89 protein-coding genes (1 of these 89 cut by a window edge) are annotated in these 54,346 nt (G+C 25.8%); 72 read left to right on the top strand and 17 right to left on the bottom strand.

The window, feature by feature from the left end:
• From IC219_RS18760 to IC219_RS18825, 14 genes are all read right to left on the bottom strand, one after another.
• A partial coding sequence (locus IC219_RS18760) for a hypothetical protein (protein WP_227853428.1) occupies nucleotides 1-1,279 on the bottom strand: 1,279 nt, incomplete at its 3' end.
• Nucleotides 1,280-1,291: 12 nt separating this feature from the next.
• Nucleotides 1,292-1,519: a hypothetical protein gene (locus tag IC219_RS18765; protein ID WP_227853427.1), complete on the bottom strand. Its 228-nt coding sequence runs from the start codon at nucleotides 1,517-1,519 to the stop codon at nucleotides 1,292-1,294.
• A complete protein-coding gene (locus IC219_RS18770; RefSeq protein ID WP_227853426.1) occupies nucleotides 1,482-2,966 on the bottom strand; it encodes a hypothetical protein in 1,485 nt (494 codons plus the stop codon). The genes IC219_RS18765 and IC219_RS18770 overlap by 38 nt, the downstream gene beginning before the upstream one ends.
• Nucleotides 2,935-4,710 carry a terminase large subunit gene (locus tag IC219_RS18775; RefSeq protein ID WP_227853425.1) on the bottom strand — a complete coding sequence of 592 codons (1,776 nt, stop codon included), beginning with the start codon at nucleotides 4,708-4,710 and terminating at the stop codon, nucleotides 2,935-2,937. The genes IC219_RS18770 and IC219_RS18775 overlap by 32 nt, the downstream gene beginning before the upstream one ends.
• The gene (locus IC219_RS18780; RefSeq protein ID WP_227853424.1) at nucleotides 4,694-5,527 is read right to left on the bottom strand and encodes a hypothetical protein; all 834 of its coding nucleotides are present in this window, start codon (nucleotides 5,525-5,527) and stop codon (nucleotides 4,694-4,696) included. Before IC219_RS18780 ends, IC219_RS18775 begins: the two co-directional genes overlap by 17 nt.
• Before the next feature lie 188 nt (nucleotides 5,528-5,715).
• The gene (locus IC219_RS18785; RefSeq protein WP_167640994.1) at nucleotides 5,716-5,904 is read right to left on the bottom strand and encodes a hypothetical protein; all 189 of its coding nucleotides are present in this window, start codon (nucleotides 5,902-5,904) and stop codon (nucleotides 5,716-5,718) included.
• 90 nt (nucleotides 5,905-5,994) lie between these two features.
• On the bottom strand, nucleotides 5,995-6,159 hold the full coding sequence (locus IC219_RS18790) for a hypothetical protein (protein WP_227853423.1): 165 nt from the start codon (nucleotides 6,157-6,159) through the stop codon (nucleotides 5,995-5,997).
• A gap of 263 nt (nucleotides 6,160-6,422) precedes the next feature.
• Entirely contained in the window at nucleotides 6,423-6,701 is a 279-nt protein-coding gene (locus tag IC219_RS18795; protein ID WP_227853422.1) for an HU family DNA-binding protein, read from the bottom strand.
• A gap of 114 nt (nucleotides 6,702-6,815) precedes the next feature.
• Entirely contained in the window at nucleotides 6,816-8,261 is a 1,446-nt protein-coding gene (locus IC219_RS18800) for a hypothetical protein (RefSeq protein ID WP_227853421.1), read from the bottom strand.
• A 2-nt stretch (nucleotides 8,262-8,263) separates the two neighbouring features.
• Nucleotides 8,264-8,491, bottom strand: a complete 228-nt coding sequence (locus IC219_RS18805; RefSeq protein ID WP_227853420.1) for a hypothetical protein — start codon at nucleotides 8,489-8,491, stop codon at nucleotides 8,264-8,266.
• 114 nt (nucleotides 8,492-8,605) lie between these two features.
• Nucleotides 8,606-8,836, bottom strand: coding sequence for a hypothetical protein (locus tag IC219_RS18810; RefSeq protein WP_227853419.1), 231 nt, complete (start codon nucleotides 8,834-8,836; stop codon nucleotides 8,606-8,608).
• Nucleotides 8,837-9,028: 192 nt separating this feature from the next.
• Nucleotides 9,029-9,883 (bottom strand): hypothetical protein, encoded by an 855-nt coding sequence (locus IC219_RS18815; RefSeq protein WP_227853418.1) that lies wholly within the window; start codon nucleotides 9,881-9,883, stop codon nucleotides 9,029-9,031.
• Between the two features lie 343 nt (nucleotides 9,884-10,226).
• Nucleotides 10,227-10,505, bottom strand: a complete 279-nt coding sequence (locus IC219_RS18820) for a hypothetical protein (protein ID WP_227831840.1) — start codon at nucleotides 10,503-10,505, stop codon at nucleotides 10,227-10,229.
• A 17-nt stretch (nucleotides 10,506-10,522) separates the two neighbouring features.
• The gene (locus IC219_RS18825) at nucleotides 10,523-11,485 is read right to left on the bottom strand and encodes a ParM/StbA family protein (RefSeq protein WP_227831841.1); all 963 of its coding nucleotides are present in this window, start codon (nucleotides 11,483-11,485) and stop codon (nucleotides 10,523-10,525) included.
• Nucleotides 11,486-12,928: 1,443 nt separating this feature from the next.
• Here IC219_RS18825 and IC219_RS18830 point away from each other — a divergent pair.
• From IC219_RS18830 to IC219_RS18840, 3 genes are all read left to right on the top strand, one after another.
• Nucleotides 12,929-13,138 (top strand): helix-turn-helix domain-containing protein, encoded by a 210-nt coding sequence (locus IC219_RS18830; protein ID WP_227853417.1) that lies wholly within the window; start codon nucleotides 12,929-12,931, stop codon nucleotides 13,136-13,138.
• 165 nt (nucleotides 13,139-13,303) lie between these two features.
• Nucleotides 13,304-13,462, top strand: coding sequence for a hypothetical protein (locus IC219_RS18835; protein ID WP_167641003.1), 159 nt, complete (start codon nucleotides 13,304-13,306; stop codon nucleotides 13,460-13,462).
• A gap of 206 nt (nucleotides 13,463-13,668) precedes the next feature.
• A complete protein-coding gene (locus IC219_RS18840) occupies nucleotides 13,669-13,863 on the top strand; it encodes a helix-turn-helix domain-containing protein (protein WP_167641004.1) in 195 nt (64 codons plus the stop codon).
• 178 nt (nucleotides 13,864-14,041) lie between these two features.
• On the opposite strand, the gene IC219_RS18845 is transcribed toward IC219_RS18840, so the two are convergent.
• Nucleotides 14,042-14,353, bottom strand: a complete 312-nt coding sequence (locus IC219_RS18845) for a helix-turn-helix domain-containing protein (RefSeq protein ID WP_227436906.1) — start codon at nucleotides 14,351-14,353, stop codon at nucleotides 14,042-14,044.
• Between the two features lie 749 nt (nucleotides 14,354-15,102).
• Here IC219_RS18845 and IC219_RS18850 point away from each other — a divergent pair.
• From IC219_RS18850 to IC219_RS18975, 27 genes are all read left to right on the top strand, one after another.
• Nucleotides 15,103-15,396: a hypothetical protein gene (locus IC219_RS18850; protein WP_227853416.1), complete on the top strand. Its 294-nt coding sequence runs from the start codon at nucleotides 15,103-15,105 to the stop codon at nucleotides 15,394-15,396.
• A gap of 97 nt (nucleotides 15,397-15,493) precedes the next feature.
• Nucleotides 15,494-15,691, top strand: coding sequence for a helix-turn-helix domain-containing protein (locus IC219_RS18855; RefSeq protein ID WP_021383038.1), 198 nt, complete (start codon nucleotides 15,494-15,496; stop codon nucleotides 15,689-15,691).
• 156 nt (nucleotides 15,692-15,847) lie between these two features.
• Nucleotides 15,848-16,564, top strand: coding sequence for an antirestriction protein ArdA (locus IC219_RS18860; protein ID WP_227853415.1), 717 nt, complete (start codon nucleotides 15,848-15,850; stop codon nucleotides 16,562-16,564).
• Nucleotides 16,565-16,630: 66 nt separating this feature from the next.
• Nucleotides 16,631-16,768: a hypothetical protein gene (locus IC219_RS18865; RefSeq protein WP_227853414.1), complete on the top strand. Its 138-nt coding sequence runs from the start codon at nucleotides 16,631-16,633 to the stop codon at nucleotides 16,766-16,768.
• 18 nt (nucleotides 16,769-16,786) lie between these two features.
• On the top strand, nucleotides 16,787-17,131 hold the full coding sequence (locus tag IC219_RS18870; protein ID WP_227853413.1) for a hypothetical protein: 345 nt from the start codon (nucleotides 16,787-16,789) through the stop codon (nucleotides 17,129-17,131).
• 17 nt (nucleotides 17,132-17,148) lie between these two features.
• Nucleotides 17,149-17,652, top strand: a complete 504-nt coding sequence (locus tag IC219_RS18875) for a hypothetical protein (RefSeq protein WP_227853412.1) — start codon at nucleotides 17,149-17,151, stop codon at nucleotides 17,650-17,652.
• Between the two features lie 48 nt (nucleotides 17,653-17,700).
• Nucleotides 17,701-18,246 (top strand): hypothetical protein, encoded by a 546-nt coding sequence (locus IC219_RS18880; protein WP_227853411.1) that lies wholly within the window; start codon nucleotides 17,701-17,703, stop codon nucleotides 18,244-18,246.
• Between the two features lie 64 nt (nucleotides 18,247-18,310).
• Nucleotides 18,311-18,658, top strand: a complete 348-nt coding sequence (locus IC219_RS18885; protein ID WP_227853410.1) for a hypothetical protein — start codon at nucleotides 18,311-18,313, stop codon at nucleotides 18,656-18,658.
• The gene (locus IC219_RS18890) at nucleotides 18,633-18,833 is read left to right on the top strand and encodes a hypothetical protein (protein ID WP_227853409.1); all 201 of its coding nucleotides are present in this window, start codon (nucleotides 18,633-18,635) and stop codon (nucleotides 18,831-18,833) included. The genes IC219_RS18885 and IC219_RS18890 overlap by 26 nt, the downstream gene beginning before the upstream one ends.
• A 124-nt stretch (nucleotides 18,834-18,957) precedes the next feature.
• Nucleotides 18,958-19,497: a hypothetical protein gene (locus IC219_RS18895; RefSeq protein WP_227853408.1), complete on the top strand. Its 540-nt coding sequence runs from the start codon at nucleotides 18,958-18,960 to the stop codon at nucleotides 19,495-19,497.
• A gap of 221 nt (nucleotides 19,498-19,718) precedes the next feature.
• A complete protein-coding gene (locus tag IC219_RS18900) occupies nucleotides 19,719-20,219 on the top strand; it encodes a hypothetical protein (RefSeq protein ID WP_227853407.1) in 501 nt (166 codons plus the stop codon).
• Nucleotides 20,216-20,350 (top strand): hypothetical protein, encoded by a 135-nt coding sequence (locus IC219_RS21855; protein WP_255613060.1) that lies wholly within the window; start codon nucleotides 20,216-20,218, stop codon nucleotides 20,348-20,350. Before IC219_RS18900 ends, IC219_RS21855 begins: the two co-directional genes overlap by 4 nt.
• Before the next feature lie 22 nt (nucleotides 20,351-20,372).
• Complete coding sequence (locus IC219_RS18905) at nucleotides 20,373-20,978, top strand: hypothetical protein (protein ID WP_227831846.1); 606 nt, start codon at nucleotides 20,373-20,375, stop codon at nucleotides 20,976-20,978.
• Between the two features lie 104 nt (nucleotides 20,979-21,082).
• Nucleotides 21,083-22,528 (top strand): hypothetical protein, encoded by a 1,446-nt coding sequence (locus tag IC219_RS18910; RefSeq protein ID WP_227831847.1) that lies wholly within the window; start codon nucleotides 21,083-21,085, stop codon nucleotides 22,526-22,528.
• 21 nt (nucleotides 22,529-22,549) lie between these two features.
• The gene (locus tag IC219_RS18915; RefSeq protein WP_227831848.1) at nucleotides 22,550-22,750 is read left to right on the top strand and encodes a hypothetical protein; all 201 of its coding nucleotides are present in this window, start codon (nucleotides 22,550-22,552) and stop codon (nucleotides 22,748-22,750) included.
• A gap of 19 nt (nucleotides 22,751-22,769) precedes the next feature.
• A complete protein-coding gene (locus IC219_RS18920; RefSeq protein WP_227831849.1) occupies nucleotides 22,770-23,141 on the top strand; it encodes a helix-turn-helix transcriptional regulator in 372 nt (123 codons plus the stop codon).
• 13 nt (nucleotides 23,142-23,154) lie between these two features.
• Complete coding sequence (locus IC219_RS18925) at nucleotides 23,155-23,652, top strand: helix-turn-helix domain-containing protein (RefSeq protein WP_227831850.1); 498 nt, start codon at nucleotides 23,155-23,157, stop codon at nucleotides 23,650-23,652.
• Nucleotides 23,653-23,674: 22 nt separating this feature from the next.
• The gene (locus IC219_RS18930; protein WP_227831851.1) at nucleotides 23,675-24,007 is read left to right on the top strand and encodes a hypothetical protein; all 333 of its coding nucleotides are present in this window, start codon (nucleotides 23,675-23,677) and stop codon (nucleotides 24,005-24,007) included.
• A gap of 236 nt (nucleotides 24,008-24,243) precedes the next feature.
• Entirely contained in the window at nucleotides 24,244-25,659 is a 1,416-nt protein-coding gene (locus IC219_RS18935; protein WP_227853406.1) for a zinc-ribbon domain-containing protein, read from the top strand.
• A gap of 7 nt (nucleotides 25,660-25,666) precedes the next feature.
• Nucleotides 25,667-27,163: a hypothetical protein gene (locus tag IC219_RS18940; RefSeq protein ID WP_227831853.1), complete on the top strand. Its 1,497-nt coding sequence runs from the start codon at nucleotides 25,667-25,669 to the stop codon at nucleotides 27,161-27,163.
• A 449-nt stretch (nucleotides 27,164-27,612) separates the two neighbouring features.
• A complete protein-coding gene (locus IC219_RS18945; RefSeq protein WP_227831854.1) occupies nucleotides 27,613-27,879 on the top strand; it encodes a helix-turn-helix domain containing protein in 267 nt (88 codons plus the stop codon).
• A gap of 87 nt (nucleotides 27,880-27,966) precedes the next feature.
• On the top strand, nucleotides 27,967-28,233 hold the full coding sequence (locus tag IC219_RS18950) for a helix-turn-helix domain containing protein (protein WP_227831855.1): 267 nt from the start codon (nucleotides 27,967-27,969) through the stop codon (nucleotides 28,231-28,233).
• Between the two features lie 86 nt (nucleotides 28,234-28,319).
• Nucleotides 28,320-28,583, top strand: coding sequence for a helix-turn-helix domain containing protein (locus IC219_RS18955; RefSeq protein ID WP_227831856.1), 264 nt, complete (start codon nucleotides 28,320-28,322; stop codon nucleotides 28,581-28,583).
• Nucleotides 28,584-28,668: 85 nt separating this feature from the next.
• Nucleotides 28,669-28,935 (top strand): helix-turn-helix domain containing protein, encoded by a 267-nt coding sequence (locus IC219_RS18960; protein WP_227831857.1) that lies wholly within the window; start codon nucleotides 28,669-28,671, stop codon nucleotides 28,933-28,935.
• Nucleotides 28,936-29,010: 75 nt separating this feature from the next.
• Nucleotides 29,011-29,250 carry a hypothetical protein gene (locus IC219_RS18965; protein WP_227831858.1) on the top strand — a complete coding sequence of 80 codons (240 nt, stop codon included), beginning with the start codon at nucleotides 29,011-29,013 and terminating at the stop codon, nucleotides 29,248-29,250.
• A 23-nt stretch (nucleotides 29,251-29,273) separates the two neighbouring features.
• Complete coding sequence (locus IC219_RS18970) at nucleotides 29,274-30,452, top strand: hypothetical protein (RefSeq protein ID WP_227831859.1); 1,179 nt, start codon at nucleotides 29,274-29,276, stop codon at nucleotides 30,450-30,452.
• A gap of 807 nt (nucleotides 30,453-31,259) precedes the next feature.
• On the top strand, nucleotides 31,260-31,400 hold the full coding sequence (locus IC219_RS18975) for a hypothetical protein (protein ID WP_227853405.1): 141 nt from the start codon (nucleotides 31,260-31,262) through the stop codon (nucleotides 31,398-31,400).
• Between the two features lie 10 nt (nucleotides 31,401-31,410).
• On the opposite strand, the gene IC219_RS18980 is transcribed toward IC219_RS18975, so the two are convergent.
• The gene (locus IC219_RS18980) at nucleotides 31,411-31,749 is read right to left on the bottom strand and encodes a helix-turn-helix domain-containing protein (RefSeq protein WP_227861666.1); all 339 of its coding nucleotides are present in this window, start codon (nucleotides 31,747-31,749) and stop codon (nucleotides 31,411-31,413) included.
• Between the two features lie 159 nt (nucleotides 31,750-31,908).
• On the opposite strand from IC219_RS18980, the gene IC219_RS18985 reads away from it, so the two are divergent.
• Entirely contained in the window at nucleotides 31,909-32,064 is a 156-nt protein-coding gene (locus IC219_RS18985; protein WP_227853403.1) for a hypothetical protein, read from the top strand.
• Nucleotides 32,065-32,231: 167 nt separating this feature from the next.
• Here the strand turns inward: IC219_RS18985 and IC219_RS18990 are convergent, their stop codons facing one another.
• Entirely contained in the window at nucleotides 32,232-32,573 is a 342-nt protein-coding gene (locus IC219_RS18990) for a helix-turn-helix domain-containing protein (RefSeq protein ID WP_227853402.1), read from the bottom strand.
• Nucleotides 32,574-32,734: 161 nt separating this feature from the next.
• Between IC219_RS18990 and IC219_RS18995 the strand changes: the two genes are divergently transcribed.
• The 41 genes from IC219_RS18995 to IC219_RS19185 all read left to right on the top strand — a co-directional run.
• A complete protein-coding gene (locus IC219_RS18995) occupies nucleotides 32,735-32,944 on the top strand; it encodes an HTH domain-containing protein (RefSeq protein ID WP_227853401.1) in 210 nt (69 codons plus the stop codon).
• Between the two features lie 119 nt (nucleotides 32,945-33,063).
• Nucleotides 33,064-33,813, top strand: a complete 750-nt coding sequence (locus tag IC219_RS19000; RefSeq protein WP_227853400.1) for a phage antirepressor KilAC domain-containing protein — start codon at nucleotides 33,064-33,066, stop codon at nucleotides 33,811-33,813.
• 59 nt (nucleotides 33,814-33,872) lie between these two features.
• Nucleotides 33,873-34,250 (top strand): hypothetical protein, encoded by a 378-nt coding sequence (locus tag IC219_RS19005; protein WP_227853399.1) that lies wholly within the window; start codon nucleotides 33,873-33,875, stop codon nucleotides 34,248-34,250.
• Between the two features lie 7 nt (nucleotides 34,251-34,257).
• On the top strand, nucleotides 34,258-34,398 hold the full coding sequence (locus IC219_RS19010) for a hypothetical protein (RefSeq protein WP_227853398.1): 141 nt from the start codon (nucleotides 34,258-34,260) through the stop codon (nucleotides 34,396-34,398).
• A gap of 42 nt (nucleotides 34,399-34,440) precedes the next feature.
• A complete protein-coding gene (locus tag IC219_RS19015) occupies nucleotides 34,441-34,614 on the top strand; it encodes a hypothetical protein (RefSeq protein WP_227853397.1) in 174 nt (57 codons plus the stop codon).
• Nucleotides 34,615-34,637: 23 nt separating this feature from the next.
• Nucleotides 34,638-34,871, top strand: a complete 234-nt coding sequence (locus IC219_RS19020) for a hypothetical protein (RefSeq protein WP_227853396.1) — start codon at nucleotides 34,638-34,640, stop codon at nucleotides 34,869-34,871.
• 167 nt (nucleotides 34,872-35,038) lie between these two features.
• Complete coding sequence (locus tag IC219_RS19025) at nucleotides 35,039-35,266, top strand: hypothetical protein (protein ID WP_227853395.1); 228 nt, start codon at nucleotides 35,039-35,041, stop codon at nucleotides 35,264-35,266.
• Between the two features lie 120 nt (nucleotides 35,267-35,386).
• Nucleotides 35,387-35,791 carry a hypothetical protein gene (locus IC219_RS19030; protein ID WP_227853394.1) on the top strand — a complete coding sequence of 135 codons (405 nt, stop codon included), beginning with the start codon at nucleotides 35,387-35,389 and terminating at the stop codon, nucleotides 35,789-35,791.
• Between the two features lie 67 nt (nucleotides 35,792-35,858).
• Nucleotides 35,859-36,272: a DNA ligase gene (locus IC219_RS19035; RefSeq protein WP_227831872.1), complete on the top strand. Its 414-nt coding sequence runs from the start codon at nucleotides 35,859-35,861 to the stop codon at nucleotides 36,270-36,272.
• 70 nt (nucleotides 36,273-36,342) lie between these two features.
• Nucleotides 36,343-36,861, top strand: a complete 519-nt coding sequence (locus IC219_RS19040) for a hypothetical protein (RefSeq protein ID WP_227831873.1) — start codon at nucleotides 36,343-36,345, stop codon at nucleotides 36,859-36,861.
• A gap of 78 nt (nucleotides 36,862-36,939) precedes the next feature.
• Nucleotides 36,940-37,605: an anaerobic ribonucleoside-triphosphate reductase gene (gene nrdD, locus IC219_RS19045; RefSeq protein WP_227831874.1), complete on the top strand. Its 666-nt coding sequence runs from the start codon at nucleotides 36,940-36,942 to the stop codon at nucleotides 37,603-37,605.
• Between the two features lie 296 nt (nucleotides 37,606-37,901).
• A complete protein-coding gene (gene nrdD, locus IC219_RS19050; protein ID WP_227831875.1) occupies nucleotides 37,902-38,264 on the top strand; it encodes an anaerobic ribonucleoside-triphosphate reductase in 363 nt (120 codons plus the stop codon).
• Between the two features lie 290 nt (nucleotides 38,265-38,554).
• The gene (gene nrdD, locus IC219_RS19055; RefSeq protein WP_227831891.1) at nucleotides 38,555-39,826 is read left to right on the top strand and encodes an anaerobic ribonucleoside-triphosphate reductase; all 1,272 of its coding nucleotides are present in this window, start codon (nucleotides 38,555-38,557) and stop codon (nucleotides 39,824-39,826) included.
• Complete coding sequence (gene nrdG / locus IC219_RS19060; RefSeq protein WP_227831876.1) at nucleotides 39,819-40,316, top strand: anaerobic ribonucleoside-triphosphate reductase activating protein; 498 nt, start codon at nucleotides 39,819-39,821, stop codon at nucleotides 40,314-40,316. Before nrdD (IC219_RS19055) ends, nrdG begins: the two co-directional genes overlap by 8 nt.
• Before the next feature lie 32 nt (nucleotides 40,317-40,348).
• Nucleotides 40,349-40,480, top strand: a complete 132-nt coding sequence (locus tag IC219_RS21860) for a hypothetical protein (protein WP_255613059.1) — start codon at nucleotides 40,349-40,351, stop codon at nucleotides 40,478-40,480.
• A gap of 10 nt (nucleotides 40,481-40,490) precedes the next feature.
• Entirely contained in the window at nucleotides 40,491-40,685 is a 195-nt protein-coding gene (locus IC219_RS19065; RefSeq protein ID WP_227831877.1) for a hypothetical protein, read from the top strand.
• An 80-nt stretch (nucleotides 40,686-40,765) separates the two neighbouring features.
• Nucleotides 40,766-40,954: a hypothetical protein gene (locus IC219_RS19070; RefSeq protein ID WP_227831878.1), complete on the top strand. Its 189-nt coding sequence runs from the start codon at nucleotides 40,766-40,768 to the stop codon at nucleotides 40,952-40,954.
• Between the two features lie 11 nt (nucleotides 40,955-40,965).
• Nucleotides 40,966-41,250, top strand: a complete 285-nt coding sequence (locus IC219_RS19075; RefSeq protein ID WP_227853393.1) for a hypothetical protein — start codon at nucleotides 40,966-40,968, stop codon at nucleotides 41,248-41,250.
• A 32-nt stretch (nucleotides 41,251-41,282) separates the two neighbouring features.
• Nucleotides 41,283-41,507 carry a hypothetical protein gene (locus IC219_RS19080; protein ID WP_227853392.1) on the top strand — a complete coding sequence of 75 codons (225 nt, stop codon included), beginning with the start codon at nucleotides 41,283-41,285 and terminating at the stop codon, nucleotides 41,505-41,507.
• A 93-nt stretch (nucleotides 41,508-41,600) separates the two neighbouring features.
• Nucleotides 41,601-42,005 carry a hypothetical protein gene (locus IC219_RS19085; RefSeq protein ID WP_227853391.1) on the top strand — a complete coding sequence of 135 codons (405 nt, stop codon included), beginning with the start codon at nucleotides 41,601-41,603 and terminating at the stop codon, nucleotides 42,003-42,005.
• A gap of 22 nt (nucleotides 42,006-42,027) precedes the next feature.
• Nucleotides 42,028-42,720 (top strand): hypothetical protein, encoded by a 693-nt coding sequence (locus tag IC219_RS19090; RefSeq protein ID WP_227853390.1) that lies wholly within the window; start codon nucleotides 42,028-42,030, stop codon nucleotides 42,718-42,720.
• Nucleotides 42,721-42,768: 48 nt separating this feature from the next.
• Nucleotides 42,769-43,038, top strand: a complete 270-nt coding sequence (locus tag IC219_RS19095; protein WP_227853389.1) for a hypothetical protein — start codon at nucleotides 42,769-42,771, stop codon at nucleotides 43,036-43,038.
• Nucleotides 43,039-43,088: 50 nt separating this feature from the next.
• Nucleotides 43,089-43,547, top strand: coding sequence for a hypothetical protein (locus IC219_RS19100; RefSeq protein WP_227853388.1), 459 nt, complete (start codon nucleotides 43,089-43,091; stop codon nucleotides 43,545-43,547).
• 10 nt (nucleotides 43,548-43,557) lie between these two features.
• On the top strand, nucleotides 43,558-44,022 hold the full coding sequence (locus tag IC219_RS19105; RefSeq protein ID WP_227853387.1) for a hypothetical protein: 465 nt from the start codon (nucleotides 43,558-43,560) through the stop codon (nucleotides 44,020-44,022).
• Nucleotides 44,023-44,047: 25 nt separating this feature from the next.
• Nucleotides 44,048-44,416 (top strand): hypothetical protein, encoded by a 369-nt coding sequence (locus IC219_RS19110; protein ID WP_227853386.1) that lies wholly within the window; start codon nucleotides 44,048-44,050, stop codon nucleotides 44,414-44,416.
• 139 nt (nucleotides 44,417-44,555) lie between these two features.
• Nucleotides 44,556-44,789 carry a hypothetical protein gene (locus IC219_RS19115; RefSeq protein WP_227853385.1) on the top strand — a complete coding sequence of 78 codons (234 nt, stop codon included), beginning with the start codon at nucleotides 44,556-44,558 and terminating at the stop codon, nucleotides 44,787-44,789.
• Nucleotides 44,790-44,809: 20 nt separating this feature from the next.
• Nucleotides 44,810-45,172 carry a hypothetical protein gene (locus tag IC219_RS19120; protein WP_227853384.1) on the top strand — a complete coding sequence of 121 codons (363 nt, stop codon included), beginning with the start codon at nucleotides 44,810-44,812 and terminating at the stop codon, nucleotides 45,170-45,172.
• Nucleotides 45,173-45,188: 16 nt separating this feature from the next.
• On the top strand, nucleotides 45,189-45,986 hold the full coding sequence (locus IC219_RS19125) for a hypothetical protein (protein ID WP_227853383.1): 798 nt from the start codon (nucleotides 45,189-45,191) through the stop codon (nucleotides 45,984-45,986).
• Nucleotides 45,987-46,054: 68 nt separating this feature from the next.
• Nucleotides 46,055-46,483 (top strand): hypothetical protein, encoded by a 429-nt coding sequence (locus IC219_RS19130; protein ID WP_227853382.1) that lies wholly within the window; start codon nucleotides 46,055-46,057, stop codon nucleotides 46,481-46,483.
• A gap of 29 nt (nucleotides 46,484-46,512) precedes the next feature.
• Entirely contained in the window at nucleotides 46,513-46,644 is a 132-nt protein-coding gene (locus IC219_RS21865; RefSeq protein WP_255613058.1) for a hypothetical protein, read from the top strand.
• 78 nt (nucleotides 46,645-46,722) lie between these two features.
• The gene (locus tag IC219_RS19135) at nucleotides 46,723-47,007 is read left to right on the top strand and encodes a DUF5052 family protein (RefSeq protein WP_227853381.1); all 285 of its coding nucleotides are present in this window, start codon (nucleotides 46,723-46,725) and stop codon (nucleotides 47,005-47,007) included.
• A 65-nt stretch (nucleotides 47,008-47,072) separates the two neighbouring features.
• Nucleotides 47,073-47,786, top strand: a complete 714-nt coding sequence (locus IC219_RS19140; RefSeq protein WP_227853380.1) for a site-specific DNA-methyltransferase — start codon at nucleotides 47,073-47,075, stop codon at nucleotides 47,784-47,786.
• Between the two features lie 54 nt (nucleotides 47,787-47,840).
• On the top strand, nucleotides 47,841-48,008 hold the full coding sequence (locus IC219_RS19145; protein ID WP_227853379.1) for a hypothetical protein: 168 nt from the start codon (nucleotides 47,841-47,843) through the stop codon (nucleotides 48,006-48,008).
• 17 nt (nucleotides 48,009-48,025) lie between these two features.
• Nucleotides 48,026-48,172: a hypothetical protein gene (locus IC219_RS19150; RefSeq protein ID WP_227853378.1), complete on the top strand. Its 147-nt coding sequence runs from the start codon at nucleotides 48,026-48,028 to the stop codon at nucleotides 48,170-48,172.
• A 25-nt stretch (nucleotides 48,173-48,197) separates the two neighbouring features.
• Complete coding sequence (locus IC219_RS19155; RefSeq protein ID WP_021425100.1) at nucleotides 48,198-48,530, top strand: hypothetical protein; 333 nt, start codon at nucleotides 48,198-48,200, stop codon at nucleotides 48,528-48,530.
• A gap of 22 nt (nucleotides 48,531-48,552) precedes the next feature.
• A complete protein-coding gene (locus IC219_RS19160) occupies nucleotides 48,553-48,831 on the top strand; it encodes a hypothetical protein (RefSeq protein WP_227853377.1) in 279 nt (92 codons plus the stop codon).
• Between the two features lie 2 nt (nucleotides 48,832-48,833).
• Entirely contained in the window at nucleotides 48,834-49,436 is a 603-nt protein-coding gene (locus IC219_RS19165) for a class I SAM-dependent methyltransferase (RefSeq protein ID WP_227853376.1), read from the top strand.
• A gap of 14 nt (nucleotides 49,437-49,450) precedes the next feature.
• Complete coding sequence (locus IC219_RS19170) at nucleotides 49,451-49,660, top strand: hypothetical protein (RefSeq protein WP_227853375.1); 210 nt, start codon at nucleotides 49,451-49,453, stop codon at nucleotides 49,658-49,660.
• 137 nt (nucleotides 49,661-49,797) lie between these two features.
• Nucleotides 49,798-50,661, top strand: a complete 864-nt coding sequence (locus IC219_RS19175; protein WP_255613057.1) for a DNA cytosine methyltransferase — start codon at nucleotides 49,798-49,800, stop codon at nucleotides 50,659-50,661.
• A 23-nt stretch (nucleotides 50,662-50,684) separates the two neighbouring features.
• Nucleotides 50,685-52,277: a DNA (cytosine-5-)-methyltransferase gene (gene dcm, locus IC219_RS19180; RefSeq protein WP_227853429.1), complete on the top strand. Its 1,593-nt coding sequence runs from the start codon at nucleotides 50,685-50,687 to the stop codon at nucleotides 52,275-52,277.
• A gap of 36 nt (nucleotides 52,278-52,313) precedes the next feature.
• Nucleotides 52,314-54,346, top strand: partial view of a PHP domain-containing protein gene (locus IC219_RS19185; protein ID WP_227853373.1) — the 5' portion only. Its footprint extends 1,039 nt past the window's final position; 2,033 of the gene's 3,072 nt are visible here — the first part of the coding sequence; its start codon is at nucleotides 52,314-52,316; its stop codon lies beyond the right edge, outside the window.

Below are 54,346 nucleotides of genomic sequence, written 5' to 3' on the forward strand. Positions count from 1 at the left end.
ATCCCTTATTAGAATTAAATTGTTTTGTATTTTCTTTCAATTTTGCATAATCAAGTAAACTTAACTCTTTTCTTAGTTCCTCTAAAGATAGCTCTTTGTTTATAGCAGATTCTTTAAAAGTCTTAACCTCATCCTCTGTTAATGAACTAAATTCTGAGATAACACTAGAAACTTCTACTTTATATTCTTCCATTTCTTTATCGGCCTTGAATTTCCTTAAAACCCCCAACTCTTCAGTCAGATTTTTTATCTCAGTTTCTTTTTCACTAAACTTTTCAAGTACTAATTCTTTTAAAGCATCCTCTTTAGAGAAAGTTTCTATAACTTCTCCTTCTTTTTTCTCTCTCCATTCTTCTATATATGATTTTCTATTTTCATAATCTAAAACAACATCATCTCCATCTATAGAATATGGTATACCATAATAGTCATAATAATTTATATTATCTTCTAATATAGCTATTTTTTCTTCAGGTAGAATAGTTCTTAAATAATATTCTCTAGTTGTGTATTTCCCTCCCCAGTAAGGGTCTTCAACCTCAACCATCTTATTTTTTAATTGACTATTAATAGAAATTCTTATATTTTCTGTTGATAGTCCATAGTTCTTATTCGTACTCAATATATCTTCCTCCTTCCATTTAAACGAATACATTTCTTTGCAAATATCATAAATTGCTTTTTTATATTTTGAAAAATTACTATATGTATTTATAGATGCTCCCTCAATTCCAGGAACAACATCATCTCCTAAAATAGTAATTCCTAAAAAACTAAATCTTTTAATATTATAATATCCATCAGTTTTATCAACTTCTCCATCTTCAACTGCTATTTCCATACTTACACTTTTTGACTTTGACTCTGTCAATAATTGATATGCTGAATTTGAATAGTGTTTCCAAATAAGTCCTGTACAATTTAAATATGTCTTTCCATCTTCTTCTGTATAAGTTATCTCTGTATTATTTGGAATAACTCCAAGTGGTCTTTCTAAGAATTTATATTCTATAGAATAACCATCATCATCCTTTACAACTTTAGTTATCATATTATGTTCATCAAAATCTACAGCATTTTCTTCTTCATCATATTTTATATATCCAAGTATGGGTATATCTGATAAAGTTGATTCTGCTTCATTTATAGTTGACAAATCAAACTTAGTTTTATTTAAATTTTTGCCTTCATGTAAAATTTTTAGTTTTACATTTAATTTTCTATCATCTTCTTCATTAGAAAATGTCTCAAATCCACATGGAATACTAACTACTTTCAACCTCTCACCTCCTTAAATAAACATTACATCGCTAAATCTCATATCTTTAAAATCTTCCTTATTAAAATTAAGTATTTCAGTAGGTTTATTTTCAAATAAATAAAATGATTCTTCACCACATTTATTTTCATTAACAAAGGAAAAACCTCTATTAGTTAGATATTTTTTCTTCTCTTCTGTTAATGCAATAATAAACCTTTTGTTATTTGTTCTCATCTTTTCTATCTGATTTATTTCCATTTGTACCACCATCACCTTTATCTTCATTAGTAGGTCTTCCAGCGTCAGCATTTGAAAATGTATATGAAGCTTGTTTTACTGGTAATAAATCATCTATTTCCATTAGTTGTTCTGCTTTATATAAATTAGCAATTTCAATTGGCTCTTTTCCAGTACTGGCTAAATACACTAATCTACTATCTCCTACACTGTTTATATTTTCTCTAAGTTGTTGTGATATCTTAGATTGGTTAAAATGAGTTGTACCAACAAAGTAAAGTTGAAATGCTTTAGATGAGTTCTTTTTATTTAATTCATAATTTATCCATGTCTCTATTTCATTTTGAATCCTCATAGGTATTAAACTATCTGCTATAACACCATCTGCAATTGATTCTGTGTTTATTTTATCTGAGTTAAAAAGAGCAGTATTGATTCCAGCATTATCAAATATAAATTCTTTTGCTTCTTTAACATAATCATTAATCTTTGATTTTCCATCACTTAGATTAATCCCTTCCATATCTAGTGGGGTAACTGCTACAGATGTACCAGCTGGTAGATTAGATTTTATATCATGGTAGTATGCACTTAATAAATCAAATGCAACTAATGGTTCATCATTTTTACCATAAGGTACTTTTCCATGTATTAACTTAATACTTTCAATAATTGCATTAGAACCTTTTAAATCTTTCATATCTTCAAGTTCTAAGATATCATCAAATAAAAAGCTAAAAAATGGTATTCCTTTTGTTGAATCAATGTCTATATTAAACGCTACAGCATTATCACTTAGTTCATAGTACTTATTTTCTATTAAGTCTTCTTTTTTTAATCTTCCATCATTTAATTTTTTATATGCGTCTTGAACTTCTACTGGAAATGCTGATAAGGTCTTTCTATTTATTTTTCGTAAATCAATACCATACCTTAATACCCCATTTACTTTGGATGTTATTGTACAATAAGAAGCTGGTAGTTGTTGCATCATTATACACTTTGAATCTTCAATTTTATATAAATATATTTCTCCTTGCTCTAATACTTTTTCAGTTATCCAAGGACAAATATGTTTAAGTTGATATTTTTTTAGAAATGTAGCTGACTTAAAAAAAGAGTTGATATAATCATCTTTATCTTTGAATTTAGAAATATTTGCTGGTATTATATAATGGTCAAATGTATTCATGGTTGAAATCATATTTAGAATTCTTTTATATGTACCAGACGTTTCTTTAAGTAAAAGACTTACCTTTTGTAGTAATTCTACGTTTTTGTAAGGGTCTATCATAGCTTTTCTTACTTGGTCTCTACTTATATTTCTTATCTTGTACATTTCATTTGACAGATTTATAGTATTTTCTATCATTGCATAATTTCTTTGCCTTAGTTGCTCATTTAAGTATTTTATTTGGTCTAAAGTATAATCTTTTTTATCTCCTTTGAGTTCTATTATGGTTTCCACCTCCTGACCAGAATGAAATTATTTGTCCATTTTCTTTACTATTTCTCTTTTTTAATTCTATATCCAGTAAATTTGCTAGATAATTCCCATATGCTAAAGAAGAATATCTGTCTTTTCGTGCTTTCCCTTTTTCTTTAACTTTAAGCCACTTTTGACCATCATTTTTAACAGTTTCTAAGTTAATTAATTCGTTTACAAGTAGTGTAGTTTGTTTATATGGTAATATCATTCTTGCTTGGTCTGTATAATTTTTCTTTGCATACCCAGATGTACTACTTAACATATCGTTTGCTTCTACATCATTTATAGGTAATTTTATTCTATTTTTTAGGAAAACATCAAGTAAACCAATTATACAATCATGATTTATTTGTCCATATGCTTTAATTTCAAATATAACTGGATAATTTTCTTTTGTAGTAAAATTATTATGTAAATGATTTGTATTAGCATGAGAAAATGCGTTATATTCCTTATTTCTAGCATCATCATAATTAACCCTAAGTAAATCAGATAAAACACTTTGCCCTACTCCTTGAGTGTCTATAACTAAGAAATCTGCTTCAAAATCAAAGAATAATTGCTTTAATCTTATTGCTTGTTTATCTGGCTTCATACCATTATGAGATTCTATATGAACAACCATTCTTTCATAATAATCTTTCTCGGGCAATAATCTCCAGCATGTATATACTGAGTTATCATTATTGTCTCCTTCTGCGATAGCAATGTCAGCAGAAATTATCCTTAGTTCACCTTTTCTTTTTTGTAAATTACACTTTACTTTTCCATTTTTAGCCGATAATACTTCTAAATCTGTTGGAGGATAAAACGGATTTTTTAATGTTCTACATGGATTTACATAAGATGATTTAAATATTGCATCTTCATTTTCTCCAAAGAAAAGTGATTCCATCTCCATAATCCAAGAAACGGCATCCATTTCTCTTTTCATTTCATCAGCTCTTTCTTTATCAAGTATTCCATGATGAAGAGAAAGTTTATAATTACAATTGAGTACAAATTTATCTCTACCATCTATCATGTCCTTCACATACAGTTTAAATTTGTCATATGCTTCATGCATCCTAAACCATGCACTACTTAAGTACAATTCTTTATTAGGTTCTGGAGGATAATCTTCATATTTTCCATCTTTTTTAAATTTTAGATTTCTACTTACATTTAAAAATGGTTTAAGAATTCTATCTTGTATTTCTTTTTTTACTAATCTAAATTCATCTACAATAAGTATATTAAAACGGAATCCTCTTGATTGCTCATTTGAGACTATAGCTTCTATAGTGCTTCCATTGTGAAATGTCACTTTGGAGAATTTATTGTTATATTCTATCTTTTTAATCTCTCTAGCCAACATAGGAGATTGTTTTACTAACTCTTTCTCTATTTTCTCCCTTATAATAAGCTCTGCCTGTGATTTAGTAAATGCAGCTATACCAATTTTAGAATTTGGATATAAAACGGCTCTACAACATGCATATACAGCAGCAATCCAGCTCTTTGCAAAACCTCTGGCACATATAAGCATTGCATAATTACATTTATCAAACATATATATAAGAATAATTTGAACTAAATATAAATTAAGGCCAAAATAATCAATACAAAATCTATGTGGATTTTCTCTATAGAACTTAGTCCATTCAATTATTCCTTCTTCAGAAGCTTTACTTTTATCTAAATTAATTTCGTTATTATTTAATTTTTTAGTCTTGGTCATCATTTGGATTATCCTCACTAGCTAAATCAAACACTTTTCTCATTTGTCCTATAAACCATTTATCAATATATGTTTTTATTTTATCTACATCTTTAAATTGTTCTGAAGGCTCTCCTATTGGTCTATAATTCTCTATTTTATCAATCCATGTACCCCATGTAATAGTCTCATTTTCTGCTAAACTTGCTTCTTGAATAGGTTTTATATTTGCATCATTCATAAGTTTTGATATTAAGGTATTCATTTTCTCAAATCCTGTAGCATCACCATTTCTTAGTGCTTCATCACTCTTTAATAAACATTTGGATATTTGTTCTAACAACATTTTTTCAGCAGGTCTTTTACATTGATATGCAATAGAAAACTCGTTAAACTTATTTTCTAAGAACATATAATCTTCTTTTCTTAGTCCTGCTCCCCATCTTTCAATCATATCTTTATTTATCTTTATTTCTTTTAGTTCAACTTCTATGTCGAGTTTATCTTCTATAGAGTTATCGAAAGAAGTTTTACCTCTATATTTTGAATTTCTATTAATAATTTTCATATATTCATCAATAGAATCCTCATATTTCTTTCTCATAGATTCTTCAGCTAAGTTAGCATCGAAATAAACATCAAAATTGAAACAAAGATGTTTTAAAGCCTTTATATTACTGTTATATTTTTCATTTAATCTATTAAACATCTCTTTAAAACAATCCTTGCACACTGGCAATCTACCATTATCTAAATATATATCACTATAACTTTTCCAAAAATATCTCTCTTCATATTTCTCCTGTTTACAACAAGAGCATTTCTTTTTATTTACTGCCACATATTATCACCACCATAAAAAAAGCCACTAGAGAATTACCTCTAGTGGTTAATAGGGAGATTCAGTTCAATCAAGAGCTGAATTAAACATACTTTTATAAACTTAACTCAACTCTTAATTAATCCCCTATTTTATCAAACAAATATCATTATCAATATATTAGATAAAAAATAAATAGTCCAAAAATATTATTGGACTATTGTTTCACTCAATCTAATGGTTATATTTAAATCTGTATCACCAGAATACTTATCTAAAACATCGCTAAGTAATACCTCATTATCTCCATCTTTTAAATGTTCTATAATTTTATAAGTACCATCTTCTTGTTTTACTATCTCACATTTTTCTAAGACTGTTCCTTTATTATTTTTCATATATTATCTCCCTTATTTTTTTATTATTTTGTAGAGTTATAGTTTAGGTAGGATAAAAAACTATAACTCTACTAGGAATGTATTAATGTTTTATATAACACCTGTGATGTTTAATGTTAATCCCCAATCTAAGTTAAAACCTACTTCTGTACATTCAGAGAGTTCAAATATTCTAGCCATTAATTCATAGGGTTTTTCTTTTTGCGGATTATATCTTATTGTCCAATAGTTAGTATTGTTTAGTATGTCATACACTCTTTCTTTTTCCTTATCTTTATCATATCCACTGTGATTATTTTCATCAACTTCTATGTGTATTTTTATCTCTTAGTTCCTTATTTTCTATTAGTTTTTCACTATTCATTTATCAATCTCCCTTTATTATTTATTTAATAAGGAAGAAAGACTTACTGCTATCTCACGACATGTGCTTTCTTCCAACTCTGAAGTGGTGAGTAATTATCCCACAAATTTTATTACAATTATCCCTCACGTGAATAATATATTTGTCTAATGTATTATTTTATTGCATCTTTTAGAGATTTAGCTGCTTTTATTTTAGGAACTCTTTTATCTTCAGTCTTCCAAGGCTTTTTAGTTCCATCTTCAAGAGTTATTTCACCCTCTCTACCTTTTTGTACTTTAGTTAAATACTTAACTCCCATTAGAGTTAATTCATCACCATTTTTTAATACTTCATTTCTTTTTTCTTCTACCACATCAAGTATTTCTCTCGCTTTTACCTGTGATACATCTAATCCCTCTGCTATCATTTTTATAAATTCTTTAGTTTTCATATTTTTCAATCTCCCTTTTTCATATAATTTTCATTTGATAATAAGAGGTTTTTTTTATCCCCTTACATTATTAATATGTTTTAAGCAGCCCTTTTTTAAACCACTTTACTTGCGTTAACATGAACTACAAAAAGTTTCATAACCATCTTTTCTTCTTTTATTCTTATTGAAATTAGATACTAATTTTATTTCACCACATCTACTACATCTTTTATATTTACCTTTAGAAACAGAGATATAATAATAGTTTTCTTCATAATTTTTCTCATATGTATCTATTATTTTGTTTACTATCTTATTTATTTGATTATTTACTGCTTGAGGTGTTATATTCATTAAATCTGAAATGTAATCTAACGATTTATCTTTTCTATATAAATCCAATATTTCTTTCTGAACTGTAGTAAACTCCGTTTTAGATATGAGGTTATTTAAATCCATAAAAATACATGATAAGTCATCTTGTAAATCATTTCCTTTTTGAACCCTTAAAAGCTCTCTTACATGTGATTTATCAAACATGTCAAGATAATCCCAGTCAGGGCTTCCTGCATCGGCTAATGGTGCTTTCCAAATAATAGGTCTTTCTATTAAACTTTTAGCATCTATCATATCATTTTTTAATAACTTTAAATTCTTTCTAACTACTCTCTTAAGTTTCGATTCTTCTTTATTTAATTGTTTACTCCCTAGCTCTTTATATTTAGCTTTATACCACTCATAAGTATCTGAATATATTTTTATGACTGGGTATTTTTTTGCATCTTTAGGTTTGACTTTTATATCTTTTACTTTTTTGTAGTTATTAGGTAACTGAAAAAATGCAAATGAAGTGTCTTCTTTAAATCCATCTTTATTAGAAATTTTTGAATTGATGTTTCCTCCATTAACTGTAGCTACCTTATTTAGAAATGCTTCTTCTTGACATGCTCTTTGAAATAGTTCTTTTGAGTTATATATTTTTATTTTAGTTTCTTTTTGTTTATCATCTACAGCTAATATATAACTAGCTAGTATTTCTAAGCTCTTAGCTATATTAGAAGTTGAATATGTACTGTCATTTTTATTTAATATTAATTTAATTTTTGATGTATCTTGATGTGTATAGTTCCATGTGCCTTCACTGTTACTAAATGGATTAACTACACCTGTATATTCACTTGGATTCACACCTTTGGATTCACACCATTTAATAAATTCTTTATGCCCCATTATAATTTCTTTATTATTATTCTCTACATAATATATACCATCTTTATTTAAGGGACTATCCGAAGTTTGTTCAAATATTTCTTCCCAAAATTTATCATTAAATTGCTTTTTCTCTTGGTAATTTACTCTTGTAACAACATTCTCATTTCTTTTTGTAACAGAATTATAATATTTGTTACTATAACTCTTCTCCCCTTCTTCAAACCATGTATATTTAACTCCTAATCGTTTTTCAACATATTTAATTCTCTCTGAACAACTATCTATACTGTAATCTAAATTCTTTATGTAATCTTGTGCATATCTACCATCTATACTTTCATAAAAATTGTTATTATTATATATCAATATTATATCTCCCTTCCTTGTAATCCATCATCATAGTCTGTATCATCATAATCCCATATTTCATCCTTAGAATCCCCCTCATGCCTTCTATTTACTATTTCATATGAAGACTTTTCACTCATTTCCATATATGTATTTATTTTTCTTTCATATTTATCATCTTTATTTAACTTTATTTCTTCTGATTTCTTTAAATCTTCTAAATATATTAGCTCTATTTTTTCTTTCATAATTCTCCTTTTATTTTTAATTTATCTTAATTTTAAATTTGATTTGTAAAGATTTGCTTTATTAGACTTGAATTTATAGATTTGTTATTATTGATATGTATAAATGATTATACATTATAGATTTTCTAACTTTAAAATTGATTTGAAAAATATCTGTACACACTTAAATAATTCTTCATCTGTGCCTATTTTCTTATTGTTATAATATACGTTTCCATTTTCATCAAATCTCATTACTTGCTTATTAGATATAATTTCTATTGTACTATTTTCATAAAATCTTATCCTTCCACTTAAAGGTTTTCGTCTAGCATCAATACTAAAATCTGTTTTAATCTTAAACACCTCTTTCCTATTTTTATCTAAATAAAATTTAATTTTATATCCAAGGTGTAAACTTTTTACGCCACTTTTTTGCCCAAAAGTAAACTTTTTACGCCACCCCTAAATTTTATTTTTCGCCTATTTTTAAACGTTTTTTGCCATTTTTTAGTGTTCATTACCTCTTATTCTGAGACTGGTCTAACTAGATATAAATTAAAAAAAACATAAATTAATTGTTTTCTTTACTTCATTTAAATTGTTACCTCTCCAAATTACATAAGGATTTATAATAAAATAATCAGTATTTTCATAAGAATTTTCAACAATTACATATTTAAAAAAATAATATTTATCTACATTTACTTCTATATAAAATTTAAGTAATTCTTTTTTAAATTTAAGCATGTATTGTTTTGAAGAATCAATATTTAATAACTCGCAAATTTTATGCAAACTAATTTTCTCTATTTTTGAAATATCTGATTCATAAGGATTTAGACATAAGATATTGCTCTCGAAATGTATATATGGTATGAGTTGATATATATAACTTAATTGTTTATGTTGTCTTGGTGTACAATGTTCATAGAGAAATCTACTTGTATTTATATAGATTCTTGTATATTCTTTATTTTCAAATTTAGAAATTCCTTTTGTAAAATACTTTGGATTTATATAAAATTTATTACTAAATTCATACAACAATTCGCTTTTCTTTACATCTATTAAGAAATCTCTAAATGCTCTATCCTTAAGGTTTAATATTTCTTTCATATTTTTCCTATCTATAGGAATTATTTCTTTAAATTGAGAATATCTAACCAATAAGTTTTCTTCTCCTGTATTATAGTTTAAATATGTTGCAAGGTATATTAGTCTACTTATATTAGCTCTGCTTATATTTACTTCATTAAATAATAATTCATTTTTTACATAAGCACAAAATACAAAACCTCCTAACTTAAAATTATGATATGGTAACTCTTTTTTGCTATTCATGATAGCTTTTTCTTCTGGTGAAAAACTTCTTTTCCTCTTACCAATTTCAAGTACTTCACCTCTTTTCATCCCTCGATGTTCTACTACTTCTCCAGTTCTCTTATCTGTAACGATAATGTCTTTTATAAATTCATTTCTTCTTACTATAAATACTACCTCCTTTCATTTTTTTAACAAAAGTGCTACACACACTTTAAAAAGCCTATTTTTCCTATGTTAAAAACAATGTTTAAAAAAATATTATAAAAGTGATAACCCAATCGCAAGATAAAACCCATCTTGCAATTGTTCTTCGCAACAAGTTGCTTCAGAAATATCATTTCTATATTTTTATTATAATATATATCTTATTATATCGCAACTACTTTTTAAAAAAATATCTACCCCAATATTTAAAGGAGTAGATATACATTTAATCTGGCATATCACTATATATGTCGTTAATGCTTTCTTCTAGTACAGTTGGCTCTTTTCTTCTTTGTACATTTTCAGTTCTAATATTATTATCTAAATTTATAGCTTTACCAGATAATATTGATTTCATTAGGCTATTTTCTCTAAGTAAAGATTCTCTCTCCAGTAACATTCTCTCCAATGCAGAGCTTCTACTTGTAAGTTCCTTCTCTTCTTTATATCTCTCTATACTTTCAAATAAGTCTTTTTCTAAAGTATAACTTGTTGTTTTTTTCATTACATTTCACACCTAATCTAGTTAAAATAATTTAATCCTACTATAAATAATCCTTTTGCTGTTGCCATTTGAGCATTTTCTACAAGCTTAAATTTAACATTATCAAATTCCATATTTAACGCTGTTCCTCCTGCTATATAAACATCTACTTCATTCATATTTTTCCATTTGTTAGATAATATTTGTTGTATTCTCTCAGAGAATAATTTATATTCTGGTTTCTTCATGTAATCATACTTATTCGACGAATCTATCTCATGTGTTTCTTTAGTTATATTTTCTTTTTCTAGTTTATCTTTTATTGTACTTAAAGCATCTTGATTACCTAATTCTACTGTTTCTGATAGTTTGTCTACTCTTTTAAGATTCTCATTAAAGTATGTTAGTTCTGTTGTTCTGTAGCCTATTGTAGCCAGTGCTATAGGTCTTGTATTCTTCTGACCTTTTAATATAGCGTAAACTCCCGCATCTGCTTCTCTAAATATGTTTACATCAGCTATTCTTACTTTCTTATATGTGTTCTCTATGTTGTCTTTTATATTAAATTCTTTTCCTTTGTAACCTTCTATAACCTCATTTAATGTAGTTTTTCTAAAGTTCTTATATGGTACTCCAAACATTATTTTTACTTCATCTGCTATAGCTACTTGGTTAAGTGCAGCGGCTACTAGAACTTGTACTGTTAAACTATTTTTTCTGTCATCTGAATTTCTAATTGGATATGAGCTTTCTTCTTCAGCTAATAAGCCAACAAAATAGTCTTCATTATCAAAATTTATATATATAGGGTTATCATATTCTTCAAAATTTAACTCCCTGCCTGTCCCTATGATTGATTTAAATAAGCATTGTTTAGTTTTACCTTTGTACTGAGAGTATGCTTTTACATATCCTCTACCAACATCTAATCCTATCACTTGAATTTCCTTATTTTCAACTTTATTCTCTGCTTGTTTTATCTCTTTGTTATTTTGTTCCATTTTTTATTCCTCCTAAAAATAGATTAACTATATAATACCATATTTTATATTTTTTGGCTATTGATATATCATTAATATCTTAATACTATAGTGTTATTTCTACAAATTAAAACACACTATACATTAATATATTAATGTATTTCTATTATAGAAGCATTAATATATTAATATTTTTATAAATTATTAATTTTACCATTGATATTTCATTAATATATTAATGCTATATTATTTTATATAAAAAATCGTTCAACATTTTCTGCTATTTATTTTTATTTCCAATTTACACACAAAATTTTAATAAAAAACATCTATTTTCTTCTGATTTTTATTACTTTATATTAATGTATGTTTTAATTTTATTATTTAATATTTTCTAATTAAAGATTGAAGACAATTTCAATGTAGATTTGTAGGTTTGAAACGTTGTTATTACAATATATTAGATATAAAAATTTGAATTTTAAAGTGTTGATTTGCTAGAATATAAGGTTTATTTTGTCTGTAAATTCGTCTGTAAAAATTATTCGTGGAAATGAAAGAACTATAACCAATTTTTTGTTGCACTTCCAGTCACTTTACTATAAATACCCCCATCCTATTTTTTCATTTTTTATTAAGCTTAAATAACAAATTAACCTTATTTAATTAATATAAGTATTACTTTTTACTACTTTTTTAAGTTGGCATTTTTGTCAGTAAAAAAGGACATAAAAATAAGTATTTTATGCCATTTTTATAAAACCCAGTATTTTCAACGTATTTAAAGGTACATCCTTTTAATTTGTCAGTAAAATGTCAGTCATTGCTTTTTATACGCTATAAAACTATTGCAATTACTGAATTTTATTAAATTTATATAGTGTTCATAATTATATAATTTTTTATATTGTATAGAAATTTTTATTATAGATTAGAAAGTCTTATAGACATCATTCAGACATCATCCAAAAATTATTCAAACATCATTCAGACATTAAAGAGTCAAATAGACCTCAAGACTTGCAACTATTGAAATTACTACATTTAAATAAATATATATAATAAATAACATTATTTTACTTGCAATATTGTAGTTGTTAATGATATAATAAACTTGTACCAAAATTTAACATAAAGGGGGAACAATAATGTGGGTAAGCATAGTAGACGTATCAGCAAAGTTTTATTGTTAAAGAAAGTTTTTATTATAACCTTTAACATAGTGAGTATAATAAGTTCTCTAATCACTATCTATTGTTTTATTAATAAGTAAAACAATAAGCCTATACAAGAGTGTACCGACTCTTGTATGGGTGATACGTCTACTATATATTATAACACATTTAAACAAGCTATGAAAAGAGATACTAAAACATGTATATTGTATGGTGTTGGTTGTTTAATAGTTATTCTTGCATTAATAATAAACATTAAACGATTGTTTTAGGAGGTGAATACTGATTAATGAAGCTAGATTTATTGAAACAATACAGACTTGAAAGGGGACTAACACAACAACAATTATCTACTTATATTGATATGTCTTATCGAAGTTATTCAAGTAAGGAGAATGGACAAAGACCTTTCTATATCGGAGATTTGGAAAAGATATTTAATGTACTGAATTTAAGTGATAAGGAAATATTAAGTTTGTTAGATAGAAAAAATGTATAGTATAATACTCAATAGACTAGGTTGTAACATATCTAGTCTATTTTAATGTGCAAATATATTTCAGAAATATTTTACCGAAATATATTTACATATTATTCCATTTATGATATTATCTAATCATAGTAAGAAAAACTTACTAAATAATTTAATATTGGGGGTGTCTTGATGAAGTTCACTAAAGACAAAATAAAAGAGCTAATCGAGTTGGTAGGACAACTTGAAAAGCTCATAGTTCAGATAATTCAATCTGCTGAACATATTTTTATATCTTTAATATCTTTATTAGGCTGGGTTTTTATTTTTATCTATATTATATTTAATTAAAGATAACATAAAACCCTTACAATATACCTATAAGTACATTATATAGGTATATTGTAACACACCCAATATTAATTATACAAGAGGTGATTTAATGAACCAACATACAAATACAATCTTTAAAATACTTCGATTTTTAGGATTATGTATATTCCTTTATTTTGCATTAAAAGCCATGTATATAGTTTATTTGTAAAGTAGGTGATAGAATGAAACTAGACAAAGTTTCACAATTAAGAAAAGATAATAAATTAACTCCAACCGAACTAGCATATCATTTAAATATGTCCGTAAGAAGTTATCAAAATAAAGAAAAAGGCAAAACAGAGTTTACAGCATCAGAAATTGAAAAGCTTATAAATCTTTATGATATAGAAGCAAGGGAGATACTTAACATTAAATAAAATAATTTAATAATACTCAATAGACTAGATTGTAATATATCTAGTCTATTTTATTATAACAATACATCATACAAGCTATTTAAATCCATTTTAAGCACATTGTAACATACCCACTTTATGTTTGTACCTTTCTTTTTTAAAATCGAATATAAAAATAAGCTAGAATTATATATCTAGCTTACAGTAGTTTTTTTAATGTATTAATTTGTTCTTGTACTATTGTTTTACTTTTAGTGTCTAACTCTCTATAATTATTTAATAGTTGTTTTTCTTCTTCTTCTAGTTGTGTATTCTCTCTATCGTCTGTAAGACAAGTTATATAATCTAATGATACATCATATAATTTTGCTAAATCTTTTAATTTATCTATATCTATTTTTCTTCTGCCATTTTCCCAATTTTGAATACTTGTATAATGTACATTTAGTTTATTTGCAATTTCTTGAGTAGATAAATTCATTTCTTTCCTTAATTCTCTTAATCTGTTCATTGTATCACCCCTATTCTTTATATAAATAATAACATAAAGATATATTAAATACAATTTTTTTAAGACTCAATGTCTTGTAATTGCCGTTATTCAAGACTTAATGTCTTTTTTTATTAATGTTTTTTAGAATTATCATTGACTTTAAAGACAAAACGTCGTATAATTAAATCATAGCAAGGGAGAACAAGAAAACACAGAGCCACCTCTCAAATGAAGTAACAGGCGAAGCCTTCTTAAATCTCTAAAGCTAATATCTTAAAGGGTTCTATTAAGAAATATTAAACTACTATTAAAAAATTACTACCTTTAAGTTGACTTTTCAAATGGTGTGAATGGTGAAAGGCACACAACACAAATATTACACACAGTTTTTTCTTCATTTTTTAAATATAAAAATGAATTAGTCAAACTAGTTGGTGAGGTGTTCCCAACATTAAGATATTAAATGAATAAAATATATAAAGGTTTCCAGTTGTTAGCCTACAAAAATCTGAGGTATCAACTTAGTTGCTCCTAAAATGGCACTCAATACAACTTAATACGACATAGCAGTTGTGAAGTACTGCATTATCAAAAACACTAAAGATTAAGCATTAAAATTATAGTTTGTACTGCTTAACACCTAAATGGTTATAAACTATCTAATATTTACTAAGATAATTTAAAGTTTTTATCTTAGATTATTTTAGTAAGTGTTAGAATAAGACACTTAAATTATGTTATAATAATATAATAGGATGGTGAACGGTATGGATGAAAAAATATTAGAATTGTTACAAGAAATGCAAGGAGAAATAAAAGGAATTAATACTAGACTAGATGGTATTGAAAATGAAGTAAAAGAAGTGAAAGCTGATATGGGTAATCGCTTTGATGAGGTAGACAAGAAACTTGACTACATACACAAAGATATACTTATTGCTAAAACAGATATAAACGAAGTAGATAAGCATCTAGATAGAATTGACAATAATATGAATTTTGTAGAAATGGCTACATCTAAAAATTGGAATGAGATTGCAAGACTTAAATCAATTAAATAGTAGTACGTAAAAAAGACACTTGAAGTATTGAGTGTCTTTTATATAACTCTTTAATATGATATTATTATTCTATAATAATATTACTAGGAGGTATGACATGAATTTAGCTAGACTTAAAGAATTAAGAGTAGAAAAGAAATTTACACAACAACAATTAAGTACTGCTATAGGAATAACTTTTAAAACATATTCAAAAAAAGAAAATGGACATAGAGAGTTTACAATTAGTGAGTTTGAAAAGATTTGCTTTGTATTAGATATAGAACCATCTGAGTTGTTAGAAATAGAAATGTAAAAATTTTTTAATAAAATATCTACAAAAACATATTGTATTATTGGCGAATATGTAATATAATAAAATCAAGAAAAGTACAAGAGGGAATAATAATAAAATATAACTCGCCGTTTTTACCATATTAAATAAGCGAACAATTATAAGGAGGATATAAAAATGCTAAATATATACATAACTAACTTAGGGAAATACAATGAAGGTGAATTGATAGGAGAATGGGCTAAACTTCCAGTAAACGAGGAAGAATTACAAGAAATATTAAATAGAATAGGGATAAATGAAGAATATGAGGAATATTTCATAACTGATTTTGAAACAGATATGAAAGGATTAGAAATAGAAGAATATAGCGGTATAAAACAACTAAATCAATTGGCAGAGAAATTTGAAGAGTTAGAAGAAGAATGTGAAATTGAACAGTTGAAGGCTTTACTTGAAGGTGGATACATTGGTTTTGACGATATACTTGAGGGTGGTATTGGTAGCTTATCAGATAATTATACTTTTATACAACTTGATTACAGATCATCATTAGATGATGAAAATTTAGGACATAGTTACATAGAGGAAGTATATTGTGGTGACTTATCTTATATAGAAAATATTTCTTACTATTTTGATATAGAAGCATTTTCAAGAGATTTGCGTTTTGATAAAGATATGATTATTGAAGATTTAGACGAAGAAAGTAGAGAGTATTATGAAAATATGACAGATATTGAATTTGCAAAGGATTATATTGAACAACTAGGAAATATTGAAGAATTAGGACAGGAAACACTTGAAAAATATTTTAACTATGAATCTTATGGAAGAGATTTAAGTTGTAACGGTGTTTATACAGCATCAAATTATTTAGCTATAGTTGGTTAGATTAAAAGTTTTAGGGCGTTCTTAAAAAACGCCACTTCCAATAAAAAATTGAAAGGGGAATGAATTATGAGAAAATTAATAATCAAAATAAAATCGTTGTTTAAAAAGGATTTAGATAGTAGCTATTGGAGTAATACAGAAAGTATTATATCAAAATATGGAAATAGCAATCAATTAGAATTGTTGAAACAAGCTAATAAATAATAGGGAGGGGTAATAATCATGAGATACATCTCAAGTCTAGGAATTTATATCACAAAATTAGAAGATTTAAGGGATAAAATTGATGATGATTTATACAACTGGATAGAAATACATCAAGATACTGAGGGGTACAAGGATAAGTTTGAAGAGTTAAAAGAAGAGTTTGATTATTATACAGATGTAGCAAAATCCAACGATGTATGTTTTTCAGAAATATCATCTTTGTTAGAAAGTAGTATTGAAACTTTACATCAACTTGAAGACTATATAATTGAAAATGATAGATTAAATAGAAAGAAAATCTTATCTTTTATATCTTCTGTGAACTTAAAAGAAATAGAAGAAACGATTGACTGTAAATAAAATAGGGAGGTAATAACATGAATAAGATGCTTATATTCCATGATGAAGAAGGACATCCAGTTTTTCAAGTACTTGTAACAAATGTAAAAAAATATACTAGGCAAAATGTTATATTTGGATTGGTAGATAGCTTTATTAAAAAAAATGTAAATAATATTAATTTAAATGATGGGAAAATATATGATAGTTTTAGTTGGGCAGTCTTTACTATATCAAAAACAAGAAGTTATAAATTAAAACTTAACCTTACTGTAGACTATAATGTATTAATTAAAAAGTTAGATATTAAAAGAAGTAAAAGAGAAAGTAATTCTAAAACAGAAAAAGAATTGTTTTATATAGGGATAGGATGGTTTAAAAGAAAAGAAATATATAACTTACTAACTACACAAAATAAAATTAAGTATGAAGAGTATGATATTTTGACAATAGATGAGGATATTTATATAAGAGCATATAATGAAAAATGCAGAACGATATTATTTTATAATAATTATCAAAAAATATTAAAAGAAGTATAAATAAAATTCAACTTTTAAGTTGATATAAAATATTAGGAGGATATAAAAATGAAAAAAATAGCTGATTTAAATAAAGAGGAATTAAAAATAGTTTGGGAGAAAAATAGTCAACTAAGAGATGATGTTAGAAAAACTTGTGAAGAAAATGATATGTATTGGATAGGTGAAATATTAGATTGCCTTAATGGAGTATTAACTGATTGGTCGGTTGGATTTTATAATGATAATTATATAAAAATAAAAGACGGACATGAATTTTTATATAAACTTAATTCTGTATGTAAAGAGTCCTCTTTTCTATCAAAAGAGGACTTGAAACCTCTTGAATATGGAATCACATTAATTGATAAATTATATTGTATGGATTCTGATAATAAAAGGTATGATATGCTAGAAACTAAAATTAACAATATAGTTGAAAGAATTGAGGAAAAAGTAATTGAAGAATTTAACAAAATGACAGAGCCATTAGGTGAAGAATATTTATTAGAAAATTTTATTGAATTTTATGTTGATGCTTATCTCAATGATGATGAATTTTACATAGATAATGAGTACGTGCTATATGAAAAAATTATTAAAAGTTATGCTTAACAAAGAAAATATAATGGATATTAATACAATAAAAGAATGATTTTAATATAATCAGGAGGTAGTCATGACAAGAAGAATATTAGTGTATAAAGAAAATGAGATATATTATGTATCTCAAGAATTTAATGGTGATAAAGCTGAAATGCAAAGATTTAAAAAGCGTGAAAATGTACCATTAAATTCAAATTGGGAAGAAATAGTTTTATTATTCGATAGTGTTAAAAATCTAAATGATTTTAAAGAATGTGTTAGAATAGCAGAATTAAAATTCAATTATGATAATGAAAATTTACTTGAAATGAATGAAATACCTAAATGGGAAGAAGTATGGATGATGATAGGTGGTAAATTAAAATTATATTCTATATATGGAGGAATTAATTACTATGATAATATCAGCGTGGAAAAATAGTAATTCTAAGAAAGTTTTAATAGAAGCAAAAAAGGATAAAAAAAATATAGATGCTTTAATAGCATATACTAATAAAATAAAAGGTGAAGACATGACAATGATACAAGCGTGGTTACTTGAGGAAGTAAATAATACAAAAAATAATGGTTATGGCATATATGAATTAATTGATTAGAATATATGAGTTTAATTGATTACATAAATTAAGTTACTATCATTGTTTATATAAAGTTATACATCAATTGATAATGATAGTAACTTGATAAAAATAAAAAATAAATTGGGAGGATATAAAGAAGATGAAAAAAATAACTGATTTAAATAGAGAAGAATTAAAAAGAGTTTATAAAACAAATAGTAAGTTAAGAGAGTATATAAGAAAAGATTATGAAGATAATCAGATGTACATAGTAAGTCAAACATTAGTTTATTTTGAAGACTCATTGTCAAATTATTCAATTGATATTTACAACGATAATTATATAAATATTCGTAATAAAGATAGATTTCTTGAAGGAGTTATAAGAGCAAATGGCGACCATAAATTATTTCACAATAATGATGATACAATTCTTTATGAAACTATAGCTATACAAAATGAATTAAAACACACAGATTATGACGAGGAAAATTATAAGATATTAGAAAATAAATTTAATTTAATGATTGAAGAATTAAAAGAAAATGTTTTAAAAGAATTTAATAATATGACAATGCAAGAAAGTGAAAGTTATTTGTTTGAAGCATTTATAATGACATATGTTGATGATGAGATTAATGACTATGATTTTTATATAGATGAAGATTATGTTTTATATAAAAGAGTGTCATATCTTTAATATAAAATATGAAGTAATAAAGTGTTTAAAATTATATTTTTAATATGATATATGAGTTATCAAATTACTATCATTCTAAAACTTAAATGATAATGATAGTAGTTTGATAAAAGGATTTTAAAAAGTATAAAAATGAAAAGGTATAAATGCATTAAGAAGTTATTCAAAGAGCTTATACGAGCCTATACGAGTTCGTAATTATAAATTAGGATGGTATTGAGATGAAAAATTTAAAAAGTATGATTATAGGAATGTTATTAGGTTTAATTATTGTAGGAGTCGTTGGAGCAAAAGAAGTTAAGGCTGCTGAATTAGATAATTTTTATATAGAAACAACAGATAGAGTTATAGAAGTATTAGAAGATGAAAGTATAATTCTATATGATACTAAAGAAAAAGTTTATAATTTCTATCCAATTTGTATGAGTGACTGGAACTATAGTTTTGATAATAAAAAAGATTTAGACAGAGCAGTTAATACTTATAAAGAGTTATCTAGTAATATAAGTCATTCAAGTGATGTATATGTGGTTAACAAGTTGAATAACAATGGAAACATTAAAATATTTTTAAGTGATGGAAGTTCAATTGTATATATAAAAAATGATAATAAATATTATTTTTATCCTTCTTGTATGGGTGATTGGTACTTAATATTGGATAATTTAAATAATTTAAGAAATTGCATAAATACTTATTTTTGTATGGAGGTTGTAATATGATAAAATATATAAAAGATATAAATAGTATAAGTTTAAAAGATGCAAATGAATTAAGTAAGGTAGGTTTTTACTTTATTATAAAAGATGGAAAATTAAAAGGTATTAAATTTGAAAATATAAAAAATATATGATGTATATAAGGAGAATTTTAAAATGAAAAAAATAACTAAAAATGAAATTAAAAAGTATGTAAGAGAAGTTATAAGTAATAATTTTAATTGGGAAGTAGATAGATGTGGATTTTATATAAAAAATGATTCAATAAAGTTTTTTATTTCATATAAAGGGCAAGGTGTAGATGAAAATATTTACAACAATACTTATGAAGAAATAATTTACATTGATGATATTATAGAAGATTATAAAAGAAAAGAATATAATTTAAAAGATGTAGATTCAATAGTACATGAAAATGTAAATAATATGATTATAGATTACAATGAGGAAATAGAAGAAAATGAAAGATGTATAAAGAGTTTTATAAAAGAATTGAAAAGTTCTGTAGGTGAAGAGTTTACCGTATTAGAATATGATAATTTTGTACAAGAAAAATATAATTATCTTGTTAATAAAACTGACTCATGGGATTTTTTTATGGAAGGTGAAGTATATAATTATTTAGAGTGTGGAAGTTATACATATTCAGGATTAGGTAAAGATTATGATGTTGATATAAATATTGTCTTTGATGTAATAAAAATAAATTCAGAAGAAGATTACAAATCTATAATAAAAATAAAAGACATTGAATTGTTATAATTTACTATATATCTATAATACTTAAATATGACTAATGATATAATTAAAATTAAAAGATATAAATTTAATATCTTTTAATTTTAATTGATAAGCGAGGTTTTTTAATGAAAGAAGAATTAAATATAGTACCATTTTTAGCTGAATCTTTGTCAATAAATAAAAAATGCTATAAACTTATAGATAAATATTATAATGAAAATAAATTAAAATATTCAAATTTGGCTAAAGAAAATATTTTTTATAATTTAAGGATAGCAAGTGAAGGAAGTATAATTCAAGAATATTATTTTAAAAAATCTTTAGGTATTCTATTAGAAAGAGATGAAAAGAAAATAACAAACATATTTAAGACTGGTTATACAATTGCTTACAATTATATTATTTCTATCCAAACATTTAAAGCAAGTACTTTTTTAAGAAAACTTATGTTAAAAAATAAAATTGAAAGTTTTTCAGAAGATGAATTAAATGGTAATATGTTGGTTGCAATTTCTTTATGTGGAGTTTTAGAGAAGAAAGTTGATGAATTAGATGAAATATATATAAGAGTAATTAGAAGTTTGATTCTAAGGAATGAAAATTATAAACATGAAAAAGTTCTCTCTATAGATAGACTAAGTAAAGATGAACAAAAACTCATTAGTAAGATAGAGTTAAGATTAAAATCTGCATATTTAAAAGAATATATTCCAAGTTCTTATACATTTGGAATTGATGGAAGTATAGGAACTTTTAATTTAGATGCTTTAACGGATTTAGACAGAAAACTTTTAGGATTTGATTATATATATGACTTGGAAGAACTAAGTTTAATTTCAATTGTAGGAAGAGACATATTCAAATCTAAACAAATACAAGAATTAATTTTATGTTATTGTAATTTACAAAAAGATATAGAAGATGAAAATAGCATCAATTATGAGGATTTATTTAGATTTTTAATTCCAGCTATAGACATAAGATATTTGGCGAGAGAATATAAAAAAGCGAAACAATTTTTCTTTAATAATTTTGATGAAGAATTAAAAGAATCTATAGAAGAAAAAGACATTAAATTGGATAGTATTAAAAAAGAAAATTCATTATTGAAGGAAGAAAATGAAAAATTAAAATCAGAACTAGAATTGTTGCAAAAAGATAAACTTAGATTAGAAAATGAAATCAAAGCACAACTTACATCTAAAGAAGAATTGGTTCAATTAAGAAATTTTATGTTTAGCAAACAACAGAAACTAAGTGAAAATATTTCAACTGATGAAAGTATAGATTTGAAAAACATAAAAGCGATAGTTTTTGGTGGACATCCAAATTGGATTTTAAAAATGAAAGAAAAATTAACTAACTTTGAATTTATACCAGCAGATACAATTAATTTTAATGTAAGTATATTAGATAGTTATGAGTATGTATTTATAAACACTAATTTTATAGGACATGCTATGTACTGCAAAATTATAGAGAATTTAAATGAAGAAAATAAACTTAGATACATAAATAATATAAATGTAGATAGAGTAATAGAAGATATAAAAAGTGCTATTAGCATTTAATATTAAAAGGGGGAAGTTACAATGTCTGGGAAAGAGATAATAAGTGAAATTAAATCAACACAAGTGTTAAAAGATTCTGATAAAGATACTATTTTAGGTGGGGTTTTCGCTGATATAACTATGTCTGAAAATGAAAATTTAAAGGAATTAGTTATAAATATTTCTAAGTTAGATGATAAACATATAAATAATTTAAATGAGATTGTAAAAGGTTTAATTTAAATAGTAGAAGGTGATGCTAATGTATGATATAAAGATAAATAAAAGAATAAAACAAATAAGAAAAGAACATAATGTATCTCAACAAGAGTTCGGAGAAAAACTTGGTGTAAGTAGAGATGTTATAAGTAATATAGAAAATAATAGAGTAGAAGTTAAAACAGTATTTATTACTCATATGTGTGAAATTTTCAATGTCAATAAAGAATGGATATTGACTGGCGAAGGTGAAATATACATATCTACAGAAGATATTTATTCAACTTTAGAAGAAGTATTCTATAAGATAGCTAGTTCAAAAGATGAAAATTTAAAAGAGTTAGTAATAAACCTTTCTAAATTAGATGCTACATACATAGCATCTTTAAATGAGATTGTAAAAAGGACAATATAGGGGTGATATTAATATGTCTAATGAGGATTCAACTGCGAGATTAAATTTAATAGAATTAAGAAAGATTTTAAAACTCACACAAGAACAAATGTCTACATCATTAAAAATAAGCCGCTCGAATTATGGAAATATTGAAACGGGCAAAGTAGGTTTAACTGAGCGTGTTAAATCAGATATTTGTGACATATATAATGTTAATAAAGAATGGCTAGAAACCGGAAGTGGGGAAGTCTTTGTAGAGTTTTCTGAAAAGGATAAAATCAAACAAATAGAAAATAAGCTTAAAGAAGTAGATAGTAAACTACTTAATACAATTCTTTTACTTACAAATATTTCAATCTCAAAAGATAAATTGAATAAAAAAGAGATTAAGATAAATGAAAAATATATTGAAATGATAGACTTGTTTACACAACTTACACCAGAATTTCAAAATTATGCCTTACAGCAAATGAAAGAATTACAAAAACTACAAACTTCGTTTATCAAAGATATAGTAAAATTAAAATAATAAATAAAAAGGAGTTATTTATATGGGAAAATATTTTAAAGAAGAATGGCATTACATACCCGATTTTAGATTTAAAATAAATGATATAGAAGAGTGTACAATTAGAGTTAATAATTTAAAGGTAGATATGAAAATGAGTCAAGATTTTAGATTTAAGGGAAATATAGAATATACAATATATATTCCATACAACCATGAGATTTTCACAAAAGAATATAATGAGGTTTTAGACTTGGAACATCCTAACGAATGTGACCAATTTTGTGATGAATTATCAGAACTTAGAGGCAAGGTTGAGGAAGGTATTGAGCAATATCTAAAAGATAATGATAAACTAACAGAAGTAGAATATTAAACGTAATTGAATTTACTTTAAAAAATTATAAAGCTTAAAAAACTGTATTGTTGAAATACAGTTTTTTAATATAAAAGATATTAAAATAACCATTTTAAAAAAATAAATTATTATATAAATAACTCCGAAAGGGGTTATTTTTTTATTTTGAAATATAATTTTATATTTTTATGTATAATTTTATATAATTATTGTATAATATATATACAATACCTTTATAGAAAAGCGGTGAATTAATGGCTAAAAAAGGAAAAAGCTTTGCTGAATACCACATTGAAAATACTGATAAAAACTTTATAGAAAAATATTGGAGTGACAAGAATGAAATAAGTCCATATGATATTTCTTCATCTTCATCCACTATAAAAGTTTGGATTAAATGTACTGAAAATAAAAAACATGAAGATTACGAAGTCAGATGTAGTAATTTTACTAAAAATAATAGTAGATGCCCTGAATGTAAACATAAAAAAGTACATAAGGTTGATAAAAAAACATCTTTTGAAAGTAAGTTTCCTGAATTAAAAAAATATTGGAGTAAGCAAAATGACGTAAAAATGAATGAAGTTGCTCCTAGTTCAAATAAATTTTATAAGTTTGAATGCCCTGTATGTGGAGAAATCTTTGAGAAGAGAATAAGTAAAATAGTAAATACAAAATTTATAGACAAACATATGGAAGAGCATGAAGATAAAAAAATAGTAAATAAGTACAATATTTTAAATGCTGACTCATTTAATAAAATAATTGATGATAAGAAAGTGGATGATATCTATAAATACCATCTTAAAACAAGATACTTGCATTTATTTAAATACTTAAAAGATAGTAATAAACTTACAAAAAAGAAAGATAACTATATTGCATCTTTTACTATATCTGATATATTAGAATACACAAATATTTACGCAAGTGAAAAAAAATATAGTACAATGATGACATTCGTAAATACATTAGAGTATATATTTGAGCTGCTAGGGCATGAAGTTACATTTAGAAGTTTAAAAGTAGAAAATTTAAAAGTTAGTAATTATGAATACTTAAAAAAAGAAGAGTTAATTAATTTATGCTATGAATTAATTAATTATCAGGATAAATTCATATTATATGCAATTTTCTGTGGCATATTAGGTAAAAATGCCGAAGATTTAAGATGTATTAAAAAGAATGATTTAGATTTTGAAAACAATACAATAAAACTTAAAGATAGAATAATTCGTATGGATGAGACATTGAAAAGATATGCAAAAGGTACTTTTAAACAAAGAAGTTATGCCCAATTTTTAGATGAAGATTCTAAAAATAGCACAAATTTATACTATGATTTCAATATGGAATCTGAATATTTAATAAAAACAAAGCCATCTACTACAAACGATAATGGAACAAATACTATGCCTTACTCAACTTTAGTTAGAAGGTTTTCAATTTTAAATAGAGCAATTAATAAAATGTATGTAACAGATGAAGTAAAACTTTCAATTAACAGTGTGTATTATTCTGGATTTATGCATCAAATGAAGTTGGCAGAAGAAAATGGTTTGAAATTGACAATAGAAAATTTAAAAAAACTAAAGGGTAAATTAGGATATAAAATAAGACCAGATAATGCTAAAATTATCTATAAGCAAAAATATGCCAAAGAGGAGTAATTTTGTGATGAAAAAAGAAAATGCTAATATAAATTTAAGTAAAATAGACTTAATTATACATGCGATTTATGATAGAGAAAAATTCAAGAAAATAACAAGTAGATTTTTTCAAGTAATGAAGATAAAAACAGATCTATCTAATGAAGATATACAATTATTATTTGAGGATTTTATTTATTCTGCCATATCAGAAAAAATCGAAGAATTAGAGGTTTATGAAAAGGCTAAGAGGCTTAGAGAAAGATATAGAAAAAATGTATTAAAGTTAAAAAAAAGATGGGCCAACACTACTTTAGAATCACTTGAAAAGAAACAAAATACATTATTAAAAAAAGAATTCTTGTCTGTGAAAAATGAATTTATTGAAAATGGAAAATTAATTGTTGATGGTATATCTTGTCCAGATGACTTAATTGAAAAAAGAAGAATATTTTTAGACGAATGGTCTTCCAATATTCTTTATAATGTAACAGACTATCCTTATTTAAAAGAACTAAGTGATAAAAAGATCAACAATGCTTTTGAATATGATTTAATTTTATGTATAACAGAAATATTAATGATAGAATATCAATTTGATATAAATAAGGTTGTGGTAAAAAGTCCTGTTCAGCTTGCACCAGGACTTTTTATACCTCAAACTAGAGGTAAAAAATCAAAAGAGTTATTAATTGAGAAAAAAGATAACAATTATATCTCTAAAACATGTGGAACTAATGATGATGGTGAAAGCCTTGTATTTTTTTATGAATTTTCTTTAGAAGATAAAAATGAAAATGACACTAGATATCTGAAATTTGAATTGGATAATGAAAAGCAAATAGAACTTGATAGTCAGGATTTAGAAATAATTAGATATGCTTATACTTATAGTCCCCTATCTTTTAATACTTTTTATACAAAAGATATACTAGATTATCTAGGTCTTACAGATGCACAATCCAATTATGACAGAATCGAAGACAAATTTCTTAAACTTCCACAGTACACTTTCTACACTGAAAAAAAAGATGAAACTGGAAAAACTATTTCCAAATCCAGATTTGTTTTATTCTCGAGAGTAGACTCTGAGTTTGATGAAGCTGGAAGAAGGATCATAAAGACGCAGAAAGCTTTTATTAACGAAATAGACACTGTTAATACAGAGATAATGTATAAACATGAATTAAAAAAATTAAAACTTCCTCAATCAAAAAATCTAGCTTATTTGCTTGAAGGTATAAGAAGCTACGAGGTGTTTAAAGGCGTAGACATAAAGGATAAGAGTTATATTTTTGGACTAGATAAACTAAAAAAATACGTACATTTCAAAAGTAATAAAACAAAAGAAAACATGCAAATTGTAGAAAATGGCTTAAAAGAGATTTTAAATAACCAGTTTATAATAAAAGATTATAAAAAATGCACAGGATATTTTGAAATTTGGTTTTATGAAGATGTCGAAAAAAGAAAACATTTATTAAATAATACTATTTTATCTCTGCCTGATTACTTAAATACATAAAATGGCGTCGTTCAAGCCGTACTTTTAAAGAAATAGTCTTTTTCAAAATATAAAATGGCGTCGTTCAAGCCGTACTTTTAAAGAAAATGGCTATTTCTCGTTTAAAAATTTTGTCGATAAATTTTTTCATATTTTACATACATAGCTGAAACAACTGCAAATACCATTCTATATAAAATGGCGTCGTTCAAGCCGTACTTTTTCACACCTCTTGAAAACACTTATCTATACACAAAATGGCGTCGTTAGCTCCGTACTTTTAAAAATATCTAAAAAAGGTTAATATAAACTTAATAAAATGGATTATTCATCTAAATATTAATTTGGAGGAAAAGAAAAAAATATGTTTACTCTGTCCTTAAAAATGGAGTCGTTAGCTCCGTACTTTTAAAAGAATGTCGGTACAAACTTAGTTAAATAGAATTCTTTATATAAGGAGTTATTAAAATATGAGTATTAAATATAAAGATAAAATTGTTGTTATTGTTGAAATTGAAGATATAGATAAACTAAATGAGTCTAAAATTAAATATGAAACATTAGAAAAGGGTAATTATTATGTTGTTCAGCAGGGTAGAAAAAGGAAACGATTTAACAATGAACAAGTAAAACAAATAAAGGAAGATTTAGATAACGGATTAAGTATAAGAAAATGTGCTGAAAAATGGAACACAGATACTAAATTAATTATGAGAATAAAAAATAATGAATACTAGTGTGGGTTTTATTTACATTAACCTACTCCGATGTTATAATAAATTCATAAGAATGTTATAACAATCTTTATTTTCAAGGAGAAAATTATGAGTATTAAATATAACGCTAAGAGAGTTGTATTAGTTGACTTTAAAAATATTGATAAATTAGATAACTTTAAAATTGAATACATTGATTTAGAAGATAAGCAGTATTATGTAGTTTCTCAAGGTAAAAGACCTAAAAAGTTTACAGATGATGAAGTGAGACAAATAAAAAAAGACTTAGATGATGGATTAAGTATAAGGAAGTGTGCTGAAAAATGGAATTGTAATACCCATTTAATAATGCAAATAAAAAAAGATACTTATTAGTGTAGAGGTATTTACAATACTCTACATAAATTATATAATGAATCCATAGGAATATTATAACAACCTTTAATACCAAGGAGTGAATTATGAGTATTAAATATAATGATGAAAAAGTGTTTTTAGTAAGTGAGAATGATAAAGAAAAATTAGAAAAATATGGTATAAACTTCATAAGTTTAGATGGAAACTATTATGTAGTACATCAGGGTAGAAAAAATAAAAGATTTACAGATGAAGAAGTAAAGGAAATAAAAAAAGATTTGGATAATGGTATGAGCTTAAGAAAATGTGCTGAAAAATGGAATTGTGGTAAAACAGTTATAGGAAATATAAAACAAAATACTTACTAGTGTCCTTTTATTGCTTTATGGACAATTGCATGTTATAATACTCCTGTAAGAATATTATAACAACTTTAATACTAAGGAGATAATTATGAGTATTAAATATAATGACAAAAGAGTAGTATTAGTTGATTTTGAAGATGTTGATAAATTAAATGACTCTAAAGTTAGATACATTGATTTAGAAGATAAACAGTATTATGTAGTTTCTCAGGGGAAAAGACCTAAAAAATTTACAGATGCTGATATAAAAAGTATAAAAGAAGACTTAGATAATGGAATGAGTTTAAAAGAGGCAGAGACAAAGTATAGATGCAGCAAAAATACAATTATAAAAATAAAAAGGAAAAACTATTAACAAGTTTAATTACTTACTTTTTGAACTAGTGTACGTTATAATATCCTTATAGAAATTATATAGGAGTGATTTTAAATGTTGGAAAATTCAATAAGAGAATATTTTACAGATTGCTTAAGTGTCAGAATAATAAATGATGATATAACAGCTTTAGAAAGTAGAATTGACAATATATATAACTGCTTGAATAATATTTTACATGAGGATCAACAGGAACTTTTAGTTCAGTTTGATGAGTTGCAAATAGAATTAAAACAATTAGAAATGTTCCAGAGCTATAAAATCGGACTTATAGAAGGAATTAAATTTACTTAAAGTTAAGAAGGGAGGATTATAATATGCAAGAATTAAAGCCAGTTGCTAGAATATCAAAATCAAAACTAAAAGATATCTTAGATATTTTCAAGACATCTACAAAAAAAGTAGAAAAAATAGATAGTTCTGCTTGTAATTCTTGTGCAATAAAAAATAATCCTTCTTTTGATACTAACAAGTTAAATGAATTCTGTTTAGATTGTCCTAAATTAAAATCTATAGCAGAATTTTCTTATGTTACAGAAAAAGAAACAGAAATCGGTATAATAGAGATTGTAACTAATGAAAATAGACGTATAGCTTTAAGTAAAAGTGCTATAAAGCAATACTTAGCATACCACTTCATAGTATCTAATAAAAACTATGTTAGAAAATCAGTGTCATTTGCAAGTATAGCTGATATATGTAATTTTTCAGTTGTAACAGCTAGACATAATCATAATATGTTATTGCAAGTTGGATTAGTTTATTCTACAGAAGTTAAAAGAGGTAAATTTGATATAGTTATTGATGGAGAATATAAAAATCATCTTAAAAAAGAAGATGGTGGAAAAGGTTACATAACTATGTCTTTAGATACATTAAATCATCTATTAAGTTTTGAAAATGTAAATGAATTAAAACTTGAAATAAAGAAATTACTTTGGGCTGATGCTAAAGGAAGTAAGCTGGGTAAAAAAATACGATTTAAAAAAGATAATCTTATATCAGTACTTCCTCCTTACATACTGAAATCTAACAAGCTCACAGAAGCCTTCCTGAGAGGTTCTAAAACTTTATTTGATGTAAGTAATGACACCATTGATACAAAGCGTTACGAGACGAAAGAAACCATCTCAAAGAAATATACTGAACCTATAAGAATCAAAATATTAAAATTCTTTGATGATACAGGTTGTTCCTTAAGTTCTAATTATAGCAAGGTGTTATCTCAGATAAATTTAGATAAATATAACTTATTTGAAGAAGATTTAATTACCAAGCTAGAACTTGAAAAAGAAATTATAGTAGGAGATTTAGTTGGTCTTGCTGTTCAATATGGAGAGAATAGAGTTTTGGCTGCACTAGATTATATGTTCAATAAATATACAATAGACGAAGATGATATAAACTACAGTGAAATAAATAATCCTGGTGCATTTATAAGAACTTTGATTGTACAGAGTATAAATAAATATGGAAGTTTAGCAATAGCAATTTAATATCTGGAGTAGTTCAAAAAAATTAATTTTGGCTACTCCTATTAGTGTTTGTATTCAAATAATAAAATACTTAAATAGAGCTATAAAGAGTGTAAAATCTCTATTAGCTCTATTTTTTTATGCTTATTTTAATTAAATTATATACACAATAGAAAGTTTTTTATACATATTAATAACTTAATTTTCCAATAAGAATATATAATTATCCAATTTACTAAGAAACTTATTATAAAAAAATAATAATACATCAACAACATATTATTATTAAAATTTATATTTTCTTATATTTGTTGCCATTTCTTTGTTATGTAGTTTTTTTTAGTTCTCTAATTATTGTTTTTAAATCTTGTTTTTAAATCTTGTTTTTAAGTTCTGTCTTTAAGTTCTGAAACAAGATAAACTTTTATTTTTATTAATAAATAAAGAGATTATTAATATTTATTTTAATAATATAAAAGATAGAAAATACCGAATGTATGTTCTTGAAAAGTCGAACAAAAAGAGTTATAATAATAATGTGCTAAAAAATAATCAGCATATATTTTATACATATATCCAGAACGTATGTTTGAAAAGAATTTAATTATTTATATTTCTATCTATTTTTTATATCTTATACTATAAAATTAAATATAAAATTGAGATAGATATTATTAATAATAAATAGTTTGAAAATTGAAAAAATATGTCGATAACTGGTAAAAAATGGAAGAACTACTAAGATAGAATATATGCTACAATGTAAGTAATTAAGTGCAAGGGGAAGCATTTATTGGGTATACTTTATTTTTCTAAGGGGGAAAGTTTATGTCAGAAGAGAAAATTAACAAAGAAAAATTAATAAAACTAGGTAAGATGCTGTCGGAGTTAAAAAGGACTAATAAAGATAAGTTTATAAATTATAAATCTAAAGTTGAGAAATACGGAAATAAAAAAAGGGGAGCATAACCTCCTCTTTTTACTTTTTGTTTTCTTCTTCTAAAAAAACTTCAGCTACATTATATAATCTTTTCTGTGCTTCAGGGCTTAATTTACTTATCATCCTCAGCATTTCTTTAATATCATCGTCGAAATCCATGTCTAGAGTTGGGTCTTGAAACATATCTCCTTCTCCTTCTCTTAACCAGTCTTCATTTACGTTAAATTCTTTACATATATCGTTAATTATTCTATCTGTCAAATCTCTTCTACCTGTCTCTAGAGATGAAATATGATCTTGAGATAGAAATAATTTATCTCCCATTTGCTTCTGACTTAATCTTAATTTTTTTCGTAATTCTTTTAATCTTTTATTCAATATTATCACCTCCTTTTAAAATATATTATCATATAAAATATGTCTTTGCAATAAAATAGATATAAAATATGTCAAAAACATATTTGATGTTGACAGTATGCTAATGACATAATATAATTTAAATATAAAATGTCAAAGACATAAAAGGAGTGATAATATTTGCATAAAAAAAAGATGAGCCAAAAAGAGTTAGAATTATTAGGGAAAATGTTTTTGAAGATTAAAAAAACAGATGTACAGAAATTTGGAGAGTTAAAAGGTTCTATTAAAACATCATTTGAGTATGAGGATGTTTTAATTAATAAATTTAGATAAATATACATATGTACTTTGAAAACTGAATATTCAAGCAAATAAAAAGTGCAACCATAAATTTAAAATTTATAATTACACATATAGTTGAAGGTGGTTTTGGTGAAGGTATTAAATATGATAAATAAAACAATTTAAATATTTTTAATTATTTCAAAGAGTAGAAATAACTACTCTTTGAAATAATTGTCACTTGAAGATAACTGAATATCTATTAAAGAATTAATAGTATCTTTACCTCTATTATCGAGCAATCTGTATTTTCTTATAAGTTCAAGTTCTTTAATTGTAATGTTTTCCTTATTATCAGTATTAAAGAAAAAATTTGGGCTAACATCTAGTATTCCACAAAGTAACTCTAAAATATTAATGTCTGGTTTACTTGAATTATTTTCCCAACTACTAACAGTAGTGTTTCTTATTCCAAGTAAATTGGATAATTCAGATTGCTTTAATCCTTTGTTTTTTCGTGCTGATTTAATTTTATCACCTAAAGTTTGATTATTTATCATATTTCAACACCTCCTAATATAAATATACCATTAATTATGGAATTTGTAAATTAAAAATTCAAGTAAAATGGAATAAAATTCAAAAACTTATTGACATTCCTATAAAAATGGAATATTATTAAAATAATCCAATAAAATTGAAGTTATAGGAGGCGTATTATATGGGTATTTCAAGGAGATTAAAAAAGTATTTAATAGCAAATAAAATATCTGAAAAAAGCCTATCTGAAGTGACTGGAATATCTATGACAAAATTAAAATCATCTTTGGATGGTAATAGAAATTTATCTTTTGATGAATTTGAATTAATTTTAATGGCAATTGATGAACCAGCGGATAAATTTTTAATTCCAAAAAAAATGAAGTATTAAAGAAAGACATTTAAAATGAGTAAGATAGTAATGAAAAATGTAAGTTGAGAATTATTAGTTATTAGTAAAAAAACACTCTAAAAAATAAAAAAATTAATTTATATAAAGGGGGAAATTAAATGAGTAATGCGATTTTAGTAAATGATAAAAAATTACAAGTAAAGGAGTTTAAAGGTAAAAGAGTAGTTACATTTAAAGAGATAGATTTTGTACATGGGAGAGCTGAAGGTACAGCTAAAAGAAATTTTTCAGATAATAAAAAATACTTTGTAGAAAATGTTGATTATTTTGAGGTCAGTACGAAAATCGTACCAAGCTTAGAGCTATATGGTTTTAGTAAATTTGCCCCAAATGGGATTTTAATAACTGAAAGTGGTTATCTAATGTTAGTAAAATCTTTAACAGATGATTTGGCATGGACAGTTCAAAGAGAATTAATAAATAATTACTTTAGAGTAAAAAGAGAAGAATTTAGTTTACCAACTACATATAAAGAGGCATTAGAGCATATTTTGGCTAGAATTAAAGAAAATGAAAAGTTGCAAATAGAAAATGAAGAAATGAAGCCAAAAGCCATTTATCATGATAAAGTATTAAATCCTGAAAAATTAGTTACTACAACAGATATTGCTAAAGATTTAGGCATGACAGCACAAGCATTAAATACTCTACTATATACAAATAAGATAATATATCCAGTTAAAAAGAATGGTAGAGTAAAATGTTGGAAGCCCTATAGAGAGTATCAGTGGATGATACCTGAATATGCAGACTTTAAAATAAGTGAATGTGACACACAATTAAAATGGACTGAAATAGGCAGAAAATGGCTTATAGAATTTGTAAAGAAAATTAAGAAGATAAGTTAAATTGCCTGAACTGCACCTTGAAAACTAAATATTAAAAAATACATGAAAGGAAAGATTAAATGTTTATAAGAGCTATTGAAGAATGTAAAAATGAAAAACAAGGTTTATTTGAAACTAGTAAAAGAGTTAAAGCTATAAGAAATAAACAATCTAGTAAAACATTAAAAGACTCTTTTACTAGATTAGAATATGCTTTGTTACATAAAGACATAAGACTAGTAATTAAGATATTAGAAAATGAATTATTCTTTGAAAAAATAGCGTCTTATAAAATATATGATAGTGAAACCAAGAAATTTAAATTAGTGTTTATAAATGAATTGATAAAAATGATGAAGACAGAGTTAAATATTAATATTCTTATAGAAAGATATCTTGAATTTGGAGAAGAAGGTTTTTTTAGTTGCTATGGAGATTTATTTGAAAATAGGAGGTAATGATTAAATGGAAGAATATCAGTTTAATTTAATAAAAAAGCTTTGTGCTGAAAGAAAAGTATGTAAAAAATGGTTTAAAGTAATTGAAAAATGTGGTTGTGACAGTAAATGCGATAAGAAAAATTGCAAGATGTTAGAAAAGTTATAAAAGAATATTTAAAATATTGATTAAACAAAGGTAGGTGAGAAAATGTATGATGTGAAAATTGAAACTGGTAAAAATGGAACTAAAATTATAATTGATGGACATGATTTCAAATATGTTTTGAAATATGAAATTTCAAGTGAATTAGTTGAAAATGGTGTAGAAAGTGAAATTAATATTAAATTACCAGTTAAAAATTTAGAAATTATAAGTATTTAACCAATAATTTAAAGGAGGTATATATGAATTGCAAAACAGAATTAACACAAGATGATATAGAAAATACTATAGTTGCTTTAAATACTATTAAATATATTTGTACAAAATCTAAGCATTGTAAAAATTGTCCTCTTGGATATATGGAAGATTTAGATGAACATAATTGTATGCTATATAAATTAATGGAAAATAATTTATTGCCAGTTGATTGGCAAATAAAACAAGTTTCAAGATTATTAGATACAACAGTTAACTAATAAAAAACTTAAAGGAGAGTTCAAAATGAAGAGTAAGCCAGTGAGAATAAAAAAATGTGAATGTGGTGGAGATGTGTATGAACTTAGTACAAAAATAGGTATTGTATATCAATGTGAAAACTGTGGCGAAATGTATAAATAATTAATAACAAGAGGAGGATATAAAAATGAATATTAGTGTCGAAGAAGGCTTAAGTTTATTTTTTAAAACAATATTTGAATGGAATGACTTGCCAAGCTATATATATAGTAGCGAATATAGTAAAGCTTTAGAAAAATGGCTTATTAAAAAGAGAAAAGCTGGAAAGTTAACTGAAGAAGATGTTTTAAGAATACTTGACCATGAAACCAGAAATAAAAAAACTTATTTTGAATTTAATCGAGGAGATTATTAAAAGTAAATATTTTAGTTAGTGTGATATTTATAATAGGAGGTTTTATAATTAGTAGAGTTTATTAATATAGATTGAAACTAAAAAAGTTTGAAAATTATGATAACATGAAAGGGGATTAAGATGTACAAATATTCATTAATAGTATCTCAATACTATAATTCGTGTCATACTTTTATTGTTGAATTTGAAGAAGATAATTTTATAGATAAGTTTTCAGATTTTGTAGAGGAATTATATAAGTATAAAAGAAATGAGGAAGATAAAAGGGAAATAAATATAGGTAACTTTGGTTACTTCAAGAGAAACGAAATAAAAGAAAGATACATTTTAAATGATGCTGGGGACTTGTATATAACTAACTCTAAATATGCTAATCATTTAAAATGTGAATCGGAAAAATTTAAAATGGATTCGTTAAGAATGTGTAGAGGGTACATAAAAAAGGCTATAACTAAGGCTATTTCAGAACACCATTCTTATGGCAAAGTAAAAGGAATAGTTGAAAAGTATTTTAAAATTGTATAAATTAGAAAATTAAGTTAAAACAAGTATTTTAATATGATTTTACCTAGTAGATACAAGGAGGTTTTCAATGCAAGAACTTTTAAAAATCAAAAATATATTTAACTGCTTAATAAAAACATCTAGTAGAAAAGAAAAAATAAATATACTAGAGCAAAATAAAAATAATGGTATGTTTGTTGAATGCTTACAGTTCCTTTTAGACCCAAATTTCAAAACTGGTATATCTAAAAAAAAGCTATACAAAAAAATAGGATATATTAAGTGTAAAAAAATGAATAACATCTATGATGTGATTGATTATCTATCTGAAAATAATTTTGGAAGAGATATTGATGTAAAAACAATACAATTATTTTTAGAAAGAAACAAGGAGCTTGAAAACTTTCTAATTGGTATAGCTACGAAAACAACTAAATTAGGTATTTCTTATAAAACTGTAAATAAAGTTATGCCAGGTTTAATTAGAGAAAAAAATAAATAAAAAAACAATTGCGATATAATAGGATGTATAGTATAATAAAAATATAAATAAGAAACAGGAGGATAGTAAAATGTTAGATAAAATTATAGTTGCGGTGGTAGATGAAGAGGAAATGATTTTTAGAACAGAGCTTAAAAAGCTAGAAGAAGGAAATGAGGTAGTTGTATTTGTAAACGGAATGATGAAAATAGCTATATTTAAGAGGTTTATAAATAAATGTGAAGACTATATAAAAGACATAGCTTTTCAAAAAATTGACACAAATAAATATATTGAAGCATTAGAAAAAGAAAAAATAAGAATAATGAAAGAATTTAAAGAAATATGTGACAAAGATAATGAAGTTATAATTAATAAAGAAATAGATGGATATTTAAGAGAATGTGGATTCAATTGTATAAGTAATAAATTTTTAAGAAATATAGATGAAATAGGAATATCAATTTCTCAACAAAGAAGTGGAATTTTAATTGAAATTGCTCATCTAAAAAAAAGAAGTGCAAATAGTACTATAGTTAATGATAAAGATATTATTGAAATAATAAAAGTAATAAATAAAAATCTAACTTTTATGTTTGAATCAAATTAAAGGAGGTGATATGAATTTTTAGATATTTTAGTATGTTAATGTATTACAAATCAATTTTTAAATAAGAGGAGTGATTTAATGATAAGTGTTATTAAAAGAGATGGAAGAATAGTTCCGTTTGAAGAAGAAAAAATAATAAATGCTATAGAGAAAAGTTTTATATCATTAAAAAATAAAGGTCGAAATATAGTATTTGACAAAGAGTTGGCTATTGAAATAGCAAATAAAATAAAAAATAAGCCTTGTGAAAAAATGCATATAGAAGATATACAAGATATAATTGAATTTAGTTTAATGGCTAGTAAAAAGAAAGATGTAGCAAAAGAATATATAACTTACAGAGAGAAAAGAAACATAGCGAGAGAAAGAAAAACCTATAATGATTATATGACGATAGTAAATACTGAAAGCAATGACATAACTAAAGAAAATGCAAATATGAACGCAGATACTCCAGCAGGCATGATGATGAAATTTGCAAGCGAGGCAACTAAAATATTTACTGACCATAAACTTTTATCTGAAGAAGCAAAAGAAGCAATGATAGATAATTATATACATATCCATGACAAAGATTATTACCCTACCAAATCATTAACTTGTATTCAACATCCCTTAGATAAGATTTTTAATCATGGTTTCAGGGCTGGACATGGCTCTAGTAGACCAGCAAAAAGAATAGAGACATCAAGTATATTAGGTTGTATTAGCTTAGAGACTGTACAAAATGAAATGCATAGATAACTGTGCCTATATGTAGAAATATGTATAGAAAACCTCGTGAACCTATTTATCAGTAGGGTGTGTAGTTAACGTATAGTAATAGTAGGAAATGACTATTAATAACTATGCTAACAGGGAAACCAATATCAAAGGCAATCCTGTGCAGTTAAACTTTAAATATGCAATATATACTAAAAGCAATGTTTATTTAGTTATATATTGAAGTTTAGTTGTCTACAGACTATCGAAAAAATATCAATCGCATAAGGATTGTGAGAATTTAGTAGAGTAAGGCTGGAGATTGATACCAGTTTGAAGTGCGAGGGTTCTTAACACATGAAGGTGAAGAACATGATATAGTCGATGTGTTACACAAACACATGGGAGGACAGGCGATACCAGCGTTTGATTTTTATAACGCTACAAGTGTAAGAAAAACATTTATAGAAGAAATAAAAAATATAGAAATAAAGGATGATGTTAATTTATCTCATTTGTATAACATAGAAATAGAAGATTATATAACTAAAGATTTAAAAAGCCTAGATAATGAAAAAAGAAATATACAACATGCTATAAATAGAACAGTATGGAGAGTACATCAGTCGATGGAATCGTTTATACACAATATGAATACAATCCATTCAAGAGGTAAACTTGTTACTGCCTCACTATTATAGAAATATAATATATGTGAGTGGGCAAAATCGGTGAAGGCTGAGATGTTAACACCGAGGTAAGTTAAAGGATTAAAGAACTTTAACCACTGTAACGCATAGAGATTGAAACTAGAAATAGAATATAATATCTCCACGAGTGTCCACCATCTTAACAGATAGTTCTGAAGATGAAAATATATGCTAGACTGGACTTGAAATGACAAGTCGATGAAAATGAGGGAAACCTCCAGAGATGTAGATAAAAAACTACATGATAATAACAATCGGGAAATCAAGTTGTATTCAGTTCTATAAATTATGGAACAGACACCTCTGCTGAAGGTAGATGTATAATAAGAGAAATATTAAAGTCTACTTATGAGGGTGTTGGAAATGGAGAAACACCAATCTTTCCAATTCAAATATGGAAAGTAAAAGAGGGAATAAATTACAATCCTACCGACAGAAATTATGATTTATATGAATTAGCATGTAGAGTATCAGCTAAAAGGTTCTTTCCTAACTTTTTAAATTTAGATGCAACTTTTAATAAAAACATTAAGTGGAAAATGTGTGACCCAAATAGATATATTTATGAAGTAGCAACAATGGGATGTCGCACAAGAGTGTTTGAAAATTTACATGGAGAAAAAACAAGTATAGGAAGAGGTAATTTATCCTTTACTACTCTAAATTTAGTAAAAATGGCATTAGAGGCTAAAGAAAAATATCCAGATAATCAAGCTAATAGAGTTGTAGAGTTTTTTATTCTACTTGATAAATATTCTGACGTAGTTGCAAGACAATTATATGATAGATATTTATTTCAATGTACGGCTAAGGCTAAGCAATTTCCATTACTAATGAGCGGATTGTGGAAGGATTCTGAAGACTTAAATCCTGATGATTATGTAAAAGAAGTTTTAAAACATGGGACACTAGGCATGGGATTTATAGGTTTAGCAGAATGTTTAATAGCTCTTGTAGGTGAACATCATGGCGAAAGTGAAAAAGCACAAAATTTAGGTTTAGAAATTATATCGTTTTTAAAATCTAAAGTAGAAAAATATAAAAAAGAATACAATCTAAATTATTCTGTACTAGGCACACCAGCAGAAGGTCTTTCTGGAAAGTTTACTCAAAAAGATAAAAAAATATTTGGAGAAATAAAAAATATTACAGACAAAGATTATTATACTAATAGCTCACATGTTCCAGTTTGGTATAATTGCACTGTTGAACATAAGGCCAAAGTAGAAGCACCTTACCATGAATTAGAAGGTGGTGGACACATATTTTATGTTGAATTAGATGGGGATGCTACTCATAATCCAAAAACTATAATGAGAGTTGTAGATTTAATGAAAAAATACAATATAGGTTATGGCTCTGTAAACCATACACGTAGTAGATGTATGAGCTGTGGTTTTGAAAATGCGGACTCAGAGTTAAATGAATGTCCAAAATGTGGTAGTTGTAACATAAATATAATACAAAGAATTACAGGGTATCTAGTTGGAACTACAGATAGCTGGAATAATGCAAAGTTATCTGAGTTAAAAGATAGGGTTACACATGGTTAAAGATTATATTTATATTTTAGACATAAAACATGACACAATAGTTGATGGGGAAGGGTTCAGAACCTCTATTTATTGTGCTGGATGCAATCATAAGTGTAATGATTGTCACAATCCTCAATCTTGGGATATGAAAAATGGTGCTTTAACGAAAGTATCTGATATCTATAAGGAAATCATTTCAAATAAATTTTCAGATGTAACATTTTCTGGTGGTGATCCATTTCTACAGCCACAAGGTTTTATTCAACTGGCTAAATTAATTAAGAAAAATACAAGAAAAACAATATGGTGTTACACGGGTTTTAAATTTGAAGAACTTTTAATACACAAAGAAAAATTAGAACTATTGAAATTAATAGATGTTCTTGTAGATGGTAAATTTGAAAAAGACAAAAAAGAGTTAGATTTAATTTTTAAAGGTTCATCAAATCAAAGAATAATAGATATTAAAAAATCATTAAAAGAAAATCAAATAGTATTGTATGAATAAGAGGGATTCTTCCCTCTTTGGAGGTGATTAGTTTGACTAAAGAAGAGTTTATGGTTAGATTTCTTAAAGAGCAACAAAGAAGAAAAAAGATGCTAGAAAATGATTTCATAGATTTTAAATCTAATATTAGATTTAAAACATGGAAAAAGAATAAAAAAAGATAGGTGAACTTAGATGAATAAGATTTATTTTGCAAAAAATAAGAATACAGGCAAATTTTACATAGGTAATAAGGTTGGATTTAAAACGATAGCAGCATTAAAGACTTCACTGATATTTAAAGGTAAAGAAATTGAGCAATATGATTTATATTATATAGACTTAAATTTAAATATTTATAAATTCAAAGACTGGGAGAAGATAAAATGATAAATATAACTAACTATGCATTAAGAAAACACATAGAAAGGATAAGGGAATGTGTTAATTAAAAATATTGGGAGGATTTTATGAAAACAATAAAGTTGACTCAGAAGGAAATAAGAGCTATAGACGCTTATCTGTCATCAAATCCTTGTCGTAGCGGATGTGCTTATGATGAAATGCAAAATTCTAAGAAAGATTGTAATAAATGTAAGCTTGAAGATGCAAAGATAAGTATATTAGAAAAATTAGGTTTATTGAGTAATTCTATATAGAGGGGAATGTTATGAACAATATATTCAAATATGAAGAAAATGTTATAGTGGGAAAACCATTAGTAGACCCTAAAAATATATTTGCTGCTAATGACAAAGAATGGGAGCTTATTAAAGATAAAATATATTATACAGAGGAAAGATTCATACCTAGATTAATGGTAGAATGTGGAATAGTTAAATCTACCTCTGAAGTCAGAAGAAACAAGCCTGAATTATTTTATAATTTAGATAAATTAGATTTTATTAAAATTAAATGGGGAAAGAGATTTTTGTGGATATTGGTAGGTGAGTAACGAAAAAATTTAATTATTAAAAGGAGATAAATATGAAATTAAATTTAGAAACTAAATACAATATATTTCAAGAGGTAGAGTATAAAACGATTAACACATCTGGAATATTTGTGGAAGGGGAATCAAGAGAAGTGATAAAAAAAAGTAGGATAATAACAATAGATATACAAATAGGTCAATATGAGGATATATGTGTTATTTACGGAATGGAAAACGACGACTTTGTTTGCTCAGATTGTATTATAGGAGAAAATTAAGTCAAATGATACTTTCAATTGGAGCAGTACTATGAAAAAAATATAAAAATAAAAAAAGTCTAAGAGAGATTAATATGAAGGGAGAAATGCTATATGCATTTTAATACAGATATTATAGAAAATAAAGATATTATAAATGAGATAATTAATTATTGTGGTGGAGTTTTAAAACTAGAAGATTGGGTCAAGGAAGTTGAAAATAGAGTGATTAATAACATGAAAGAGCTAGAGAAATATCCATTAAAAAGAAATTATATGTTTAGATTTTCAAAAGAAGAATCTCCTAATTTAAGTAAACTCATAGAAATAAAGCTAAGAGATAATTATTTAGAAAAACGTGAGATTTGTAGTTTAGAAAATCTCTTAAGTATGTTAAATGATGAGATTTTAGATTTAAATAAAGAAGATATTTATTATGAAGATAATATTGAATGGATTGAAAATTGCAAAAAAGAATTAATTAAATTAAAGGTAGGGAGTATTTGTATAGACTGGTAGGAAAAATTAAAGGAGTGATATTGTGAGATTTTGGTGCGAGAATTGCAATAAGTATTTTAATGTAGAAGAAACATTACAAAAATATAATTATTATTTAAATGAAGAGATAATGATATGCCCTAGTTGTAAAAAAGATTTAATACCTATAGCTAGAAAAACAGAATTATCTTTGAGCTTTGATGCAGATACTAACCAGTTAACTTGTGTTGAATATGATTCTAGCAATTATGATATTCTTAAAAGTGTGAATATAAATATTGAAGAAACAGCAAAACCTATAATACATTACATGAAGAGCATAAATAAAGAAAGTTTAAATTTAAATGGTATTACAATAACAAGGAGTGATGATATGTCTACAAAAAGTATATTGAAAAATATAGATATAAAAGATGAAAATTCAGCAGAAAAGCTAATATCAGCTTTGGAAGAATCAGAAGATAAACAAAATTCAGATTTAGATAATAAGGATTTAAAGTTATATTACATTGCAGAAGAATTAATTCATAAAGGGGAATTTGTACATTTATATATGCATAGGGTTTGTACTAAAAAAGAAGCTAAAGATTGGGTGGATAGAATGAAAAAAGAGTCTATTGAACAATTAAAAATATCTGAAGAAGATATAGATTATTTATGGTATGAAGCAGTTGATGTAGTTGAAGGAAATTATTATTTAGATAAATATAAAGTGAACTTATCTAAATGTGAGTAAAAGACAGATTTTATCACAAGGGTAGAATAAAAAACTAAGGAGGAAGTTATGGAAAAATTATATAGATTTAGTTGGGATTGCGGAATAGGTGGAGATGTAGAAGGTATATTTATAGCAACAGAAGATGAAGTAGGTTCAGCGATGGATAAAGATGTTTATTTTGGAGAAATATTAGGTAAACACAGTGAGGTATATGGAGTATTAGAAGAACATGATTTAGAAGTTTTAGACGTATCAGATACTACAGTACAAGAATTGAAGAAGGTGTTAGGGCGTAGTATAAGCGGATATAACCCATTAGAATATATAAAATATTAATTAAAACAACAGTTTTAACATGAATATAAAATTTAAAATGTAAAGAGGAGATGAATATAATTACCATTTTTAAGAAGTTGATAAAATCAGAAGATACAAAAAAAGTAAATGATAAAACAATAGAACCCTCAGAAAGAATTTTTAGGTATGAAATAAAAACTAAGGAAAATATATTGTACATTTGCTCGGAATTATTTGTTTATGAAGAAGATACTGGGAGATTATTCTTAAAAAAAACTGTATTGCTGTATAATAAAATATTTAAGAAAATTGTTAATGATTATATTTATAGATTTAGCCTTAAAGGAGGCAGATTTATTAGAATGTATGGACATTCAGAGGAATATATTATGATTTTAATAAAAAATAAAATAGCAGAGCAATATTCTAAAAATAGTAAGATTAAAGAAATGAGACAAAATAGTGAGGTTGAAAAAATGAGACAAGAAATGATAAAACTTGAAGAAAAAGGTAATATTGTTATAGATAGTCATAGTTTTAATAGGTGAGGTGGTACATGTGGGATTAGATTTAGGATTTTATTCAGTAAAAACAAAAATTACAGATTTAAATACTTACTTAAATAAAACAAGAATACAAAAGTATCAAGAATTAAATAAGAATGAAGACGAATTTTATAAATTTGAAGAATTATTAGATATTGACATAGCTTTAGAAGATTGGGCAATTATTCGTATGATGAATAAAGCTAAATCTGAGAAATATGAAAGTTATGAAGATAAAGCTATACTTATTACAAAAGAAGATTTGAAAGATTATATAATCCCTTTTCTTAAACAAAAAGATATAAATTCTAAAATATTTAATAAAGATATAGAATTCTATTATAAAAACGATGAAAAAATGACAATAGACAAATTATATCCAAAAGAATTTTGGGATTTAGTATTAAAAGAATTTCAAGAAATGTTAAATATAATTGATTTTGAAAATCATAGTTTAGTTATTATGTACTCGTATTAAAATACAGGTTTTAAAAGGAGAAAAGATGAAACTATTTAAAATAAAAGTTACACACTTTGCACCAAAGGATATGCACAATTCAATACAAGAGTATGTGGTCTCTAACAACGACAGAGAAGTTTTTGAATATTTAGCTAATGGATATGCCCATTGGAAAGATATAATTGAAAATTATAATGAAGTAGATATAGATACTTATAAAGAAGCATTAAAAATATATGAGGAGATTTACAATAATAAGGGTGATGATAGAGGAGTATATGATTTATACTATGGAGCCACTCAATATTCTTGGGAAGAAGTAGAACTTGTAGATGATTCAGTGATAGAATTAATGATTAAAAATGAATTAGCTAAGAATATAAAGAGGTGTAGAGATGTTAAGAAAAATTGATAGCTTAGATTTAATAATTCCTAAAAGTATATAATAGATTTGTATTTGCTAAGGAATTAGAAATTACTTTAGAAAAATTAAATAAAATGAGCTATAAAAATTAAAGAAGTATAAAAAATGAGATAAAGGAGAATTTAAAATGGAAAAATATAAAATTGAATTTGAAGAAAAAGTGACTTTGAGACATGAAGTTATAATTGAAATTCCAAGTGAGACAAATATAAATGATATTTGTAATTGTATAGAGCAAAAGTGCCAAAGAATATATGATATAGCATCTTATGTAAATGATTATAATGGTAAACAAATAGATTTTACAGAAGATACTAGTGGAGAAACTGAGATAAGCGTAGAAGATATAAAAAAGATATAAAAATAAAGAAGAAAAAGTGAGTGAATAAGAATATGAAAAATATAACTACAAATATGATTCTTATGGATATATCCAAAAGTAATAATATAGAAATTACTAAAAAAATGATTGAAAAATCTATAGACACTTTTAAAAATGCACCAGTTATATATAATCCAAATCAAGAGTTATCAGATTATACAAATCCTTGGGTTGTAAACAGATTCTATAATGAGAAAGTGGTTGGCGTAATAACTAATTCAAAAATAATAGAAAATCAAATTATAGGAGAAGTACTTTGGTGGGATGAATTTTATATTAGAGAAAAATATGATAATTGGTGCATTTCATTAAGTGAAGATAAAACAGAATTTAGATTACTAGGAATTGAAATACTAAAATAAATGTAGGAGGGGGATTATGTTTTATACATTTTGTCAAAATAATAGTGGAGGATATCTAATCAGAAATGATGTAGTAGATGAATATGTAATAATAGAGGGTAATTCAGCAAATGACATAAAAAGGAAAGCGAATAAACTATTCAAAGGCTATTCCGAATATTGTCAATGTTGTGGAGAACGTTGGAGTTATTTATTTAGTGATTTGGATTTAGACATCGAACCTAAAATATATGATAAAGCAGCAAACGAATATAAATCTGATTATAGTGGAGGGAAAAAGATTATAATACATTATGATAGTGGCAGAGTAGAATCCATTGAAATTCCAAGAAAAACTCCTGAACCAATAAATGACAATATATATAGGTTTATAAATGAAAAGAATAAATTATGTATAAAGCAGTATGAAGAAGAATTTGTATTCCCTCAAGATATAAGCGTAGAGATGAAATCAACAGAATCTACTGCTACACGAAAAGGTGCAGGTGCAATTAGTATATTTACAGGTTATGAGATAGTATTTAGTAAAGAGTATATAAGCAGTAATGCAATTCATTTTAATCAAGGGGCGAAAGAAATACATAAAAAGTCAGTATTATTCAAAAGGATAGTTGATTATATAAGGAGCTATAATAATATAATATCTGCTATAGAAAAAACAATAGAGAATTCAGATGAAAAAGAGAGATATGCAAGAGAATATATAAAAATAGTAGACAACATAATTAGATTAACCGAAGAAAACAATATCGAATTTAATATAATTGAAATGGAAGAATCTAAGGTAATTAAAGCAAAAGTGGTGTTTAAGTAACCTAATATTATAAAATCTTAATTTTAACAACTAATTGAATTAAAAAATAAAGAGGCATGGTGAAAATTATGAAAAAATATGTAAAATTAAGTATATTTGCGGAGGGGTTTTACAGTGGAGCAACATATGAAGAGTCATTGTTTTTAACAGAGGATATATGGAATATCATAAAGACAGATATAGAAAAAAAAGAGTTTTTCATTTATGAATTAGATGGGAAACATAGCCGTTGTCAGTGCGACTTTGAAGTTAAAGAATTTACCGAAAAAGAAATAATGGAAGGAAAGTTGGTCAATTGTGATGACGGAGATGACTTATATTTTACTGTTAAAGAAGTAATGAAAAATAATGGGATAAAGGAAGTCGAAGAAGTTATTGATGCAATAGACGGAGAGGTGAGTAATTTAGCAAAGCTTTATCCATTTGAAGATGTAACCGTAACAATAAGAAAAAAAAATAAAGAGAAATTAATGGATTTTGTAAGACAATTACAATAAAATGATACTTTTAATAGGAGGTAAACAAAATGAATAATGAATTGGAAAACTATATATCAGCAGTAAATTATCTGCTTGATAACTTAGAATATATGATAGAAGGTGTAGATTGCGTTACTGGAACAATTCAAGTGAAGAACTTAGATAATCATATCAAATAAAATCTTTTACAACAAATCAAAATTTCTAAAATAAATTCTTATTAATAATTCAATTAAAACTAAAGGAGTGAAATTATATTGAAAAAGTTTTTATTAAAGGGGTTATTAGGAACAATGTTAATAGTCATGTCTGGATGCACAGGAATACAAAGTTCAATAAAAGATACTGAAAGTGATGTATCAGGTCTTAATAGAACTGTAAATGTATATTCAGATAATGGCGAGGTATTAAAAACATATACAAGTAAAAGTATGAGAGTCAAAGATGGAGATGGTGGCACTATAACACTAGATTTTGATGGTAAGAGGGTGATTATATGTAATGCTCATGTAGTAATAGAAGAAAATCAATCTAACAAATAAAGGAAAACTAAATGTTAATAGATAAAGGGGATTATAAATTATATAAAGGTGATTGTCTGGAGGTTATGGATGATCTTATATCATTAGGCGTTAAATTTGACATGATTTTCTCTGATATACCTTATGGAACAACGTCAAGAAATAAGTGGGATGAAATTATTCCATTTGATAAAATGTGGAGTAGGATAGATAAATTAATAAAGCCAAATGGAGCAATCTTATTGTTTGCAGATGAACCTTTCACGAGTAGGTTGATATGTAGTAATATCAAAAAATTTAAGTACAGAATAACATGGGATAAACAATTAGTAAGTGGTTTCTTAAATGCAAAAAGAATGCCATTAAAACAAACTGAAGATATATGTGTGTTTTACAAAAAAACTCCTATATATAACCCACAGATGACAAATGCAAATCCTAAAAATATAAGACCTGTAAGTAAAGAAGGTTATACATCTAATAATTATGGAGGACATATAACAAAACCAAGCGATAATTATGATAATACTAAAAGGTATCCAACAAATTTGTTTAGTCTAAGTAAAACATTAGGGGAGTGCAATAACTTGAATAGAGTTCATCCAACTCAAAAACCAGTGCCTCTATTAGAAAATTGGATTAAGACTTACACAAAGGAGGGAGACTTAGTATTAGATTTTACAATGGGTTCAGGTAGCACAGGAGTAGCTTGTTTAAATACTAACCGTAGATTTGTAGGAATAGAATTAGATGAGACATACTTTTATATAAGTTGTGATAGATTGGAGAACATAGGATAATTATATATTTATTTTCAACATGAACTTTATATATCCAAAATAAAGGAGGAACAAATGTTTAAAGTCTTAAAAATAATTCTTATAATAATTTGGGTAGTAGATATTTTAAACTTCCCACAATTTCAATTCTTGGATACAACATATCCAATAAATACATTAGCATGGTTGCTAATCTGGATTCTTATACCATCAAGTAGTATGTATATCAATAAAAAAGAATAAAAGAAAGGAGTATTGATTTGATTTTAAATTTGATTTTAAAAATTGCAGCAATTTTTAATTTAGGTTGTATGGGAGCTAATTATTTAGGGGGAGATGCTAATGGAATAATAGTTAATGGATTTTGTGCTGTAGCATTATTATTATCGAGTAATAACTTAGATTAAAAGTATTATTTTAAGGAGATTAAAGATGAAAAAAGTAGATGTACTAGGAAATGAGAAATTTGATATAAAAAATTATAACATTATATGTGCCATATCAATGAATCATAATAAAGACCAAAATCAATTTGACCAATATAGACTATATGATGCTCATTGTAATTTAGTTGAGATAGATAAAACATTAAAAGAATATGGTTATGGATATATTTTAACCCATACATACCAAAATGGATGGGATTCATGGGGCGACGAGTATGCTTGTACTGTAAAGGATATTAAAAATATAATAAAAAATGCTAAAAATAAAGAGCATTTATTTATAAAAGCACTAGAAGAATATTTTGGAAAACAAGATTAAAATATTGAGGAGGTATTTATATTTGTTTAAAAGGATAAAGAAGAAAAGGAATAACATTAACCATATAGCTTCAATTACTATTTTTATACTAGGATTTATAATAGCAGCATATGTAGGAGGAAAAGTATTTTTTTTAGATGGATTCGTAAATACAATTAATCTGTTAAAATCTAGCGATTATAATGCATTAGAGCTAGGAAAAAATATTTTAAGAATATTGGTAGCTTATCCTATATGTGGAGTTATAAATGCCATATTTATATTTATAGCTGTAGCAGTAAATGAAATGTTAGACAAATAGAGGTGATATTTATAAGTAGTACAAACAGAAGTGATGCTAGGGATTTTCATGTAAGTGATTACTATAGGACTCCGATTCCTAAAATCAAAGAGTTCTTAAATGAGTTCAGTAAGCATGAAAATATATTCAATTCAAAAATAAGTATATTAGACCCTTGTGCAGGTGGAGATAATACAAATTCAATGAGCTATCCAACTGCAATTCAAGAATTTTCAAATCAAGAAATTGCAATAGATACAGTAGATATAAGATATGATTCAAGAGCAAATCTAAAGCAAGATTACCTAGAATTTCAACCTGAAGAAAAATATGATGTAATTATTACTAATCCTCCTTTTAACATCGGCTTAGACATAATTAATAAAGCTTTAAACGATGTAAAAGAAGATGGTTTTGTTATTATGCTGTTAAGACTGAATTATTTAGGAGGTAAGATAAGGCAGGAACTATGGCAGAATAATATGCCTAAGTATATCTTTGTTCACAACAAAAGGATGAGCTTTACAGATGATAAAAAGACAGACAGTATAGAATATGCTCATTTTGTATGGCAGAAGGGATACAATCCAAATTTTTCAAAATTAAAAGTATTAATAAGTCGATAGTATAGAGGAGTAAAATGAAAATTAAATATGTGGTATTTGAGGGAGAGATTACATCAAAAAATGATGGTCAAAAACATTTTATAAATTTTAGGGATTTAATTAAACTATACGGAGTGTCTCCAAGAGAATGTATAAGAGCAAAGGATTATTACGAGAGAGATGGTTTAGACCTTAAAGATATAGAATTTCTATGTCCAAGGAATGATGGGAAATATGAACTATAAAATCATGGTTTTTAATCTAAAATACATATCTAAAATTCAATTCAAATTACTATCAAAAAAACAAAATCTTATTTAAATCTGTAATAAAAATCCAAATTTTAAAAGGAGTGATATTTATAGAAAAGAGTATAAATGTGTTGAGCCTATTTGACGGAATGAGTTGTGGTCAAATCGCCCTAGATAAATTAGGTATTGATGTTAATAATTATTTTGCGTCCGAGATAGATGATAAGGCTATAGCGGTAACAAAATATAATTATCCAAACACAAAGCACTTAGGAGATGTATTAAATTTGAAAAGTGACACATTACCAAAAATAGATTTGCTGATGGGTGGAAGTCCATGTCAAGGGTTTAGTGTAGCTGGAAAGAAGCTTAATTTTAAAGATGATAGAAGTAGGTTGTTTTTTGAATTTGTTAGATTAAAAAATGAGTTAAATCCAAGTTATTTTTTATTAGAAAATGTACGAATGAAGGATGAAATAGCAGATGTTATTGATTTGCTATTAGGAGTAAAGAGAATATACATAAACAGTAAAGATTTTACAGGTCATATTAGAAAGAGATATTACTGGACTAATATACCTATTAAAAAATGGGAAGTCAAAGATATTAGGTTAAAAGATATAATAGACGAGAATATTCCTTTTGATAAAGATATAAATTTTTTCTTAGATAGAACGATATACAATCCAAGTAAAAGCAATGATGGAATTATAACAATAAACCCAAAAGATATAAACGGGAAACAAACATGGCAAAGAGGCAGAGTCTATGATATAGAAGGCAACTGTCCAACTATATGTGCTTCTTTATTTGACTTAAACATAACAAAAGACCATAAAAAATATAGAAAATTAACAATAGAAGAATGTGAAAAATTACAAGGCGTGCCAAAGGGATATACATCTATTGTTTCTAAGAACAATGCAGGCAAGATGCTTGGGAACGGATGGACTGTAGATGTTATTAAACACATACTAAGAAAAATTAAACAGTAAAAGATTTAAAGGAGAGGATATTTATAAAAGAATTAAAATTACTAAGTTTATTTTCAGGAATTGGGGCATTTGAAAAAGCACTAGGAAATATTAAGGTAAGGTATAAATTAATAAATTATTGTGAAATTGATAAATATGCAAGTAAATCATATTCAGTTATACACGATGTAAGTGAAGACATGAATTTAGGTGATATAACAAAAATTGATATATCTAAGCTTGCACAAGATGTAGATATAATTACCCACGGAAGTCCATGCACGAACTATTCTGTGGCTGGAAAAGGAGATGGAGGAGACAAAGGAAGTGGTACTGCGTCTTCTCTGATGTGGAATACAGTCGAAATAGTTAAATATATTAAACCTAAATATGTAGTTTGGGAAAATGTAAAGAATGTACTAAGTAAAAAACATAAACATAATTTTGAACAGTATATAAATGATTTAAAAGGATTAGGATATACCTCATATTATCAAATCTTAAATGCGAAGGATTTTGGAATACCTCAAAATAGAGAAAGAATTTTCTGCATATCAATACTAGGAGAACACACACCTTATGAATTTCCAATAGGTTTTACATTACAATATAGATTAAAAGATTTCCTTGAAAAAGAAGTAGATGAAAAATATTATTTATCGAAAGAAATACAAGATAGATTTACTAAATTTCCAACGGATAGGTTAAATAATGATGATTTAGAAGTTATTGGAACTACTGCACCAAATCCATATAATAAAAATGGAGATTTGATATTTGATAAATGTACATCTGCATGGTGTTATAATCCTAATAAATGTATATCAACCCTGTCAGCAAGAGATTATAAACAGCCAAAGCAAATTATAGATAAGATAATTAAAGAAGGTAATGTGTCGCAGTATCCAAAGTCTCAAGCAGGTCAAGTTGTATCAGATAAAGGATTATCTACGACTCTATGTAGTGGGACACATGGATATGCTATGGGATATATTAAAGAAAATAATGTGTCTAATGGAGCTATAAGAGGAAGATATGATGAACAAGGTAATATTGAACAGAAATTAGAAATGAGGAGTATTGAACAGAAATTAGAAATGAGGAGTGATGAATGTTCTAATACAATAACTACAGTTCAAAAAGATAATGTTATTATTGAGCCTAAAATAAATCAAGTAGGAGAATTAGATATAAAGGGATATGATTTATTAAAAAGAGTTTATGGAGATAATGGATTATCTCCAACATTAAATGCTATGACTGGAGGAAATAGGCAACCTAAGATATTGGAGGACAAACCAATTAAAGAAGGATATTTTACATATCCAAATAGTAATAAAGCCCATCAAAGTAATACTTGCTATAATTCTAAAGGATTAAGCCCATCTTTAGATACTTGTCAAGGTGGAAACAGGCAAACCAAAATAGTAGAAAGTGTAGATAACGATTTTAAAATAAGAAAACTCACACCAAAAGAATGTTGGAGATTAATGGGCTTTGATGATGAAGATATAGAGAAATGTACAGAAGCCAAGATGTCCAATACACAACTCTATAAGCAAGCAGGTAATTCAATTTGTGTATCAGTCTTAGAAGCAATATTCAAAAAACTATTACAAAAACATATAGATAATTAAATGGTTATAAAATGTCAGTTTTAAAAGGAGGATTAATTGAGATATAATAATTATCATAGCCATAAAATATACTCAAATATAAGGTCTTTAGATGTAATTACCAAGCCACAACAATATATAGATAGGACAATAGAGCTTGGTCATACTACATATTTTACAACAGAACATGGATATCAGGGAAATGTACATGAAGCAAAAACTTTATGTGATAAAAACAATTTAAAGATGATTGTTGGAGCAGAGTTTTACTATGTAAATGATATAAATGAAAAAGATAGAGGGAACTATCACCTAATAGTAATTGCTAAAAATAATAATGGCTATAAGCAAATAAATAAAGCTTTAAGTTTAGCTAATACAAATGGGTATTACTATAAACCTAGAATAGATGAAAAGATACTATTTGAGATATTTAAACCAGAGGATGTGGTTATTACTACTGCATGTGTAGCTGGAGTATTAAAACTTGAAAATAGAGAAGAACTAATAATAAAACTAAAGAGTCATTTCAAAGATAATTTCTTTCTTGAAGTGCAATCCCATCCTCATAAAACTCAAGCTTTACATAACAAAGATGCTTTAGAGTTAAGTAACAAATATAATATAGATATAATACATGCCAATGATAGCCATTATATTTATCCAGAAGAATCAAAATATAGAACTAAATTTCTTAAAGCTAAAGGTATAAATTATCCTGAAGAAGATGGATTTATTTTAGATTATCCAAATTCAGATGATATATTTAAAAGATATGAAAAACAAAATGTATTAACAAAGCAAGAAATTGAAATAGCATTAAAAAATACTCTAATATTTGATGAGTGTGAAGAAGTTACACTGATAAATGAAGATATAAAGTTACCATCAATATCTAAAAATCCAAATAAAGAACTGAAAGAGATATTAAATAAAGAATGGTTAGAGAAAAGAAAAAATATACCTGAAAATAGATGGAATGAATACTTAGATGCTATAATATATGAATTTGATATTATAGAGAAAACTCATATGGAGGATTATTTTATTATAGATTATAAAATAGTTCAAAGAGCCAAACAAAAATATAATGGTCTTCTTACTAAAACGGGGAGAGGTTCAGCACCTTCATTTATAATAACTAACCTTTTAGGGCTTACTGAAATAGACAGATTAAATGCTCCAGTACCATTATTCCCTACTAGATTTATGAGTGTTGAAAGAATACTATCAGCGAAATCTTTACCAGATATAGATTTAAATGCTGAAGATGCAGAACCATTTATACAAGCAACTAGAGACTTGCTAGGAGAAAAAAATTGTGCTTGGATGATAAGTTATAAGCCGTTACAAGATGCATCAGCATTTAGATTATGGTGTAAAGCAAATGATATGAAATTATCAGAGTATGATGAAGTGGCTAAAAACCTAGATAAATATATAAATGATGATTCTTGGAGAGATATAATAAAGGAATCAAAGGTATTTGTAGGAGTAGTAGAAAGTGTTTCTTTCTCACCATGCTCTATGCTTATATATGACAAAGCAATTGATGAAGAGGTTGGATTACTAAAAACTAAGGATGGCATATGTTGTAATATAGATGGATATTATTGTGATAAATATAAGTACTTAAAAAATGATTATTTAACAGTTAAAGTATGGTCACTAATCAGAAAAACTTGTGAATTGGCAAATATTAATATTCCTACAATTGAAGAGTTGAATAGTTTATTAGATAGTAAAACCTATGAGATATATAAGAATAAATTAACTTGTACTATAAATCAAGTAGACTCAGACTATGCGACAAACCTAGCATCTAAATACAAAATATCAAGTGTGGCTGAAACAAGTGCGTTTGTAGCTAGTATTAGACCAGGCTTTGCATCTTTATTAAATAATTTTATTAATAGAAATCCTTATACCACTAATGTGAAAGAATTAGATAAATTACTAGAAGATAGTTACCATTACCTTATGTATCAAGAGTCTATAATGAAGTATCTAATATGGTTAGGGATAGAGGAATCTGAGAGCTATGATATTATAAAGAAAATAGCAAAAAAGAAATTTAAAGAAAAAGAGTT

Origin of the sequence: Clostridioides sp. ES-W-0018-02, from assembly GCF_020658175.1 — a bacterium.
Lineage (GTDB): Bacteria > Bacillota > Clostridia > Peptostreptococcales > Peptostreptococcaceae > Clostridioides.

Excerpts from the sequence above, each read along its gene's own strand:
- IC219_RS18765 (WP_227853427.1), bottom strand. The coding sequence starts at position 1,519 with ATGGAAATAAATCAGATAGAAAAGATGAGAACAAATAACAAAAGGTTT.
- IC219_RS18775 (WP_227853425.1), bottom strand. The coding sequence starts at position 4,710 with ATGATGACCAAGACTAAAAAATTAAATAATAACGAAATTAATTTAGAT.
- IC219_RS18785 (WP_167640994.1), bottom strand. The coding sequence starts at position 5,904 with ATGAAAAATAATAAAGGAACAGTCTTAGAAAAATGTGAGATAGTAAAA.
- IC219_RS18795 (WP_227853422.1), bottom strand. The coding sequence starts at position 6,701 with ATGAAAACTAAAGAATTTATAAAAATGATAGCAGAGGGATTAGATGTA.
- IC219_RS18805 (WP_227853420.1), bottom strand. The coding sequence starts at position 8,491 with ATGAAAGAAAAAATAGAGCTAATATATTTAGAAGATTTAAAGAAATCA.
- IC219_RS18815 (WP_227853418.1), bottom strand. The coding sequence starts at position 9,883 with ATGAAAAGAGGTGAAGTACTTGAAATTGGTAAGAGGAAAAGAAGTTTT.
- IC219_RS18820 (WP_227831840.1), bottom strand. The coding sequence starts at position 10,505 with ATGAAAAAAACAACAAGTTATACTTTAGAAAAAGACTTATTTGAAAGT.
- IC219_RS18825 (WP_227831841.1), bottom strand. The coding sequence starts at position 11,485 with ATGGAACAAAATAACAAAGAGATAAAACAAGCAGAGAATAAAGTTGAA.
- IC219_RS18830 (WP_227853417.1), top strand. The coding sequence starts at position 12,929 with ATGAAGCTAGATTTATTGAAACAATACAGACTTGAAAGGGGACTAACA.
- IC219_RS18835 (WP_167641003.1), top strand. The coding sequence starts at position 13,304 with ATGAAGTTCACTAAAGACAAAATAAAAGAGCTAATCGAGTTGGTAGGA.
- IC219_RS18840 (WP_167641004.1), top strand. The coding sequence starts at position 13,669 with ATGAAACTAGACAAAGTTTCACAATTAAGAAAAGATAATAAATTAACT.
- IC219_RS18845 (WP_227436906.1), bottom strand. The coding sequence starts at position 14,353 with ATGAACAGATTAAGAGAATTAAGGAAAGAAATGAATTTATCTACTCAA.
- IC219_RS18850 (WP_227853416.1), top strand. The coding sequence starts at position 15,103 with ATGGATGAAAAAATATTAGAATTGTTACAAGAAATGCAAGGAGAAATA.
- IC219_RS18855 (WP_021383038.1), top strand. The coding sequence starts at position 15,494 with ATGAATTTAGCTAGACTTAAAGAATTAAGAGTAGAAAAGAAATTTACA.
- IC219_RS18860 (WP_227853415.1), top strand. The coding sequence starts at position 15,848 with ATGCTAAATATATACATAACTAACTTAGGGAAATACAATGAAGGTGAA.
- IC219_RS18865 (WP_227853414.1), top strand. The coding sequence starts at position 16,631 with ATGAGAAAATTAATAATCAAAATAAAATCGTTGTTTAAAAAGGATTTA.
- IC219_RS18870 (WP_227853413.1), top strand. The coding sequence starts at position 16,787 with ATGAGATACATCTCAAGTCTAGGAATTTATATCACAAAATTAGAAGAT.
- IC219_RS18875 (WP_227853412.1), top strand. The coding sequence starts at position 17,149 with ATGAATAAGATGCTTATATTCCATGATGAAGAAGGACATCCAGTTTTT.
- IC219_RS18880 (WP_227853411.1), top strand. The coding sequence starts at position 17,701 with ATGAAAAAAATAGCTGATTTAAATAAAGAGGAATTAAAAATAGTTTGG.
- IC219_RS18885 (WP_227853410.1), top strand. The coding sequence starts at position 18,311 with ATGACAAGAAGAATATTAGTGTATAAAGAAAATGAGATATATTATGTA.
- IC219_RS18890 (WP_227853409.1), top strand. The coding sequence starts at position 18,633 with ATGATAATATCAGCGTGGAAAAATAGTAATTCTAAGAAAGTTTTAATA.
- IC219_RS18895 (WP_227853408.1), top strand. The coding sequence starts at position 18,958 with ATGAAAAAAATAACTGATTTAAATAGAGAAGAATTAAAAAGAGTTTAT.
- IC219_RS18900 (WP_227853407.1), top strand. The coding sequence starts at position 19,719 with ATGAAAAATTTAAAAAGTATGATTATAGGAATGTTATTAGGTTTAATT.
- IC219_RS21855 (WP_255613060.1), top strand. The coding sequence starts at position 20,216 with ATGATAAAATATATAAAAGATATAAATAGTATAAGTTTAAAAGATGCA.
- IC219_RS18905 (WP_227831846.1), top strand. The coding sequence starts at position 20,373 with ATGAAAAAAATAACTAAAAATGAAATTAAAAAGTATGTAAGAGAAGTT.
- IC219_RS18910 (WP_227831847.1), top strand. The coding sequence starts at position 21,083 with ATGAAAGAAGAATTAAATATAGTACCATTTTTAGCTGAATCTTTGTCA.
- IC219_RS18915 (WP_227831848.1), top strand. The coding sequence starts at position 22,550 with ATGTCTGGGAAAGAGATAATAAGTGAAATTAAATCAACACAAGTGTTA.
- IC219_RS18920 (WP_227831849.1), top strand. The coding sequence starts at position 22,770 with ATGTATGATATAAAGATAAATAAAAGAATAAAACAAATAAGAAAAGAA.
- IC219_RS18925 (WP_227831850.1), top strand. The coding sequence starts at position 23,155 with ATGTCTAATGAGGATTCAACTGCGAGATTAAATTTAATAGAATTAAGA.
- IC219_RS18930 (WP_227831851.1), top strand. The coding sequence starts at position 23,675 with ATGGGAAAATATTTTAAAGAAGAATGGCATTACATACCCGATTTTAGA.
- IC219_RS18935 (WP_227853406.1), top strand. The coding sequence starts at position 24,244 with ATGGCTAAAAAAGGAAAAAGCTTTGCTGAATACCACATTGAAAATACT.
- IC219_RS18940 (WP_227831853.1), top strand. The coding sequence starts at position 25,667 with ATGAAAAAAGAAAATGCTAATATAAATTTAAGTAAAATAGACTTAATT.
- IC219_RS18945 (WP_227831854.1), top strand. The coding sequence starts at position 27,613 with ATGAGTATTAAATATAAAGATAAAATTGTTGTTATTGTTGAAATTGAA.
- IC219_RS18950 (WP_227831855.1), top strand. The coding sequence starts at position 27,967 with ATGAGTATTAAATATAACGCTAAGAGAGTTGTATTAGTTGACTTTAAA.
- IC219_RS18955 (WP_227831856.1), top strand. The coding sequence starts at position 28,320 with ATGAGTATTAAATATAATGATGAAAAAGTGTTTTTAGTAAGTGAGAAT.
- IC219_RS18960 (WP_227831857.1), top strand. The coding sequence starts at position 28,669 with ATGAGTATTAAATATAATGACAAAAGAGTAGTATTAGTTGATTTTGAA.
- IC219_RS18965 (WP_227831858.1), top strand. The coding sequence starts at position 29,011 with ATGTTGGAAAATTCAATAAGAGAATATTTTACAGATTGCTTAAGTGTC.
- IC219_RS18970 (WP_227831859.1), top strand. The coding sequence starts at position 29,274 with ATGCAAGAATTAAAGCCAGTTGCTAGAATATCAAAATCAAAACTAAAA.
- IC219_RS18975 (WP_227853405.1), top strand. The coding sequence starts at position 31,260 with ATGTCAGAAGAGAAAATTAACAAAGAAAAATTAATAAAACTAGGTAAG.
- IC219_RS18990 (WP_227853402.1), bottom strand. The coding sequence starts at position 32,573 with ATGATAAATAATCAAACTTTAGGTGATAAAATTAAATCAGCACGAAAA.
- IC219_RS18995 (WP_227853401.1), top strand. The coding sequence starts at position 32,735 with ATGGGTATTTCAAGGAGATTAAAAAAGTATTTAATAGCAAATAAAATA.
- IC219_RS19000 (WP_227853400.1), top strand. The coding sequence starts at position 33,064 with ATGAGTAATGCGATTTTAGTAAATGATAAAAAATTACAAGTAAAGGAG.
- IC219_RS19005 (WP_227853399.1), top strand. The coding sequence starts at position 33,873 with ATGTTTATAAGAGCTATTGAAGAATGTAAAAATGAAAAACAAGGTTTA.
- IC219_RS19010 (WP_227853398.1), top strand. The coding sequence starts at position 34,258 with ATGGAAGAATATCAGTTTAATTTAATAAAAAAGCTTTGTGCTGAAAGA.
- IC219_RS19015 (WP_227853397.1), top strand. The coding sequence starts at position 34,441 with ATGTATGATGTGAAAATTGAAACTGGTAAAAATGGAACTAAAATTATA.
- IC219_RS19020 (WP_227853396.1), top strand. The coding sequence starts at position 34,638 with ATGAATTGCAAAACAGAATTAACACAAGATGATATAGAAAATACTATA.
- IC219_RS19025 (WP_227853395.1), top strand. The coding sequence starts at position 35,039 with ATGAATATTAGTGTCGAAGAAGGCTTAAGTTTATTTTTTAAAACAATA.
- IC219_RS19030 (WP_227853394.1), top strand. The coding sequence starts at position 35,387 with ATGTACAAATATTCATTAATAGTATCTCAATACTATAATTCGTGTCAT.
- IC219_RS19035 (WP_227831872.1), top strand. The coding sequence starts at position 35,859 with ATGCAAGAACTTTTAAAAATCAAAAATATATTTAACTGCTTAATAAAA.
- IC219_RS19040 (WP_227831873.1), top strand. The coding sequence starts at position 36,343 with ATGTTAGATAAAATTATAGTTGCGGTGGTAGATGAAGAGGAAATGATT.
- nrdD (WP_227831874.1), top strand. The coding sequence starts at position 36,940 with ATGATAAGTGTTATTAAAAGAGATGGAAGAATAGTTCCGTTTGAAGAA.
- nrdG (WP_227831876.1), top strand. The coding sequence starts at position 39,819 with ATGGTTAAAGATTATATTTATATTTTAGACATAAAACATGACACAATA.
- IC219_RS19065 (WP_227831877.1), top strand. The coding sequence starts at position 40,491 with ATGAATAAGATTTATTTTGCAAAAAATAAGAATACAGGCAAATTTTAC.
- IC219_RS19070 (WP_227831878.1), top strand. The coding sequence starts at position 40,766 with ATGAAAACAATAAAGTTGACTCAGAAGGAAATAAGAGCTATAGACGCT.
- IC219_RS19075 (WP_227853393.1), top strand. The coding sequence starts at position 40,966 with ATGAACAATATATTCAAATATGAAGAAAATGTTATAGTGGGAAAACCA.
- IC219_RS19080 (WP_227853392.1), top strand. The coding sequence starts at position 41,283 with ATGAAATTAAATTTAGAAACTAAATACAATATATTTCAAGAGGTAGAG.
- IC219_RS19085 (WP_227853391.1), top strand. The coding sequence starts at position 41,601 with ATGCATTTTAATACAGATATTATAGAAAATAAAGATATTATAAATGAG.
- IC219_RS19095 (WP_227853389.1), top strand. The coding sequence starts at position 42,769 with ATGGAAAAATTATATAGATTTAGTTGGGATTGCGGAATAGGTGGAGAT.
- IC219_RS19100 (WP_227853388.1), top strand. The coding sequence starts at position 43,089 with ATGAATATAATTACCATTTTTAAGAAGTTGATAAAATCAGAAGATACA.
- IC219_RS19110 (WP_227853386.1), top strand. The coding sequence starts at position 44,048 with ATGAAACTATTTAAAATAAAAGTTACACACTTTGCACCAAAGGATATG.
- IC219_RS19115 (WP_227853385.1), top strand. The coding sequence starts at position 44,556 with ATGGAAAAATATAAAATTGAATTTGAAGAAAAAGTGACTTTGAGACAT.
- IC219_RS19125 (WP_227853383.1), top strand. The coding sequence starts at position 45,189 with ATGTTTTATACATTTTGTCAAAATAATAGTGGAGGATATCTAATCAGA.
- IC219_RS19130 (WP_227853382.1), top strand. The coding sequence starts at position 46,055 with ATGAAAAAATATGTAAAATTAAGTATATTTGCGGAGGGGTTTTACAGT.
- IC219_RS21865 (WP_255613058.1), top strand. The coding sequence starts at position 46,513 with ATGAATAATGAATTGGAAAACTATATATCAGCAGTAAATTATCTGCTT.
- IC219_RS19140 (WP_227853380.1), top strand. The coding sequence starts at position 47,073 with ATGGATGATCTTATATCATTAGGCGTTAAATTTGACATGATTTTCTCT.
- IC219_RS19145 (WP_227853379.1), top strand. The coding sequence starts at position 47,841 with ATGTTTAAAGTCTTAAAAATAATTCTTATAATAATTTGGGTAGTAGAT.
- IC219_RS19155 (WP_021425100.1), top strand. The coding sequence starts at position 48,198 with ATGAAAAAAGTAGATGTACTAGGAAATGAGAAATTTGATATAAAAAAT.
- IC219_RS19170 (WP_227853375.1), top strand. The coding sequence starts at position 49,451 with ATGAAAATTAAATATGTGGTATTTGAGGGAGAGATTACATCAAAAAAT.